Source organism: Flavobacterium sp. FlaQc-28 (assembly GCF_044007415.1).
Lineage (GTDB): Bacteria > Bacteroidota > Bacteroidia > Flavobacteriales > Flavobacteriaceae > Flavobacterium.
The window spans coordinates 115,344-173,014 of sequence record NZ_JBIPCM010000008.1 but is presented as its reverse complement, the minus strand read 5'-3'; the positions used below and the strand labels follow the sequence as shown (position 1 = coordinate 173,014).

53 protein-coding genes and 1 riboswitch (1 of these 54 only partly in view) are annotated in these 57,671 nt (G+C 33.1%); of the genes, 31 read left to right on the top strand and 22 right to left on the bottom strand.

Translation table 11 applies throughout. The features are described 5' to 3' along the window. The first annotated feature begins 27 nt into the window (after window positions 1-27). The 5 genes from cobT to ACHRVL_RS18865 all read left to right on the top strand — a co-directional run bounded on the left by cobT (window position 28) and on the right by ACHRVL_RS18865 (window position 6,246). Window positions 28-1,707, top strand: a complete 1,680-nt coding sequence (cobT, locus tag ACHRVL_RS18885; RefSeq protein WP_395414918.1) for a nicotinate-nucleotide--dimethylbenzimidazole phosphoribosyltransferase — start codon at window positions 28-30, stop codon at window positions 1,705-1,707. 24 nt (window positions 1,708-1,731) lie between these two features. Continuing rightward, window positions 1,732-2,523, top strand: a complete 792-nt coding sequence (locus tag ACHRVL_RS18880) for an adenosylcobinamide-GDP ribazoletransferase (protein ID WP_395414917.1) — start codon at window positions 1,732-1,734, stop codon at window positions 2,521-2,523. After that, window positions 2,508-3,044, top strand: a complete 537-nt coding sequence (gene cobC, locus ACHRVL_RS18875) for an alpha-ribazole phosphatase (RefSeq protein ID WP_395414916.1) — start codon at window positions 2,508-2,510, stop codon at window positions 3,042-3,044. The genes ACHRVL_RS18880 and cobC overlap by 16 nt, the downstream gene beginning before the upstream one ends. A gap of 66 nt (window positions 3,045-3,110) precedes the next feature. Beyond that, a riboswitch (cobalamin riboswitch) is annotated at window positions 3,111-3,316 on the top strand. Between the two features lie 27 nt (window positions 3,317-3,343). Further along, a complete protein-coding gene (locus tag ACHRVL_RS18870; protein WP_395414915.1) occupies window positions 3,344-5,197 on the top strand; it encodes a TonB-dependent receptor plug domain-containing protein in 1,854 nt (617 codons plus the stop codon). A gap of 5 nt (window positions 5,198-5,202) precedes the next feature. After that, window positions 5,203-6,246 (top strand): YncE family protein, encoded by a 1,044-nt coding sequence (locus tag ACHRVL_RS18865; RefSeq protein WP_395414914.1) that lies wholly within the window; start codon window positions 5,203-5,205, stop codon window positions 6,244-6,246. Between the two features lie 73 nt (window positions 6,247-6,319). On the opposite strand, the gene ACHRVL_RS18860 is transcribed toward ACHRVL_RS18865, so the two are convergent. Then, a complete protein-coding gene (locus ACHRVL_RS18860; protein ID WP_395414913.1) occupies window positions 6,320-7,792 on the bottom strand; it encodes a S41 family peptidase in 1,473 nt (490 codons plus the stop codon). Between the two features lie 158 nt (window positions 7,793-7,950). Here ACHRVL_RS18860 and ACHRVL_RS18855 point away from each other — a divergent pair, with 158 nt between their 5' ends. From ACHRVL_RS18855 to yiaA, 5 genes are all read left to right on the top strand, one after another. Beyond that, the gene (locus ACHRVL_RS18855) at window positions 7,951-8,460 is read left to right on the top strand and encodes an RNA polymerase sigma factor (RefSeq protein ID WP_129023548.1); all 510 of its coding nucleotides are present in this window, start codon (window positions 7,951-7,953) and stop codon (window positions 8,458-8,460) included. Next, entirely contained in the window at window positions 8,447-8,908 is a 462-nt protein-coding gene (locus ACHRVL_RS18850) for a hypothetical protein (protein ID WP_395414912.1), read from the top strand. Before ACHRVL_RS18855 ends, ACHRVL_RS18850 begins: the two co-directional genes overlap by 14 nt. A 16-nt stretch (window positions 8,909-8,924) precedes the next feature. Beyond that, a complete protein-coding gene (locus tag ACHRVL_RS18845) occupies window positions 8,925-9,452 on the top strand; it encodes a DUF4252 domain-containing protein (RefSeq protein ID WP_089054171.1) in 528 nt (175 codons plus the stop codon). Window positions 9,453-9,454: 2 nt separating this feature from the next. Then, a complete protein-coding gene (locus ACHRVL_RS18840) occupies window positions 9,455-9,991 on the top strand; it encodes a DUF4252 domain-containing protein (RefSeq protein WP_395414911.1) in 537 nt (178 codons plus the stop codon). Window positions 9,992-10,153: 162 nt separating this feature from the next. Further along, window positions 10,154-10,552: an inner membrane protein YiaA gene (gene yiaA / locus ACHRVL_RS18835; protein WP_089054169.1), complete on the top strand. Its 399-nt coding sequence runs from the start codon at window positions 10,154-10,156 to the stop codon at window positions 10,550-10,552. 70 nt (window positions 10,553-10,622) lie between these two features. On the opposite strand, the gene carB is transcribed toward yiaA, so the two are convergent. Both carB and rpmH read right to left on the bottom strand, forming a co-directional pair. Continuing rightward, a complete protein-coding gene (gene carB / locus ACHRVL_RS18830) occupies window positions 10,623-13,478 on the bottom strand; it encodes a carbamoyl-phosphate synthase large subunit (protein WP_129023552.1) in 2,856 nt (951 codons plus the stop codon). Window positions 13,479-13,624: 146 nt separating this feature from the next. Next, window positions 13,625-13,786: a 50S ribosomal protein L34 gene (gene rpmH, locus ACHRVL_RS18825; RefSeq protein ID WP_008464848.1), complete on the bottom strand. Its 162-nt coding sequence runs from the start codon at window positions 13,784-13,786 to the stop codon at window positions 13,625-13,627. 165 nt (window positions 13,787-13,951) lie between these two features. On the opposite strand from rpmH, the gene ACHRVL_RS18820 reads away from it, so the two are divergent. Next, window positions 13,952-14,467, top strand: a complete 516-nt coding sequence (locus ACHRVL_RS18820; RefSeq protein ID WP_089054166.1) for a hypothetical protein — start codon at window positions 13,952-13,954, stop codon at window positions 14,465-14,467. 158 nt (window positions 14,468-14,625) lie between these two features. Here the strand turns inward: ACHRVL_RS18820 and ACHRVL_RS18815 are convergent, their stop codons facing one another. Beyond that, window positions 14,626-15,285, bottom strand: a complete 660-nt coding sequence (locus tag ACHRVL_RS18815; RefSeq protein ID WP_395414910.1) for an alpha/beta hydrolase — start codon at window positions 15,283-15,285, stop codon at window positions 14,626-14,628. A 311-nt stretch (window positions 15,286-15,596) separates the two neighbouring features. Between ACHRVL_RS18815 and ACHRVL_RS18810 the strand changes: the two genes are divergently transcribed. After that, complete coding sequence (locus ACHRVL_RS18810; RefSeq protein WP_395414982.1) at window positions 15,597-15,881, top strand: GNAT family N-acetyltransferase; 285 nt, start codon at window positions 15,597-15,599, stop codon at window positions 15,879-15,881. On the opposite strand, the gene ACHRVL_RS18805 is transcribed toward ACHRVL_RS18810, so the two are convergent. From ACHRVL_RS18805 to ACHRVL_RS18795, 3 genes are read right to left on the bottom strand one after another with little or no spacing between them, the layout of a single operon-like run. Next, complete coding sequence (locus tag ACHRVL_RS18805) at window positions 15,878-17,308, bottom strand: anion permease (protein WP_089054164.1); 1,431 nt, start codon at window positions 17,306-17,308, stop codon at window positions 15,878-15,880. The two genes, ACHRVL_RS18810 and ACHRVL_RS18805, sit on opposite strands and share 4 nt — an antisense overlap. A gap of 20 nt (window positions 17,309-17,328) precedes the next feature. Then, a complete protein-coding gene (locus ACHRVL_RS18800; RefSeq protein WP_395414909.1) occupies window positions 17,329-18,480 on the bottom strand; it encodes a porin in 1,152 nt (383 codons plus the stop codon). A 58-nt stretch (window positions 18,481-18,538) separates the two neighbouring features. Next, the gene (locus ACHRVL_RS18795; RefSeq protein ID WP_395414908.1) at window positions 18,539-19,750 is read right to left on the bottom strand and encodes a hypothetical protein; all 1,212 of its coding nucleotides are present in this window, start codon (window positions 19,748-19,750) and stop codon (window positions 18,539-18,541) included. 263 nt (window positions 19,751-20,013) lie between these two features. On the opposite strand from ACHRVL_RS18795, the gene ACHRVL_RS18790 reads away from it, so the two are divergent. From ACHRVL_RS18790 to ACHRVL_RS18780, 3 genes are read left to right on the top strand one after another with little or no spacing between them, the layout of a single operon-like run. Then, window positions 20,014-21,396, top strand: a complete 1,383-nt coding sequence (locus ACHRVL_RS18790; protein ID WP_395414907.1) for a TolC family protein — start codon at window positions 20,014-20,016, stop codon at window positions 21,394-21,396. Window positions 21,397-21,407: 11 nt separating this feature from the next. After that, complete coding sequence (locus tag ACHRVL_RS18785) at window positions 21,408-22,361, top strand: HlyD family secretion protein (RefSeq protein ID WP_089054160.1); 954 nt, start codon at window positions 21,408-21,410, stop codon at window positions 22,359-22,361. 2 nt (window positions 22,362-22,363) lie between these two features. Beyond that, window positions 22,364-23,521, top strand: coding sequence for an ABC transporter permease (locus ACHRVL_RS18780; protein ID WP_395414906.1), 1,158 nt, complete (start codon window positions 22,364-22,366; stop codon window positions 23,519-23,521). Between the two features lie 62 nt (window positions 23,522-23,583). Here the strand turns inward: ACHRVL_RS18780 and ACHRVL_RS18775 are convergent, their stop codons facing one another. Then, entirely contained in the window at window positions 23,584-25,218 is a 1,635-nt protein-coding gene (locus tag ACHRVL_RS18775) for an ABC-F family ATP-binding cassette domain-containing protein (protein WP_395414905.1), read from the bottom strand. Window positions 25,219-25,418: 200 nt separating this feature from the next. Between ACHRVL_RS18775 and ACHRVL_RS18770 the strand changes: the two genes are divergently transcribed. Beyond that, on the top strand, window positions 25,419-25,862 hold the full coding sequence (locus ACHRVL_RS18770) for a PepSY-like domain-containing protein (protein WP_089054157.1): 444 nt from the start codon (window positions 25,419-25,421) through the stop codon (window positions 25,860-25,862). Window positions 25,863-25,968: 106 nt separating this feature from the next. On the opposite strand, the gene ACHRVL_RS18765 is transcribed toward ACHRVL_RS18770, so the two are convergent. Further along, window positions 25,969-27,144 (bottom strand): GlmU family protein, encoded by a 1,176-nt coding sequence (locus ACHRVL_RS18765; RefSeq protein WP_395414904.1) that lies wholly within the window; start codon window positions 27,142-27,144, stop codon window positions 25,969-25,971. Window positions 27,145-27,325: 181 nt separating this feature from the next. Then, window positions 27,326-27,580, bottom strand: coding sequence for a type B 50S ribosomal protein L31 (locus ACHRVL_RS18760; protein WP_008464817.1), 255 nt, complete (start codon window positions 27,578-27,580; stop codon window positions 27,326-27,328). A gap of 248 nt (window positions 27,581-27,828) precedes the next feature. On the opposite strand from ACHRVL_RS18760, the gene ACHRVL_RS18755 reads away from it, so the two are divergent. The 5 genes from ACHRVL_RS18755 to ACHRVL_RS18735 all read left to right on the top strand — a co-directional run bounded on the left by ACHRVL_RS18755 (window position 27,829) and on the right by ACHRVL_RS18735 (window position 33,873). After that, the gene (locus ACHRVL_RS18755; protein WP_395414903.1) at window positions 27,829-28,359 is read left to right on the top strand and encodes a DUF4199 domain-containing protein; all 531 of its coding nucleotides are present in this window, start codon (window positions 27,829-27,831) and stop codon (window positions 28,357-28,359) included. 8 nt (window positions 28,360-28,367) lie between these two features. Next, complete coding sequence (locus tag ACHRVL_RS18750; protein ID WP_395414902.1) at window positions 28,368-29,324, top strand: glycosyltransferase family 2 protein; 957 nt, start codon at window positions 28,368-28,370, stop codon at window positions 29,322-29,324. Window positions 29,325-29,402: 78 nt separating this feature from the next. Next, entirely contained in the window at window positions 29,403-31,130 is a 1,728-nt protein-coding gene (locus ACHRVL_RS18745; RefSeq protein WP_395414901.1) for a phospho-sugar mutase, read from the top strand. 76 nt (window positions 31,131-31,206) lie between these two features. Further along, window positions 31,207-33,036 carry an ABC transporter ATP-binding protein gene (locus tag ACHRVL_RS18740; RefSeq protein WP_395414900.1) on the top strand — a complete coding sequence of 610 codons (1,830 nt, stop codon included), beginning with the start codon at window positions 31,207-31,209 and terminating at the stop codon, window positions 33,034-33,036. A gap of 135 nt (window positions 33,037-33,171) precedes the next feature. Further along, window positions 33,172-33,873 (top strand): DUF2971 domain-containing protein, encoded by a 702-nt coding sequence (locus tag ACHRVL_RS18735; protein ID WP_395414899.1) that lies wholly within the window; start codon window positions 33,172-33,174, stop codon window positions 33,871-33,873. Window positions 33,874-34,040: 167 nt separating this feature from the next. Here the strand turns inward: ACHRVL_RS18735 and ACHRVL_RS18730 are convergent, their stop codons facing one another. Genes ACHRVL_RS18730 through ACHRVL_RS18715 form a run of 4 tightly spaced genes read right to left on the bottom strand, consistent with a single transcriptional unit; the run spans window position 34,041 to window position 39,613 of the window. Further along, on the bottom strand, window positions 34,041-34,766 hold the full coding sequence (locus ACHRVL_RS18730) for a hypothetical protein (protein WP_395414898.1): 726 nt from the start codon (window positions 34,764-34,766) through the stop codon (window positions 34,041-34,043). A gap of 46 nt (window positions 34,767-34,812) precedes the next feature. Then, window positions 34,813-35,397, bottom strand: coding sequence for a hypothetical protein (locus ACHRVL_RS18725; protein WP_395414897.1), 585 nt, complete (start codon window positions 35,395-35,397; stop codon window positions 34,813-34,815). 44 nt (window positions 35,398-35,441) lie between these two features. Next, window positions 35,442-37,871 carry a TonB-dependent receptor plug domain-containing protein gene (locus ACHRVL_RS18720; RefSeq protein WP_395414896.1) on the bottom strand — a complete coding sequence of 810 codons (2,430 nt, stop codon included), beginning with the start codon at window positions 37,869-37,871 and terminating at the stop codon, window positions 35,442-35,444. Window positions 37,872-37,918: 47 nt separating this feature from the next. Beyond that, a complete protein-coding gene (locus ACHRVL_RS18715; protein WP_395414895.1) occupies window positions 37,919-39,613 on the bottom strand; it encodes a M23 family metallopeptidase in 1,695 nt (564 codons plus the stop codon). 179 nt (window positions 39,614-39,792) lie between these two features. Between ACHRVL_RS18715 and ACHRVL_RS18710 the strand changes: the two genes are divergently transcribed. From ACHRVL_RS18710 to rny, 3 genes are all read left to right on the top strand, one after another. Further along, window positions 39,793-40,083, top strand: a complete 291-nt coding sequence (locus tag ACHRVL_RS18710) for a hypothetical protein (RefSeq protein ID WP_089054145.1) — start codon at window positions 39,793-39,795, stop codon at window positions 40,081-40,083. Window positions 40,084-40,088: 5 nt separating this feature from the next. Further along, the gene (locus ACHRVL_RS18705; RefSeq protein ID WP_089058357.1) at window positions 40,089-40,382 is read left to right on the top strand and encodes a cell division protein ZapA; all 294 of its coding nucleotides are present in this window, start codon (window positions 40,089-40,091) and stop codon (window positions 40,380-40,382) included. Window positions 40,383-40,592: 210 nt separating this feature from the next. Then, window positions 40,593-42,152: a ribonuclease Y gene (gene rny, locus ACHRVL_RS18700; protein WP_089054143.1), complete on the top strand. Its 1,560-nt coding sequence runs from the start codon at window positions 40,593-40,595 to the stop codon at window positions 42,150-42,152. Window positions 42,153-42,230: 78 nt separating this feature from the next. Here rny and ACHRVL_RS18695 read toward each other — a convergent pair whose 3' ends face one another. From ACHRVL_RS18695 to ACHRVL_RS18680, 4 genes are all read right to left on the bottom strand, one after another. Continuing rightward, the gene (locus tag ACHRVL_RS18695) at window positions 42,231-43,751 is read right to left on the bottom strand and encodes a PAS domain-containing protein (protein WP_395414894.1); all 1,521 of its coding nucleotides are present in this window, start codon (window positions 43,749-43,751) and stop codon (window positions 42,231-42,233) included. A gap of 143 nt (window positions 43,752-43,894) precedes the next feature. Further along, entirely contained in the window at window positions 43,895-44,791 is an 897-nt protein-coding gene (xerD, locus tag ACHRVL_RS18690) for a site-specific tyrosine recombinase XerD (RefSeq protein ID WP_089054141.1), read from the bottom strand. An 84-nt stretch (window positions 44,792-44,875) separates the two neighbouring features. Then, window positions 44,876-45,454, bottom strand: a complete 579-nt coding sequence (locus tag ACHRVL_RS18685) for a porin family protein (protein ID WP_395414893.1) — start codon at window positions 45,452-45,454, stop codon at window positions 44,876-44,878. Window positions 45,455-45,654: 200 nt separating this feature from the next. Next, a complete protein-coding gene (locus tag ACHRVL_RS18680; RefSeq protein WP_395414892.1) occupies window positions 45,655-46,209 on the bottom strand; it encodes an outer membrane beta-barrel protein in 555 nt (184 codons plus the stop codon). 283 nt (window positions 46,210-46,492) lie between these two features. Between ACHRVL_RS18680 and ACHRVL_RS18675 the strand changes: the two genes are divergently transcribed. From ACHRVL_RS18675 to ACHRVL_RS18665, 3 genes are all read left to right on the top strand, one after another. Next, window positions 46,493-47,053 (top strand): porin family protein, encoded by a 561-nt coding sequence (locus tag ACHRVL_RS18675; RefSeq protein ID WP_395414891.1) that lies wholly within the window; start codon window positions 46,493-46,495, stop codon window positions 47,051-47,053. Window positions 47,054-47,186: 133 nt separating this feature from the next. Then, the gene (gene aroQ / locus ACHRVL_RS18670) at window positions 47,187-47,600 is read left to right on the top strand and encodes a type II 3-dehydroquinate dehydratase (protein ID WP_395414890.1); all 414 of its coding nucleotides are present in this window, start codon (window positions 47,187-47,189) and stop codon (window positions 47,598-47,600) included. 70 nt (window positions 47,601-47,670) lie between these two features. Beyond that, window positions 47,671-50,160 (top strand): DUF5686 and carboxypeptidase regulatory-like domain-containing protein, encoded by a 2,490-nt coding sequence (locus tag ACHRVL_RS18665; protein ID WP_395414889.1) that lies wholly within the window; start codon window positions 47,671-47,673, stop codon window positions 50,158-50,160. 84 nt (window positions 50,161-50,244) lie between these two features. Here the strand turns inward: ACHRVL_RS18665 and ACHRVL_RS18660 are convergent, their stop codons facing one another. The 4 genes from ACHRVL_RS18660 to ACHRVL_RS18645 form a co-directional block, all read right to left on the bottom strand. Next, on the bottom strand, window positions 50,245-51,120 hold the full coding sequence (locus ACHRVL_RS18660; RefSeq protein WP_395414888.1) for a cation diffusion facilitator family transporter: 876 nt from the start codon (window positions 51,118-51,120) through the stop codon (window positions 50,245-50,247). Window positions 51,121-51,170: 50 nt separating this feature from the next. Then, entirely contained in the window at window positions 51,171-52,481 is a 1,311-nt protein-coding gene (murA, locus tag ACHRVL_RS18655; protein ID WP_089054134.1) for a UDP-N-acetylglucosamine 1-carboxyvinyltransferase, read from the bottom strand. Window positions 52,482-52,570: 89 nt separating this feature from the next. After that, on the bottom strand, window positions 52,571-53,290 hold the full coding sequence (locus tag ACHRVL_RS18650) for a DUF4290 domain-containing protein (RefSeq protein WP_089058366.1): 720 nt from the start codon (window positions 53,288-53,290) through the stop codon (window positions 52,571-52,573). A gap of 3 nt (window positions 53,291-53,293) precedes the next feature. Beyond that, window positions 53,294-53,590 (bottom strand): DUF493 family protein, encoded by a 297-nt coding sequence (locus tag ACHRVL_RS18645; RefSeq protein WP_129023575.1) that lies wholly within the window; start codon window positions 53,588-53,590, stop codon window positions 53,294-53,296. 278 nt (window positions 53,591-53,868) lie between these two features. On the opposite strand from ACHRVL_RS18645, the gene ACHRVL_RS18640 reads away from it, so the two are divergent. The 4 genes from ACHRVL_RS18640 to fmt form a co-directional block, all read left to right on the top strand. Continuing rightward, complete coding sequence (locus ACHRVL_RS18640) at window positions 53,869-54,780, top strand: alpha/beta hydrolase family protein (protein WP_395414887.1); 912 nt, start codon at window positions 53,869-53,871, stop codon at window positions 54,778-54,780. 289 nt (window positions 54,781-55,069) lie between these two features. After that, the gene (locus tag ACHRVL_RS18635) at window positions 55,070-55,603 is read left to right on the top strand and encodes an AAA family ATPase (protein ID WP_395414886.1); all 534 of its coding nucleotides are present in this window, start codon (window positions 55,070-55,072) and stop codon (window positions 55,601-55,603) included. A 64-nt stretch (window positions 55,604-55,667) separates the two neighbouring features. Then, window positions 55,668-57,563 (top strand): ATP-dependent DNA helicase RecQ, encoded by a 1,896-nt coding sequence (locus tag ACHRVL_RS18630; protein WP_395414885.1) that lies wholly within the window; start codon window positions 55,668-55,670, stop codon window positions 57,561-57,563. Beyond that, on the top strand, window positions 57,563-57,671 hold the beginning of the coding sequence (gene fmt / locus ACHRVL_RS18625; protein WP_395414884.1) for a methionyl-tRNA formyltransferase. 839 nt of this gene lie beyond the right edge of the window; the window shows 109 of its 948 coding nt (coding positions 1-109); its start codon is at window positions 57,563-57,565; its stop codon lies beyond the right edge, outside the window. The genes ACHRVL_RS18630 and fmt overlap by 1 nt, the downstream gene beginning before the upstream one ends.

Sequence of the window (57,671 nt, the reverse complement as noted above, 5' to 3'; positions counted from 1 at the left end):
TTGGAGTTTAAAAATTGGAATAAAAAAATGAGCTATTTAGATGATATTTTAAAGTCACGTCGTGACACAAGGCATTTTACGACAGATGAAGTCCCTGATGAAGTAATTCAGAAAGCTTTGCAAGCTGGACATTGGGCGCCTTCTGTTGGGCTGACTGATGCGACAAGATATTATATCATTAAATCTAAAGAAGTTAAAACCGCAGTAAAAGAACTTTTTTTAGATTATAACAAAAAAGCCGAAGAACTAACCGATAATCCAGAGCAAAAAGAACTCTACAGATCCTTAAAACTAGAAGCAATTGAAGAAGCTCCTCTAGGACTTATTATTGCTTATGATCGTTCTGTTCTTAATCAATTTACGATTGGAACAATTGGAAGTAACGAAGCTGTAAAATTCAGCTCTGTTTGTGCAGCTCAAAACATTTGGCTATCGCTTACTGAACAAGGTTATGGAATGGGCTGGGTCTCAATTATCAATTATTATCAATTTAAAAAAATACTTGATTTACCAGAGAATATAGAACCGCTTGGGTATTTCTGTATCGGCAAACCAGCAACAAATTATAACAATCAGCCAATGTTACAGCAATTACATTGGAAACAAAAATCTGAAACTCCACTTTGTACTGAAATCGATAAAATACAGAAAACTAATTTTCTTGATTTAGATTTAAAACAACAAAATGACACTGAGATTAACACGGATTTCAGCGCACTCCTTCAAGATAAAATAGATTCAAAAACAAAACCTATTGGCGCTTTAGGAACTTTAGAAACCTTAGCTTTTCAAATGGCAACTGTTTATGAAACCTTAAATCCAAAAATAACAAATCCTGCTATAGTGGTTTTTGCAGCTGATCATGGTATTGCGAATCATGGTGTCAGCGCTTATCCGCAAGATGTTACTCGCCAAATGGTTACCAATTTTCTTGAAGGTGGAGCCGCAATCAATGTTTTCTGCAGTCAAAATAATATTGATTTGTCTATTGTAGATTCAGGTGTAAACTATGATTTTCCTACAAATGCGAAATTGATAAATGCTAAAATTGCAAAAGGAACTCAATCTTTTCTTCATGTTCCAGCGATGAGTGAAACCGAATTGGAATTGTGTTTTGAAAAAGGAAAATCGATTGTTGATACGGTTGCCAAAACAGGTTCAAATTGTATTGGTTTTGGTGAAATGGGAATTGGAAATACTTCAACAGCATCAGTATTAATGAGTCTTTTAACTAATTTACCTATTGAAGATTGCGTTGGAAAAGGAACTGGTGTCGAAAACGAAAAGCTAATTCAAAAGCAAAACTTGCTCAAAAGCGCCATTCAAAATTATTCGGGTCAAGCCGATTTAAAACAGCAATTGGCTTATTTTGGCGGTTTTGAAATTTTACAAATTGCCGGTGGAATGCTCGGAGCATACGAAAACAAAATGCTTATTCTAGTTGATGGTTTTATTTGCAGTACGGCTTTTTTGATTGCTTCAAAAATAAACCCTAACATCAAACACAATGCTGTTTTCTGCCACTGCTCTGCCGAAAAAGCACACATAAAATTACTAAATTACCTTAATGCAAAACCTATTTTAAATCTAGATTTGCGCTTGGGCGAAGGAACCGGCTGCGCAGTTGCTTTTCCGATTTTAAAATCGGCGGAAACATTTTTAAATGAAATGGCTAGTTTTGAAAGTGCTGGGGTTAGCCGCAAGTAAGCTCCAATTAAAAATTTATCTTAAATGAAAAAAGAACTGCATATTTTCTTTACCTGTTTAATGTTCTACACGAGAATTCCTTGTCCAAAAAATATCAATCATGATCCAGATTACTTAAATAAAGCAACACGATATTTTCCATTTATCGGTTGGATTGTAGGAACAATTTCATTTACTGCTTTCTATATCTTTTCTCTTTTCCTATCAACAGAAACAGCAGTTATTTTTGCCATCATAGCTTCTGTATTAACAACTGGAGCTTTTCACGAAGATGGATTTGCTGATGTCTGCGATGGATTTGGCGGAGGATGGACTAAAGAGAAAATACTCATGATTATGAAAGACAGCGCAATTGGAGCTTATGGCGCAATTGGCTTAGTTTTACTTTTTCTAGCAAAATTTAAATTACTGACAGAATCAATTTCACTTTTTACAAACAGCAATTCTTATTTATTAGTTTTTCTATTATTTATTTCCGCTCATTCTGTAAGTCGTTTGGCTGCCATCAGCATTATTTTCACGCATGAATATTCTCGAGACGATGCTTCAAGTAAAAGCAAACCTATTGCTAAGAATCATAGCTGGAAAGAAATTTTCGGGTCTTTTTTCTTCGGATTGATTCCTTTATTGATACTCTCCTATTTCAACTTTAAATTTCTGCTTGCTTTAATTCCTATTTTTATTATGCGTTATTTCCTTGCGAGATATTTCCAAAAATGGATAGACGGTTATACAGGAGACTGTCTTGGTGCAACGCAGCAAGTTTGTGAAGTTGTTTATTACTTAAGCATTCTTTTGATATGGAAATTTATTTAGTTCGTCATACTGAAACGGTCTGCGAGAAAGGAATCTGCTACGGGCAATCTGATGTAGATATTGCAGCACCTTTTGAAACAGTATTCGAAAAAATTGTTTCACAATTACCCTCAGAAGCTCTGATTTTTACAAGTCCGCTAAAACGCTGTGTTACTTTAGCAAAATACATTCAAACAAAAATAAACGCCATTTCATATCAAGAAGACGAGCGTTTAATGGAAATGAATTTTGGCGATTGGGAATTGAAAAAATGGAATGAAATTCCGCCAGAGCAACTAAATCCCTGGATGGAAGATTTTGTAAACGTTAAAGCTCAAAATGGCGAGTCATTTACAGCATTACACGAAAGAGTTGGAGATTTTATAGCCACACTTACATCGAAAAAAATAAATTCTCCAATTGTTATTACGGCACATGCTGGTATAATTAGAAGTATATTATGCCACCTGACTTCATTGCCGTTAAAGGACGCTTTTCAAAATAAAGTCGACTTTGGAGAGGTTATAAAAATCGAATTATAAAGTCCTTTTGTTTGCAGTTTATCCTGAAAACTAAAACAAATTTGAATTATCATTATTTTTAACTTTATATTTGCAGCAAATTAAGGTTGTGTTTTTATTCTAACACATTAAAAGGGAATCAAGTAAAAATTCTTGAGCTGTACCCGCAACTGTAAGCTTTGTTCTAAAAAGAATGCTTGTTGTAAACTACAAAACCACTGCTCGCCCCGGCGAATGGGAAGGTAAACAACAAGACGCAAGCCAGGAGACCTGCCTTTATAACAAAATATCGAGCTCTCGGGAAAAAGAGTGTAGAAATTATGACTTTAAAAATACGTGTTGCTTGCCTTTTCTTATTGTTGTGTCAAAGTATTTTGGCGCAAAAAGATTCTATTAATAACTTGAAAGAGGTTCTGGTTTCTGATGCCAATCTAAAAAAATACTCCAACTCCCAATCGGTTTTAAAACTTAATGATTCCATCATAAGTAAAAATGAAGCTTTACTTACTGATTTATTAAATTTTAATTCTACTCTTTATTTTAAAGAATATGGCCGAGGAATGCTTTCTACAGTTTCTTTTCGAGGAACTACTTCTTCGCAGACTGCAGTAATCTGGAACGGAATTAACATTAATTCTCAAATGAACGGAAGTACTGATTTCAACACCATTTCTGGTTCTGATTATAATTCTGTCAGCGTAAAAGCAGGCGGAGGAAGTGTTATTTATGGCAGCGGCGCAATTGGAGGAACGGTGCATTTAAACAATGACATGAGTTTTTATAAGCGTTTTGAAAATAATTTAAGACTGGATTATGGCAGCTTCAACACGATTGGAATCAATTATAAAACTAATATTTCTAACGAAAAATGGAGCGCTCAAATTGGTTTTTCTAAAAACAGCTCGACAAACGATTATAAATATTTAAATCGATATACTTGGAGAGGCGAACAGCGCTGGAATCAAAACGGACAATACGACGTTATTACAATGAATGCTAATGTGGGATATAAAATTAATGCCAAAAACAGCTTAAAATTATATACTCAAACTTCAAATACAGATAGAAATACTTCTTTAATTACTGAAACGGAAACTAAAAGCAAGTATGTAAATGGTTTCAATAGAAACTTATTAGAATACGACGGTAATTTTGGAAAACTAACTGCAAATTTCAAAACAGCGTATATTTTTGAAAACTATCAGTATTATGCTGATAATTCAAAAAATCAATATACGTACGGAAAAACGGAGAGTTTTATTTCTAAAGCTGATTTAGGTTACACTTTGTTTAAGTCGACTCAGATAAATGGAATCATAGATTATAACCGAACAAAAGGTTACGGAAGCGGTTTTGGAAATAACACTAGAGAAATTGGTTCGGCTGCTTTACTTATAAAACAAGATTTCTCGACTGACTGGAAGAATGAATTTGGGATTCGAAAAGAATTTACAGACAATTACAAATCTCCTATTTTATTCAATTTTGGTTCTACTTATCAGTTTAGCAAATTATATCAATTAAAACTAAACTTATCTCGAAACTTCAGAATCCCAACTTTCAATGATTTATATTGGGAAGAAGGCGGAAATCCCGATTTAAAACCAGAAAGCTCTTATCAGGCAGAAATTGGAAACGTTTTTACTTTTAAAAACATTTCGCTGACACAGACTTTTTATTACATCAAAATTAAAGATCTACTGCAATGGGTTCCAGGTTCAAACGGCATTTGGACACCTCAAAATAGAGACAAGGTTAATAGTTATGGTGCCGAAACTCTGCTGAGTTGGAAAAAACAGTATGGCAAAAATATTTTTGGTGCAAATGCTTCTTATGCTTACACTGCTTCTAAAGACGAAGAAACCAAAAAACAGCTTTTCTTTGTTCCATTTAATAAAGTTACAGGTTCCGTTTCTTATTCGAGAAATAAAATCTCTGCTTATTATCAATTTTTATATAATGGATTTGTTTATACCAGAGCAGATAACAATCCAGACGAAATCATAAAAGATTATACGTTATCAAATATCGGAATCGATTATGATTTTAAATTTCTTGACTCCTTCAAACTTGGCGTTCAAGTATTAAACATCTTCAACGAAAATTATGAAAGTCTTGAAGACAGACCTATGCCTGGTCGAAATTTCAACATGTATTTAACTCTAAAATTTTAATATTTATGAAACTTAGCAAATTACTTTTAATAGCACTAAGTGTTTCCTTATTTGTGTCTTGTTCTAATGACGACGACCAGCCAAAAGGAGAATACGACAATGGATTTTTCATTTTAAATGAAGGAAGTACAGGACAAGGAACTGTTTCTTTTTCTAGTGATAATTTTAGCCTTTTTACAAAAGATGCTTACACTGCAGCAAACGGATCAGATTTACTTGGAAAATATGCTCAAAACATTTTCTTTAACGGAGATAGAGCTTACATCATTGCTGGTGGTTCAAATGTTATAAATGTGGTAAACAGATATACTTTTAAATTGATCGCTAAAATCGACAGCGGACTTGCTAATCCAAGATATGGCGTTGTGAAAGACGGAAAGGCTTATGTTACTAATGCAAACACTTATTCGTACATTAACCCAGCTACTGGTGATACTGACGATTATGTTGCTGTAATTGATTTAGCAACAAATAAGGTAGAATCAAAAATTGAATTGAATGCCACTGCAAACAGACTTATTCTTGAAAATGGCAAATTGTACATTACAGAACCAGATGCAAGCGACAAACTTTTGATTGTTAATATTGCTACTAAAACTGTAGAAGCTCCAATAATAATTGGAACAAGCGCTGATTCAATTGAAGAAGAAGATGGTATTCTGTACATCTTAAGAGCTCCTTGGGGTGGAGCAAGCAGCGAAATTGTAAAAGTTAAACTAGCAGACAAATCTGTTACTAAACTTCCATTTCCTGCAAGCTTAGAAAAAGCTGGATATTTAGATATTTCTGACGACAAAATTTATTATACTGTAAAAAGCTCAGTTTATGTTATAAACACTTCTGCAACTGCAGTTTCTTCAACTCCAATTTTCAATGCTCCTTCGGTTGCTAATTTATACGGTTTTGCAGTTAAAGACGGTAAAGTTTACTTAGCAGACAGCGGTAATTATAAAGTAGACAGTAAAGCATATATCTACAACTTGACTGGAACTTTACTTAAAGAATTAACAGTTGGTATTGCACCAAATGGGTTCTATTTTAATGATTAATTCTTTTAGAATTTGTTATTAGTTTTTGGAAAAAAATAGGCTTTCATCTCTGAAAGCCTATTTTTTTTTACTTCTATTTTAAAGTCCTCATAAATTCTTTTGGAACACTCTCTAAATACATTTCATTTCGCAATCCATTTATTTTTTTAGAATTACTGATTTCAGGCAAAACTACATCTTGTTCCGTTTGAACTTTTTTGGCGGTTGCTCCCGTTATTTTAGAAATCGCCAGATTTAGTAGCGGTTCACTGCTTTCTCCCAAAACTCCATATGTTTTAAAAGACTCACGTTGTTCATATGTTGGAGGCAATCCTTGTGTATAATCGCCAAAATCAGCAGCATTTGCAATTTTAAAAACCAAAGGCTGCATCGCGTATCTATGATTTGGATTCACCTTTGACTTTGTTAAAGTTGGAGAATCATAAACCGTAAACGAACCCACATTTTTACCTGTAGTAATTTCACCAACTTGAATAACTTCAATATAGGGTTTTAGTCCGTTTATAACCAATTCACTTGCAGATGCTGTGTTTGCAGTAGTGATAATAAATACTCTCGCCAAGTTTAAACTATTTATTGCTGCACCATCGATGCTTTTAACAAATCTTTCATTCAACAGCTCTAAATCATCGGCTGTCATTCCAGCCATCAACTTAAAATTATATTGTCTTTTCGAAAATATTTTCCCTTCAAACTGTCCAGTAATCATGCTGGCTAAACGTGTAGACGATCTTACAGAACCACCTCCGTTATATCTTAAATCCAAAACTAAATCAGTAATTCCTTTTGCCTTTAAATCACCAAAAGCTTGATTTAACCTAGCATCATACCCTGCATAAAAACCATTATACATTAAATATCCAATTTTGTGTTCTCCAGATTCAATCACCTTATTAATAAGAATAGGATTTTCTTCTAAAGTAGTCTTAGATAAGGAAACCGTTTTTCCGTTCAATACAAATGCAGTTCCATTAAAATCAGCAAGATCTAAAGTATAATTATCAGTATTTAATAAAGATTGATAATTTGAAATTGTAAGTTTTGTTCCGTTTATACTCGTAAATAAATCTCCTCTTTTAATATCTTTAGTCGATGCGTTAGAATTAGGAATAACATAACGAACATAACCAACTAAATCATTCGATCCCTGAGCAATTCTAGTAAGCTTAAAATCTAAACCATTATTTTTTGAAATACCATTAAGTTCCTGTTCTAAAACAGTATAATCATCAACAATCCAGCTAAAACGATCTATTGCATTACCATTTGGGTATTTGCTAATTGGTTTATTCAGCAAATCCTGAAATAAATCTTCAGGTCTTGAATAACCTGCTAAATAATTCTCTAAGTCTGCTTTTGTGGCAAAACGGTCATCAGCTAAATTTGGCACATCAGCCTGCCATAAATAAACTTCATTCAGTCCTCTCCATACAAAATCATTAACTTGTAAATGAGATGGAGACATAACATCGTCCTGATCTTCACAAGACTGCAAAGAAAATGCTAACATACACAAGAGAAGTGCTGACCTTAGAATTGTTTTCATAAATTTTGGTTTCGGCATCATTATAGAAATACTAACGTAAAAATACTATCTTTAGTTTTAAGTAGTATTCTTTTTTTATAAAAAAAATACAAAGTCTTTGTAACAAAAATAATTGTGTCTCGTCTTGATTATATAAGCTAACGAATAACCTTTAATTTATGAACCAGAATGTGTTTATAGAATTAGTAAATCCTTTTAAAGACAAAGTTTTTCGTCTGGCAAAACGATTGCTTACCAGCACCGAAGAAGCAGAAGATGCTGCTCAGGAGGTATTGGTCAAATTATGGAATAAAAAAGACGATTTAAGTGCTTACAATAATGTTGAAGCGTTAGCAATGACAATGACTAAAAATTATTGTCTTGATCAGCTAAAATCAAAAAGAGCGGGAAATTTAAAAATTGTTCATAATAATTTTACCGATCGTGAGCCGCAATTGGATAAAAAACTGGAAGATTCAGACAGTTTAGAATGGGTTGAAAAAATAGTAAATCAACTCCCTGAACAATTGCAAATACTAATTCAATTGCGAGACGTCGAACAATATGAATTTGAAGAAATTGCAAAAATTGTCAACATGAATGAAACGGCGATTCGGGTAGCACTTTCAAGAGCAAGAAAAAAAATTAGAGAAGAAATGATTAACACACACAGTTATGGAATCAGATAAAATAGAACATATATTAGAAAAATACTTCGAGGGAGAGACAACTATTGCCGAAGAAAATCAGTTAAAAGAATACTTTTCATCATCAAATGTTGCGCAGCATTTGGAGCAATACAAACCACTTTTTGGTTATTTCTCTCAGGTAAAACAACAAAAATCGACACAAGAGATTCCACTACAAACTAAGAAACGAAATGTAGCGTGGTTATCAATTGCTGCTTCGGCTGTTGTTTTATTCGGAATTGGAACTTATTTTTTTGTAAGTGAAAACAATGCAGCTCCAGTAGTTGCAGCACAGTCAGAATTAGGAACCTATGATAATCCGGAAGAAGCGCTAAAAGCGACTCAAAAAGCTTTGGCACTATTATCAAACAATGTTAATGTAGGTATCGAAAGCGTACAATACATTAACGAATACGAACAATCAAAAAACAAAATTTTTAAACAGTAATTAAATTCAATCAAAAATGAAAAATCTTATCATAACACTAGTATTCGCCTTTGTAACAAATGTATTTTATGCTCAAGGCGCCTTTGACAAATTTGATGGTCAAGACGATGTGACTTCAGTAATTGTAAACAAAAAAATGTTCGATTTAATGAGCAAAGTAAAAGTTGACGCTACTGACAAAGAAACACAGCAATACATTAATCTGATTAAAAAATTAGATTATTTGAAAGTGTTTACAACAAAAAATCCTAAAATCGAGGCCGACATGAAAGCTTCTGCTGATAAATACATTAAAACAGCAGGTCTTGAAGAACTTATGAGAGTAAACGACAGCGGAAAAAATGTACGCATAATGGTAAAATCAGGTGCCAGCGATACGCAAATTAGAGAATTACTTATGTTTGTTGACGGCGCAAAAAATGATGAAACCGTTTTACTTTCTTTAACTGGAAATTTTGATTTAAACGAAATTTCAGTACTTACAGACAAAATGCAGCTTCCAGGCGGTTCAGACTTAAAAAAAGCCTCTAAAGGCAAAAAATAATCATGAAAACAAACGTTTTTACCTCAGCCCTTTTAGTATTATTAACTTTAGTAAGTTGTAATTCTGAACCTTCATTGCAAAAGTATTTTGTACAAAATACAGACAATAAAGATTTTATTGCTCTTGATGTTTCTCCTACTATTTTAAATTTAGAAAAAACGAAATTATCTGCCGAGCAAAATGAAGCTTTAAAGTCATTTGACAAGATGAACATTCTAGCTTTTAAAGCAAATGACAAAAATCAAGCTCAATTTGAAACAGAAAGAGCAAAAGTCAAAGCTATTTTAAAGGATCCAAAATATCAGCAGTTAATGACATTTGGCTCAGGTAAAGACGGCGCTTCTATAAGCTATGTTGGCACAGATGAAAACATCGAAGAATTTGTTGTTTTTGCTAACCGAAAAGAAAATGGTTTTGCTGTAGTTCGTGTTTTAGGAAAAAACATGAATCCAAATAACATCATGACTTTAATGACTGTTTTAAAACAATCAAATATAGACATGGAACAGTTAAAGCCTTTACAGCAGCTGGTTAAATAATAAATACATCTTACTTAAATTGAAAAAGCTCCATTAGGAGCTTTTTTATTTTTAACAATTAAGAAGATAAAACTGAATAATCTTTATAAGTGTTTTCACATATATTATACGAATTTGATTACATTTGCTACTAACCAATACATTTAATAAATTAAAACAAACATGGTACAAAAAACATCGAATGCCTTTATTGCGGCATCTTGGGTAGCTCTTGGAGCTGGAATGATTGGATATATTGTTGGACTAGCAAGAGCTGAAATGCTGCTAAACGAAAAAGGTTATTATTTTACAGTTCTAATGTTTGGACTTTTTGCTGTTGTTTCACTACAAAAAAGTGTTAGAGACAGACTTGAAAAACTCCCTGTAACAGATATCTATTATGGAATCTGCTGGTTCGGAACTCTTTTATCAATTGTTCTTTTAGCTGTTGGTTTATGGAATGCAACAATTTTACCAAGCGAAAAAGGTTTCTATGCATTTGCCTTCTTATTAGCATTGTTTGGAGCAATCTCTGTTCAGAAAAACACTCGTGACAATATGAGTTTTAGCGAAAATGAATAAACCTAGACTTAACTAAAATCAAAAAGCTCCAATGAAAATTGGAGCTTTTTGTTATATTAAATTTGAGCGATTATTTACTCAAATACATTTTTCTTCTAGAGTACAATTCGTAGAATTGATCGTCTTTTAAGTCATCAATAAACAAGATGCTTTCTCCTGTTGATTTCATTTCTGGTCCTAATGCTTTGTTTACATTATGGAATTTACTGAAAGAGAAAACCGGCTGTTTGATTGCAAACCCGTTTAATTGTGGGTTAAAATCAAAATCTGTTACTTTACTATGCCCTAACATTACTTTTGTAGCATAGTTTACATAAGGCTCGCCGTATGCTTTTGCAATAAATGGCACTGTTCTAGAAGCTCTTGGATTTGCTTCGATAATGTAAACCGTATCGTCTTTTATAGCAAACTGAATATTGATTAAACCAACAGTTTTCAATGCTCTTGCAATTTTTTCTGTATGATCTTTTATTTGCTGCATTACAAATTCTCCTAAGTTAAAAGGAGGCAAAGTAGCATTACTATCTCCAGAGTGAACTCCGCAAGGTTCGATATGCTCCATAATTCCTATGATGTAAACATTTCCGTCAGCATCACAAATTGCATCAGCTTCAGCTTCGATTGCTCCGGCTAAATAGTGATCTAAAAGCAATTTATTTCCTGGAATCGTTTTCAATAAATTGATTACGTGCTCTTCTAATTCTTTTTTGTTGATTACAATTTTCATTCCCTGACCTCCTAATACATAAGAAGGACGAATTAATAATGGGAAATCTAAAGTATCTGCAAGGGCAGAAGCCTCATCAGCTGTTTCAGCGATTCCGAATTGTGGGAAAGGAATATGTAATTCTCTCAATAAATCTGAGAAACGTCCTCTATCTTCTGCTAAGTCAAGCGCATCAAAACTAGTTCCGATGATTTTTACCCCGTATTTAGATAATTTTTCAGCTAATTTCAAAGCTGTTTGTCCGCCTAACTGAACAATTACACCTTCTGGTTTTTCATGCTGAATGATGTCATAAATATGCTCCCAGAAAACTGGCTCAAAGTATAATTTGTCTGCTGTATCAAAATCAGTAGAAACCGTTTCAGGATTACAGTTGATCATAATTGTTTCGTATCCACATTCTTTTGCTGCCAAAACTCCGTGTACACAAGAGTAATCAAACTCGATTCCTTGTCCAATTCTGTTTGGTCCAGAACCTAAAACGATTATTTTCTTTCTATCCGTTACAATGCTTTCGTTATCTACGTAGCGCTCGCCGTTTGCTTTTTCGATTTCAGCCTCAAAAGTAGAATAATAATAAGGTGTTTTTGCTTTAAACTCAGCCGCACAAGTATCTACTAATTTAAACACACGGTTGATGTTTTGATCCATACGTAAAGTATGAATTTCACTTTCTAAGCAATTTACCATGTGAGCAATTTGTCTGTCGGCAAAACCTTTTTGTTTTGCTTCAAGCAAAAGTTCTTTTGGAAGATTTGATACTTTATAGTTTGAAATTTCTTTCTCTAAAGTATAAAGTTCTTCGTATTGTTTTAAGAACCACATATCAATTTTTGTGATTTCATGAATACGGCTCAACGGAATTCCCATTGCGATTGCATCATAAATTACAAAAACACGATCCCAACTTGCAAAAGTTAATTTCTCGATAATTTGTTCGTAGTTTTTATATCCTTTTCCGTCAGCACCTAACCCATTTCTTTTAATTTCTAAAGATTGAGTTGCTTTGTGTAATGCTTCTTGGAAAGAACGTCCAATTCCCATTACTTCACCAACAGATTTCATTTGAAGTCCTAAAGTTCTATCAGCGCCTTCAAATTTATCAAAGTTCCAACGAGGTATTTTTACGATTACATAATCAAGAGTTGGTTCAAAAAGAGCCGAAGTTGATTTTGTAATTTGATTTTGCAATTCATCAAGATTGTATCCTAGTGCTAATTTAGAAGCAATTTTAGCAATTGGGTAACCTGTTGCTTTTGATGCTAAAGCAGAAGAACGAGATACACGAGGATTAATTTCAATCGCAACGATATCTTCTTTTTCGTCTGGTGAAACTGCAAATTGTACGTTACAACCTCCGGCAAAATTTCCGATACTTCTCATCATTAAGATGGCGTAGTCACGTAATTTTTGGAAAGTTGTATCTGATAATGTCATTGCTGGTGCAACCGTAATCGAATCTCCAGTATGAATTCCCATTGGATCCATATTTTCGATCGAACAGATAATTACAACGTTATCATTTTTATCTCTCAAAAGTTCTAACTCATATTCTTTCCATCCCATTAAAGCTTTGTCAATTAAAACTTCATGAATTGGAGAAGCTTCAAGCCCTCTTGTTAAAAGCTCATCAAAATCTTCTTTTTTGTAAACAACTGCTGCTCCAGTTCCTCCAAGCGTAAACGAAGGACGAATTACAAGCGGAAAACCAAACTCTTGAGCAATTTCTTTTCCTTCTAAGTATGAAGTAGCTGTTTTTGCAGGTGCAGTTGGCACATTAATTCTTTCTAAAAGCTGCTTAAACTGCTCTCTATCTTCTGTAATATTAATGGCATTTACATCAACCCCGATTAATTTCACTCCGAAATCCTGCCAAATTCCTTTTTCTTCAGCTTCCAAACACAAGTTCAAAGCCGTTTGTCCTCCCATTGTAGGCAAAACAGCATCGATTTGTGGATGTTCCTTTAGAATTTCAATAATCGATTTTGTAGTTAGTGGTTTCAAATAAACATGATCGGCCATGGTTGGGTCGGTCATAATCGTCGCTGGATTTGAGTTTATCAAGATAACTTCAATTCCTTCTTCACGAATCGAGCGTGCAGATTGAGATCCTGCATAATCGAATTCGCAAGCTTGACCAATAACAATAGGTCCTGAACCTATTATTAAAACTGATTTTATTGATGTGTCTTTAGGCATTTTGTATGTATTGTGTAGTTATTATAATGTATTCAAAAAACATTCACAGTGCTTTAGAAACTAGAATGTTACAAATTTATTACCGACAAGGTATAAAAAAAGGCGATACTAAAAAAGTAATCGCCTTATGTATGTTTATACAAACATTATTTTTTGTGTCTAGGCTCGCTAGAAACAGTTAATTTATGTCTTCCTTTTGCTCTTCTACGCGCTAGAACTTTTCTTCCATTCGCAGAAGCCATTCTGTCCATAAATCCGTGCTTATTTCTTCTTTTTCTTTTCGATGGTTGAAATGTTCTTTTGCTCATTGCTTTGTATCTTTAAATGGTATCTAATATCTCTTTTTCTGTTTTGGAGATCCTTATTCCAAAACCGAGTGCAAATATACAAAGACTTTTTTTTCTGGCAAGTACTTTAATAAAAATATTTTTAATTCATTTTACTATATTTGCAATCACAAATATACATCAATTATGTTTAATAAAATTATCAAACTTATTTTAGCTGGATTACTTGTAGTAGCTGGCATCTGGCAATTTACAGAAAGTAATATAGGTAACGGAATATTCCTTTTATTACTAACTGCAATTCCAATTTTTCTTTACTTTAAAAATGAATTTATCCTTTTAGCCTTCCTTAAATTAAGAAAACAAGACTTTGAAGGAGCAAAAAAATGGCTATCTTATATTAAAAACCCTGAAACTGCATTAGTAAGAAAGCAACAAGGTTATTTTAATTATCTTCACGGAATTATGTTATCTCAAACAAATCTTATTCAAGCTGAGAAACATTTCAAAAAAGCGATTGAACTTGGACTATCTATGGATATGGATCTAGCCGTAGCAAAATTAAACCTTGCAGGAGTTGCAATGTCACGCAGAAGAAAACTTGAAGCGACAAATTTATTGGCTGAAGCTAAAAAATTAGACAAACAAGGAATGCTAAAAGAGCAAATCTCAATGATGAAAGAACAAATGAAGAAAATCTAATTTTCTAAATTACATCCCGATAGCTATCGGGATTGAAATCCCAAATTCTAAAAAGAGTTTGGGATTTTTTTTATTTAATAGAATTACCAGCAAGTATGTCATTTCGACCGAAGGGAGAAATTTCAAAGAATTGGAATTTGGATTTTTAAAATTGGAATTTAATTCTCCAATATAATAGAAGGCAGATTCTCATTCAACCATTTGTATTTATTAAGAATCATAATATGAGTTCCGCCTTTTACAACAATACAGCTGTTAATATACTTTATAGGAAAAACATCATCTTGATCTCCGTGAATATGAATCACTTTTTCATCGATTTGATTTCTATCCCATAAAATAACCGATTCTACTGCCCATTGTAAATAATGAAGATCGCGAACCGCTAAAAACTTCTCATATAACTTAATGCGCTTATTGACTTTTTCTCCAAAAGAGTATTTTGCAAGATTCTCAATGTTTAAGATTAATTTCATTGGAATCAGTTTATAGGCTTTTGTTGTTTTTCCAATTTTCATTCTTCTAGGAAACTCAACATTACTCCTAACACTTGAAATAATAATTACTTTTCTGGCTTGAATATGTTTTGCTATCTCCTGAACCAAAATCCCTCCAAAAGAAACTCCTATTAAAACTGGATTTTCATGTTTTATATTTTTGCTGATTCGCAAGGCATAATCAGACAATGACTCTTTTAGTTTTGGAATTTCCCATTCCAATAAACACATTTCAAAAATAGTTTCATCTAGTTTGATTCTTTCAAAAATGGCAGGACTTGCTGCTAAACCAGGCATAAAATATACAGGAATTTTGCTCATTTGTTTGAAAATAGATTATAATTACAGCTATAATTTCAAGTTAAAAGTACTTTTTTTAGTTATACACACAGCAAATCTTACACCATAATTAAACTCTAAAAAAATAAAACAGAAAAAAGAACTGATTCCAGACCGAAACAGAGATTTTAAAAAATAATCTAATATTGAAAATCAAATGATTACCTTTGTAGTCCGACATTTTTTAAAACTTTCAAAAAGAATTTTACACGAGATTGTTCCACCCCCATTCTCTATTACATATTAACGACTAATAAAAAACATGACAAATTATGGAATCTATTGAAATTACTATGGAAATCAAAGACAATACTTTTGCAAGACAATTTGAAACCACAGTTCCAGAAGGATTATTAAGTATCGAATATTCATTTCAGGAAAAGAAAATTTTCCTAACAAAAATCAACACTCCAGAGAACTACGAAAATCAACCTGTAATCGACACATTACTTAAAAACATAATGGAGCTGAGCACAGAAAAAAAATTGAAAGTAGTTCCAATCCATCCAAGAATTGTTTCTTTTTTCAAGAAAAACCCAAAATACAAAGAATTACTTCCTCCGGGAATTAGAATCTAAAAATCGCCTATCAGCTTAAGCCACATACCGCCGATTACCATATAAATAAAGAGCATCACAAGTCCAGTTATTAAACCTTTGACCCACCAGCTTTTTAAATCCACATAGCCGCTCCCGAAAAAAACAGGTGCCGGCCCGTGACCATAATGCGTTAAAGTTCCATAAATTGATCCCACAAAACCAAGCATAAAAGCTAAAAGCAATCCTGGAACTCCTAACGAAACTCCTACTCCTAAAAGTGCCGCATACATAGCTGCCACGTGAGCTGTTGCGCTGGCAAAAAGATAATGACTAAAAAAGTATACCAACACAATAATAGGAAACGCCATCTGCCAGCTTAAACCTCCTATTTCTGCTTTTATTACATTACTAAACCAGTTTATAAAACCAAGTTCATTTAAGGAACTGGCCATCATAACTAAAACTGAGAACCAAACGATTGTATCCCAAGCTCCTTTTTCTGCTTTTACATCATCCCAAGTCAGCACCGAAGTTAAAAGCAAGATCACCAAACCAATAAAAGCTGTTGTTGTAGCATCAATAGAAAACAAATCACCCGTCATCCAAAGAAACAACAAAATAAAAAACGTTAGGAGCATCATCCACTCGTTGCGGGTAATCGGCCCCATATCTTTCAATTTCTGAGCAGCAATTTGCGGAGCATCTCCAGTTTTTTTAAGCTCAGGCGGATAAATTTTATACAACACAAAAGGAATTACAAAAAAGGCGCACAAACCTGGAACTATAGCAGCTGCAGCCCACGACATCCAAGAAATTTTTATTCCTAAATTAAGCGCAAATTTTTGACACATTGGGTTACTGGCTGTTCCTGTCAAAAACATAGACGATGCAATTAAATTAGCATTGTAACTGCTCAAGGTAAGATAAGAACCTAATTTTCGATGTGTTTCGGGTTGATCCGGCATAGAACCAAAACTCATTGACATCGATTTCATAATAGGATAAATAATTCCTCCGCCTCGAGCCGTATTACTAGGCACCGCTGGAGCTAAAACCAAATCAGCCAAGCCTAAACCATACGCCAACCCTAATGAACTTTTTCCAAATATCCTAATAAACAAAAAAGCAATTCTGTTTCCTAAACCTGTTTTTATAAATCCTCGCGCTATAAAAAACGATATTCCGATTAACCAAATCACTTTATCTCCAAAACCTTTTAAGGCCAAAGTAATTGATTTGCCAGCATCACCTGGTGCCAAAACTTGAGAAAAAGCGGTTAAAGCAATGGCAATCATACACATTGTACCCATTGGTGCAGCTTTTAGAATAATTCCTAAAATTGTGGCTACAAAAATGGCAAACAAATGCCAAGCTTCGATTACTACACCATCTGGCGCAGGAATTAACCAAATTGCAATTCCAACTGCCAGCGTAATTAAGGTTTGTGGTATTTTTACTTCTTTCATAAAATTAGGATTAAATTAGACTATAGTCTACATTGAAACTGAATTAGAAACAAATTATCATTATAAGAAGAGGTGTCTGGGATATTACGGGCATACTTGTCAATTTCAAATCCCATTTCTATACGACCTGTATACGCTTTTCCAAATTCAAAACTAATCATTGGTGTATAAGTCTGCCTAACATTTGAATTAATCTTATAGCTAGGATCAAAACTTTCAAAGCGACAAGACAACTCTAACGAGGTTAATTTTTTGTAATTAACAGAGTATCTTAAATTAGGCAGAAAATAAATCCCGCGCATTTGATAATCAGAAACATCTGGAGTTCTCGTATCAACAGGCAAAGAAAAATACAAATTATGATTTGTTCCTTGCTTGTACTCTATTTGCAAATCAAAAGTAAATTTATCTGTCAGCTTAAAATCGCTGGTAATATCAGCTCCAAAAGCAAAAACTTTTTCTTTAAAAACTTTACCTGTACCAGCATTTAACCCTAGATTTATTTTATGCTCTTTTGATAATCCAAATACCCAGCGTGTAGAATACTGCTTACCATTATCTTTATCCATTTCCTGATTTTTTCCGTTTCCGTTTAAAACTGAAACAGCATAATTTACAGGAATTTTACCAATGTCAAAGTTTCCACTTGCCGAAGCTCCAATTTGAAAACTTGTCCATCCGTTTTTACCAAACTCATAATATTGATTAGAGAAATCGAAAGATTTAATGATATCAACAGGAACTAATTCTTCAATACCAAAAGCTGGACGAAACTGACCACCTGTTACGGCTATATATTTATTAAAAGTATATTTTGCATAAGCATTCTCCAGCACCTTGCCTTTTGTATCTGATTTAAAATCAGCTAAATTCACTAAGATTACAACTTCTGTTGCCTCACTTAATTTTGTATTAAGACCAACACGCATCCTTTTAATATCGAATGAACTCTGAGTAACATCTCCTGTCGAATGATGAACTCCCAAAACATCAACATTTTTACCAAAACTTTCTAAATATCGAGCTTGAAAAAGTCCTTTAAATTGAAACTGCGGATACTTAACACCATCATCTGAATCTGCCGCAGTTTGAGTTGCAGCGGTTTGGGCGTTCAAAAAATGTGGTATTATCAAAAGGATAAAAATAATTTTTACTAGTAAAGGTTTACTCATAAAGACTTTAAATAAAAAATTAGTATAATATTATCTCTGCTTACTTTTTATTCCCCTCTCATCTTCTATCCGAACTTCGATTTGCCGGCCTTGGAGCTGCGGTATTTCTATTTGGTGCTGGACTAGGCGCCGGACGAGTTGCAGGTCGTGTTACTGGTGCTGCGGGACGAGTTACAGGCTGCGTTGGTCGTACCGCAGGTCTTGTTGACGGGTTTGCAGGACGAGTTACTGGTCTAGTTGTACCAGGATTTGTCACACCAGGTCTAGTCGTTGGGTTTGTTGGTCGTGTTACCGGCCTTGTTGTACCAGGATTTGTTGGACGTGTTACTGGTCTAGTTGTTCCTCCAGGTCTGGTCGACGGATTTGTTGGTCGAGTTACCGGTCTTGTGCTATTTCCCGGCCTTGAAGGTTTTGAAGGCGTTACCGGTGCAGGTCTTTTATAATCCCTGCCATTATAAGTACCCTTATAACGTCCATTAACTCGGTTATCCCTAACTACTACAGATGTATTTCTTCTGGTGGCATAATTATTATAATATCTAGGATTTCTTATAACAGTAGTTCTTCGATAATAACGATTGCTGTAATAATGTCCGTGATACCCCCAATAATCATGATAATAAACTGGACGCCACGGACGCCAGTATGGAGGATAATACCCCCAATACCAAGGCGATCTGTAAGCAACATATATAGGAGAGAACAAAAACAACACCACCGGCCACGCACTCACACTTGTATTTACATAACTTGGACTGGTTGTTGTATTGTAATTGTTTGTGGTATTATTATTAACAATTACTGTTTGATCTCCTTTATAACCGGGATTTGGCGTTCCTGAAGCAGTATCTGAAGGTTCAACTATATAGTTTTTTCCGTATAGATCTTTATCTCCAATTGCTTGAACGTGAACATTATTTTTTTTGTCTTTATCGACTTCAATAACAGCAACATCTTGAGTTTCCTTACTATTTACAGCTACCTGAAGCACAATTACATGTGTATTTCCTTCTTTATGACTTTCGATTTCAATATAATCGATTTCTCCATCGTTATTTAAATCTAAATTATTAACCTTAGTATCTGGATCATTCAATGCTTTTTCAAAATCTTCTAAAGTTTTTGATTTTTGAAATATATCTAATACAGCATATAAATTAAGATTATCCCCAGGCAAACCTAAAGCTACAGGTTCATCATTTGTTTGAGAAAACAAGGAATTAAACAAACTACTCATTAAAATCACAAAAAATAGAATACTTTTTTTCATATTAATAGTCAGTTGATTAAGATTTGCAGTGACTAAGGTATGAAAAAACAGACAAAGTTTTAACATAACATTATAACTTTCTGTTTTATACTATAAAATTTAAACAAAACGGCTTTTTGACCTAATTTACTTCTCAAAAAGCCAATAATGTAAGACTTATATTCTTATATTTGTAAATAAGCGTTCTTTCTGAACATCTTCTCCTTTGTAATGTCTTACAAAATCTGTTTTACGATTTGTCAAATTATAGAAACTAAATTGCGATGAAAAAACATATACTTATTCTTTTCTTTTTCCTTTCAATTACCTGTGGATATGGCCAAATAGAGGTCTCATCGACTTTGGATGATGCGATCCAGAAGGCTATTGAAAAAAGTGCTTCTTTAAAAAACAAAGATTTAGACATTGAAAAATTGAATCTTCAAGAAAAAAGTGTCTGGAATAAATACATACCAACAGTTGAGGCGAGTGCTCTTTATACCTATTTTGACAACAAACTTACTGTAGATCTTCCAACGGCAAATATTCCTATTGTAAACTATCCTTTATTTGACGGCAAAACTGCTTTTAAAAATTATGGAAACATCTTTAATGGAAGTGTAATGGCCAAAACAGTACTATTCAGCGGCATGCAAATTCCGAATGGCGCAAAAGCTATTGGAGAAAAAACCAAAGGAACAATGTTTCTGAAAGAATCTGAAAAGGATCAAATTACAAAAGAAGTCATCAACACTTTTGATCAACTGGAACTGTTAAAAGAAATAGACAAACTATTAAAAGAAAGCGAAAATAGATTAGAGACTGAAACAAAACGCGTTACAAAAGCTATCGAACAAGGACTTGCGATTCCGTATGATCGAGACAAAATTAAGCTGGCTTCATTAGAACTAGCTTCTAAAAAAATTGAGCTTGACGGAAAAAGAAAATTGGTTTATAAAAAAATCCAGTACTTAACAGGTTATTCGATTACTGAAATAGAAAATGTTCATTACGACTTAAACCCCTATTTAATAACGGATGAAAAATTAAGCACACAAAATAAACAAGAAATAAAAGCACTTGAATCGTTTAAATCTGCTTATGAATATTTATTAAAGAAGGAAAAAGGAACTTACCTGCCTACTTTAGGAGCATTTGGAGGAGTTTCATATTCCAGTCTTTTTGATGCAAATGCTACTACACCGATAATTACAGGAATAAATCAAGCTTTGTATTTAGGTTTAAACGAAGCTACAATAAGCAACAACTGGGTTGTAGGAGCCGCTATGAAATGGGAAGTTTTTTCTGGTTTTGAAAGAAAACACAAAGTGCATGAAGCTAAAATAAATATTGAACAGGTTCAAAATCAAATTGACGACACTAAAGAAAAACTCGAACTTCTGCTGGAAAAAAACCTTGTTGACTATAGTGTGCTGACTCAAAAAATAGACATTACACAACAGCAGGAAAAAGTGGCAAACAATAATTTAAATCTTGCCATAAAACAGTATAAAGAAGGCTTAATCAATATATCAGAACGTCTTGAAGCAGAAAACGACTCTTATAAAGCATCTGTAAACAAAACAACAACATTGATTGAACAAAGACTTGCCGCTATTGAAACTATAATTGCTACTGGCGATTTATCAAAAAAAATATCTAAATAAAAGTTCTATTTATGAAAAAAATAATAGTAACCGCTGTCGTAATTCTCCTTTTAATCAGCTGCCAAAAAGCAAAAAAAGAGGATACAATTCAAGGAAAAATAGAAAAAGAACAAATTGCAGTTGTCAGCAAAATTCCCGGCAAGATTCTAAAAATCTTTGTCAAGGAAGGAGATATTGTTCAAAAAGGAGATACATTGGCAATTTTAGATATTCCAGAAGTAGATGCTAAAAAAAGTCAAGCCGAAGGCGCAGTAATCTCGGCACAAGCACAATATAAAATGGCTGTAAAAGGAGCTACTGAAAACCAAATTAAACAGCTCGAGGCTAAAAAAATGGGATTGAAGGAACAATATGAGTTTGCTCAAAAATCGATCAAACGATTGACTAATATGCTCAAAGATTCTTTAATTTCTCAACAAACTTACGATGAAACTTTTGCCAAATATCAAGGAGCACAGGCACAATATAATGCTGTTATAGCTGAACTTGATGACGCAAAAAAAGGTGCTCGAATCGAACAGCAAACAATGGCTCTAGGACAACAAGACAGAGCGCTTGGCGCATTGCAGGAAGTTGAAACAGCAAACAAAGAGCGTTACATAATTGCACCGCAAAATATGAGTATCGAAACCATTACTTTAAATCTTGGCGAACTTGCATTGCCGGGCTACACTTTGTTTAATGGCTATATTGCAGACAGTACTTATTTTCGTTTTACTATACCTGAAAAACAATTGGATAAGTTTAAAAAAGGACAAGAAATAACAGTACAGGTTCCGTATAAAAAAGAAAATATTAAAGGAACTATTACTACTATAAAACAATTGGGGGCTTACGGAAATATTGCTACTGCTTATCCAGATTACGAAATGCAGGAAAGCTTATTTGAAATAAAAATAACACCTTCAAATACGGAACAAGCAAAAGATCTTATCACAAAAACAACCGTTACTTTATCGCTTTAACTATGCAAAACTTTTTTTCATTGCTTAAACGGGAATTCCAATTATTTTGGAAAAACAAAGTGCTCCGAATATTATTCATTGGTGCACCAATACTCTATGGTGTTTTATTAGGATATGTTTACGGCAAAGGTAAAGTAACCGATTTACCCATAATTGTGGTTGATCAGGATCGAAGCGAATTAAGCTCAAAAGCAATTCAGATGTTTGAGGATAACGAAGTTTTATCGATTGCTTCTATTTTGTACGATCAAAATAATCTTTCTAAAATTGCCATTCAAAAAGAAGCAACCTGTGTCGTTATTATTCCAAAAGATTTTGAAAAAATGACACTCACTAAAAAGTATCCTGAAATTACAACCATTGTAAATACATCTAATGTTTTAACGGCCAATTATGCTTCGACTGCTATACAAATTTGTTTAGGAACATTAAAAGCAGGCGTTCAAATTGAAACATTACGAAAACAAGGTGTTCCTGAAAATTTGCTAGCATCGCAATACGAACCTTTTAAAACTACTTTTATAAAAAAATACAATCGCAGCACCAACTATATGTATTTTCTTTGGCCGGGCGTTCTTGCAACGGTGCTGCAGCAAGTGCTTTTACTGGGATTAGCTCTTTCTTTTGCTTCTGAATTTGAAAACGGAACTTTTAAAGATTTAGTAAAAAAATGTCCGTCAATTTTCAAAATGCTTGCCGTAAAAATAATTCCATATCTCATAATGAGCTTTGGAGTCTGGCTTATTTACTGGTTTTTTACTTTATGGTTCAGACTTCCGTTTTATGAAAATTTACTACCGCTTACTTTTATTGCCGGAATATTTGTACTCTCTGTTTCTTTCATCGGAATATTGGTGAGCGTAGTGGTTCCTAACCAATTAAAAGCAACAGAAATTTTAATGGTAATTGCAACACCAAGCTTTATCTTGAGCGGTTTTACATGGCCTTTAAGTCAAATGCCTCAAGCTGTTCAAGCAATTGCAAATGTTATTCCGCTGACTCATTTCTTGAAAGCTTTTAGAATTCTTATTATTGAAGACGGCGCTTTTTCACAAACTACAAGACCAATCTGGAATATGATCATTATTGGTTTAGTCTGCTCAATTGGCGCTTATATTGCTTTGTATTTTAAAAAGAAAAGCGTTTTAAAACAAGCATAATTTTTTGACATAAAAAAAGGCATAAGAATCAACTTATGCCTTTATATTTTTTAAAGAGAGAACTACTTTTCAATCTCTCTCATAGAATCCATTTTTTTATGCGCAAGGAAACCTGCTACATCTTCAAAGTGCTCTTTCACACGTTTGTTTCCAAATTCAAAAACCTTAGTTGCTAATCCGTCAAGGAAATCGCGGTCGTGAGAAACCAAGATTAATGTTCCGTCAAAATCACGCAAAGCATCTTTGATAATATCCTTTGTCTTCATATCCAAGTGATTCGAAGGCTCATCCAGAATCAATAAATTTACTGGTTCCAACAGCAATTTAATCATTGCCAAACGCGTTTTTTCTCCACCAGAAAGCACTTTTACTTTCTTAGTAATATCATCACCTTGAAACATAAACGCCCCAAGAATATTTTTAATCTGTGTACGAATATCTCCGACTGCAATTGCATCGATAGTTTCAAAAATAGTTGCATTTTCATCTAATAATGAAGCCTGATTTTGAGCAAAGTACCCAATTTGTGCATTATGTCCAATTTCAACACTTCCTTCATCAACACCAATTTCTTTCATAATTGCTTTGATCATGGTCGATTTTCCTTCTCCATTTTTACCAACAAAAGCAACTTTTTGACCGCGTTCAATTACAACATTTGCATCTTTAAAAACGACATGATCTCCATAGGATTTAGACATTTCTTTTACCACAACAGGATATTGTCCAGAACGTGCTGCCGGTGGAAACTTCAAACGCAATGCAGAAGTATCTACTTCATCAACTTGAACAATTTCAAGTTTTTCAAGCATTTTTACACGCGATTGTACTGCATCGGTTTTTGAAAACGTTCCTTTAAAACGATCAATAAAAGCTCTATTGTCAGCAATCATTTTTTGCTGTTCATCGTAAGCTTTCTGCTGATGAATACGGCGGTCTTTTCTAAGTTCTAAGTAATGAGAATATTTAGCTTTGTAATCGTAAATTCTTCCCATTGTTACTTCGATTGTACGATTTGTAATATTATCTACAAACGCTCTATCGTGCGAAATTACCACTACCGCTTTGGCCGAAGTCAATAAAAATTCTTCCAGCCATTGAATACTTTCAATATCCATGTGATTGGTAGGCTCATCCAGTAAAATCAAATCTGGTTTTTGAAGTAAAATTTTAGCCAATTCAATACGCATTCTCCATCCTCCAGAAAATTCAGAAGTTTGACGTGTAAAATCTTCTCTTTCAAAACCTAAACCAACTAAGATTTTTTCAACTTCGGCTTCGTAATTTACCTCTTCAATTGCATAATATTTCTCACTTAAATCAGAAACTCGTTCGATCAATTTCATGTATGCATCACTTTCATAATCAGTACGAACCGTTAATTGCTCATTGATTTCGTCGATTTCAGCTTTCATTTTAAAAATCTCACCAAAAGCTTTAGAAGCTTCTTCCATTACAGTCGAACCGTCTTTAGTCAATAAATGCTGAGGCAGGTAAGCAACAACAGCATCTTTTGGCGTAGAAATACTTCCTGTAGAAGGTTTGCTTTGTCCTGAAATTATTTTTAAAAGTGTCGATTTTCCCGCACCATTTTTACCCATAAGGGCAATTTTATCATTTTCGTTTATAGCAAAAGAAACATCGCTAAATAATGTAGTTCCACCAAACTGAACCGAAATATCGTTAACTGTAATCATTACTTTCTATGAATTTGTTTAATCGGTTAATCGTTTATTTGACTACCCATTTTTTTTGTGCTGCAAAGATAGATTAATTAGAGTATTAGACAATATTATTTAGATTACAGAGCAGCAGGATTTTTTAAATTACATCAATATTCCTACATATTCACAAAATTTAATCTTATCTTGTATAAGAATTTAAAAATCAGCAAAATATGAGAACTAAATTAAACCTAACTGCCAGTCTTATAGCAGCGTTATTATTTGGACTTTCTGCACATGCGCAAAAAACGGTAATTAAAAAAGAAGCTTTGCCAGCAAATGCTCAAACTTTCTTAAAAACGCACTTTGGATCGAAAAAGCCAAGCTACATATTAGAAGACAAAGAAATTCTCTCTACAGAATACAAAGTTCAATTTGATAATAAAATTGAAATCGAATTTGATAAAAAAGGAAATTGGAAAGAAGTTGACGGTAAAGGCGCTAAACTTCCAACGTCTATCATCCCAAAAAAAATTGCCTCTTACGTAAAAGCAAATTTTCCTAAAGAAAAAGTAACCAAAATTGAACTAGGATCTTTTGGTTATGAAACAAAACTAACAAACGGTTTAGAATTAAAATTCAACACAAAGGGAGACTTCACTAAGATTGACAATTAACAAAAACCGATAAATTAGAGAATCTACTATAAAACAAAACCCGACAAATTGTAAAATCTGTCGGGTTCAAAAAATTATCTAATTTTCAAATTGACTAATTATCTAATTAATCTTTTCTCCATTTTTTAGTTTCTTCAAAAATATGCTCTAAAATTGAAGCCTCTATTTCATCAAAAGCAATATTTCGTCTTCCCATAACTAATTTGGCAGTTTCGAAAGCTTTTTTGGTTACATAAGTTGTAAAACCAGCTGCTCCGCCCCAAGAAAAACTAGGAACAAAATTTCTAGGAAATCCAGAACCAAAAATATTAGCACTTACTCCAACAACAGTTCCAGTATTAAACATAGTATTGATACCACATTTGCTGTGATCACCCATCATTAAACCACAAAACTGAAGACCTGTTTTTGCAAACCCTTCTGTTTCATAGCTCCACAATTTCACTTCTTCGTAATTATTCTTAAGATTCGAATTATTACTGTCTGCACCAATATTACACCATTCTCCCAAAACAGAATCACCAAGAAATCCGTCATGCCCTTTGTTTGAATTAGCAAAAAGAACAGAATTCTTAACCTCTCCTCCTATTCGAGACCCTGCACCAACTGTTGTTGCACCATAAACTTTAGCATTAAGCTTTACTGAAGCATTTTCACATAAAGCAAAAGGACCGCGAATTACAGTTCCTTCCATGATTTCAGTATTCTTACCTATATATATAGGCCCTGTTGATGCGTTTAAAGTTACAAACTCTAATTTTGCTCCTTCTTCGATAAAAACATTCTCAGGTGCTATAACATTTACACTCTTAGGAATTGGCTGTGATTTTCTATCTTCTGTCAAATAAGCAAAATCGGCACGAATCGCAGCATCATTTTTTGAAAAAATATCCCAAGTATGTTCAACGGTTAAACAATCTTCATTGTACTGAATAATTTCGTACGAATCAAAATCAACTTCTTCTTGATTTTCTGTTGTAAAAAAAGCAATTACATCATCACCTTTAAAGATCGCTTGATTCTCTTTTAAATCAGAAACTAATTCAGCCAGTGTATCATTTGGTAAATATGCCGCGTTGATCATTACATTTTCTTCCATTTCAACCATAGGAAATTTGGCAGATAAGTAATCCTCAGTAATTGTTGTAATAGTAGAACCTAGACGTGATTCCCATTTTTGGCGAATCGTCATAATTCCAATTAAAATATCAGCCACAGGTCTTGTAAAAGTAAAAGGCAGTAAAGCATTTCGGACCGGACCGTCAAAAAGAATATAATTCATAAATAAAATTTGTACTTGTTAAAATCTTGATTTGGTTATCAGGGTCAAAGTTACAAATATTTATTTTTTTTACTAAAATTGTTTTAGTAGTTAGCAATTAATTCATGAATTCGTGGCTAATAAATTATTGTACAAAAAAAGCCTTCCGATTGGAAGGCTTTTATATGATTGTAAACAGCTATTATTTTTTAGCGTGTTTTGCATATTTAGTTTTGAATTTATCAATACGTCCTGCTGTATCGATAAGTTTAGATTTACCAGTATAAAAAGGGTGAGATGTTCTAGAAATCTCCATTTTTACAACTGGATACTCAACTCCGTCAACTTCAATTGTTTCTTTTGTATCTGCAGTAGATTTAGTGATAAAAACTTCGTCATTTGACATGTCTTTAAATGCAACTAATCTGTAATTTTCTGGGTGAATTCCTTTTTTCATCTTTTCTTTTATTTATTGTTTTAGAGCATTTTTATTTTGAAGCTTTTCCATGGTTAGAAAAAGGTATAAACAACTCTACTCTTTTTTGTTTAAAAATTTAATTATTTTTGAGTGTGCAAATTTACAATTCTTTTTTAATAAACAAATACTTAGCCCACTTTTTTTTAGTTTATTTCGAAAAGCTTTTTTTATCTTCGATTATACTGGGAATTACTATATTTGTGGATTAATTTTAAACTTATAGAAATATGATTAATGAAGTTATTAAAAAGAATGGAGTTACTTACGGCATTACTCTAGGAATCATCCTAGCTTTGATTACTGCAGCAATGTATGCTATAGATCTAAAATTATTTGTTTCGGGCTGGATAGGCGGCCTAACATTTGTACTTTATTTAATAATTGGCATCCTGTTACTGGTTAAAACAAAAAAGGAAATTAACGGCTTTTTTTCTTTTAAAGATGCATTTACCACCTTTTTCATAACTACAATAGTAGCTCTTGCAATTTCTACCTTATTTAGTATTATATTATTTAATGTAGTCGATCCAGGTGCTAAAGACACCGTAAACGAGTTACTTATAAAATACATGGCTGAAACTTTACAAAAGTTTGGAACACCAGCTTCAGCTGTAAATGAAGCTTTGGCTAAAATGAAAGAAAACAGTCCTTTCTCAACTATAGAACAAATAAAAGCTTTAATTTTCAGTATTGTCGGCTACTCAATTTTAGGATTAATTTTAGCTGCATTTTTCAAAAGCAAATCTACACAAGAATAAAAATATAAATGAATTTATCTATACTTATACCGCTTCTAAATGAAGAGGAGTCACTTCAAGAACTCTATACATGGATTATTAAAGTGATGCAATCTAACAATTACTCTTATGAAATCATTTTTGTGGATGATGGAAGTACAGATGATTCTTGGAATATTATTGAACGTTTCTCAAACGAAAACCCAAATGTAAAAGGGATTCGTTTCATGAAAAACTTTGGAAAATCGCAGGCTTTGCATGCTGGTTTTGCAAAAGCAAAAGGCGATGTAATTATTACAATGGATGCCGATTTGCAAGATAGTCCGGATGAAATTCCTGGATTATATGAAATGATCACAACTCAGAAATACGATTTGGTTTCTGGCTGGAAAAAGAAACGTTACGATTCTGTGGTAGCAAAAAATCTGCCTTCAAAATTATTCAACTGGGCTGCCAGAAAAACTTCGGGAGTTGAATTGAATGATTTTAACTGCGGACTAAAAGCCTATAACAATACCGTTGTAAAAAACATTGAAGTGTCTGGTGAAATGCACCGCTACATTCCTGTTTTAGCAAAAAATGCTGGTTTTAATAAAATTGGCGAAAAAGTGGTTATTCATCAAGCTCGTAAGTATGGTGAAACTAAATTTGGAATGGATCGTTTCATAAACGGTTTTCTAGATTTAATTACGATTTGGTTTTTATCAAGATTCGGAAAAAGACCAATGCACTTATTTGGAGCGATAGGTTCGTTAATGTTTATTATCGGATTTTTATCCGCTGGGTATATTGGTATCTCTAAGTTGTATCATATGTACAACGGAATGAAGTACAGCCTCGTAACCAGTAATCCGTGGTTTTTTATTGCATTAACCACAATGATTCTTGGAACTCAGCTTTTTTTAGCAGGTTTTCTAGGTGAAATCATTTTGAGAACCAAAAACAACGAGGAACGTTACAAGGTTTCAAGAGAGGTTAATTTTTAACTAAAATATCATGCCTCCTCACAGGGTTGCTCCTGAAAACCTTATTTTTATTTAAAAAAATATTAAAAAGACATTTACATGAATATAGCACCTAACATATTGAATGCTGTAAACGAATGGTTGACGCCAACATTTGACAAAGAAACCCAAGCAGCTGTTAAAGAATTAATGACTACTTCGCCAAAAGAACTTGAAGAAAGTTTTTATAAAAATCTAGAATTTGGAACTGGTGGAATGCGCGGTGTTATGGGTGTTGGAAATAACAGAATCAACAAATATACACTTGGAAAAAACACTCAAGGTCTTTCTGACTATCTTCATGAAGTTTTTCCAAATCAGCCTTTAAAAGTAGTTATCGCTTACGATTGTCGTCATAACAGTAACACTTTAGCAAAAGTGGTTGCCGATGTTTTCTCTGCAAACGGAATTCAGGTTTATTTGTTTTCTGATATGCGTCCAACTCCTGAATTGTCTTTTGCTCTTAAATATTTAGGCTGTCAATGCGGAATCGTTCTTACTGCTTCACACAATCCTCCAGAATATAACGGATATAAAGTGTATTGGGAAGATGGCGGACAAATTGTTCCTCCGCAAGATGCTGCTATTATTAATGTGATCGAAAATTTAAGTTACGATAAAATTAAGTTCAATGCAAATGAGAGCTTAATTCAATATATCGATACTGAAATTGACAAAGCATTTGTAAAATCTTCAATTGAAAACGCAAGTTTTAATACTCCGGCTGAAGCCAAAGACAATTTACATATTGTATTTACTTCATTGCACGGAACTTCTATAAAATCTGTTCCAGATACTTTATCACAAGCTGGATACACAAACGTACACATTGTTCCAGAACAAGCTGAACCAAATGGTGATTTCCCAACAGTAAAATCTCCAAATCCAGAAGAACCAGAAGCTTTAACAATGGCTTTGGCTTTAGCAGATAAAACCAATTCAGATATTGTAATAGGAACAGATCCTGATTGTGATCGTCTAGGAGTAGCTGTAAGAAACAATGATGGTAAAATGATTTTACTTAACGGAAATCAAACCATGATTTTAATGACTTCTTTCTTATTGAAACAATGGAAAAAAGCAGGTAAAATTAACGGAAAACAATTCGTAGGTTCAACAATTGTTTCAACTCCAATGATGATGGAGCTGGCTACAAGTTACGGCGTAGAATGCAAAGTTGGCTTAACAGGATTTAAATGGATCGCTAAAATGATCAAAGATTTTCCTGAACTTCAGTTTATTGGCGGCGGTGAAGAAAGCTTTGGCTTTATGGTTGGCGATGCTGTTAGAGATAAAGATGCGGTTGCCGCTACCTTATTAATATGCGAAGTTGCTGCTCAAGCAAAAGCAGCTGGAAGCTCTGTTTACAAAGAACTTTTACAACTTTATGTTGAAAATGGTTTTTATAAAGAATATTTAGTTTCATTAACTAAAAAAGGCATAGAAGGTCTAGAAGAAATTAATCAAATGATGATTAATCTACGCCAGAATCCATTAAAAGAAGTAAATGGTCAACGTGTAATTATGGTTGAAGACTATCAATCATCGACTGCATTGAACTTATTGACAAATGAAGAATCTTCAATGGATATTCCGAAATCAAATGTATTGATTTATTATACTGAAGACGGCTCTAAAATTTGCGCAAGACCAAGTGGAACTGAACCAAAAATTAAGTTTTACATCAGTGTAAATGCCGAATTAGAATCCGTTCAAGATTTTGACGCTGCCGAAAGTTTCTTAGACGGAAAAATTCAGAATATCATTGCAGATATGCAATTGAAATAATAAAAAACAAATACAATATTCGAAAACCCGATATGTTTCTTTAAACTATCGGGTTTTAATGGTAAAAAACACCTAAATGAGTAATTTCAAAAAAATAGTTCCTTTTATATACCCATATAAAAAATATGCATTCTTAAACATTTTTTTTAATGTTCTGTATGCGCTTTTCAGCACGCTTTCATTTGTTGCTTTAATACCGATGCTTCAAGTGTTATTTGACAAAACAAAAGCAAACAATGTAAAACCCGTATTTAAAGGGATTTTACAGCTTAAGGAATATGGAGAAGACTATTTAAGCTATTATATTACTACAACAAAAGGAACTCACGAATCTGGCTACGTTCTTTCCATTATGGTTGCTATAATCATCTCAATCTTTTTGTTAAAAAATTTAGCCGATTATTTGGCGATGTTTTTTATCAATTTTTTGAGAAATGGTGTTTTAAAAGACATGAGAAATGCTTTGTACAAAAAAACACTAGAACTTCCTTTGGCTTTTTATTCTGAAAAAAGAAAAGGAGATGTAATTTCTAGAATTTCAGCCGATGTAAACGAAGTTCAAAATTCATTTTTGGCAATCTTAGAACTCATCGTAAAAGAGCCTTTAACCATTATTTTTACAATAGCTACCATGCTTATCATCAGTGCCAAACTGACTTTGTTTGTTTTTATTTTTATTCCAGTTTCAGGATATATTATTTCATTAATTGGAAAACAACTTAAAAAACAATCTACAAAAGCTCAAGAAGAACAAGGAAGATTTCTATCTACTATCGAAGAAACAATTGGCGGATTAAAAGTAGTAAAGGGATATAATTCTGAAAATTACTTTAATACTGTTTTTCAAAATTCGACAGAACGTTTTTTCAATTTATCAAACAGTATTGGAAACCGTCAAAACTTGGCTTCTCCTGCGAGTGAGTTTATGGGAATTACCGTTATTGCCATTTTACTTTGGTACGGCGGACAGATGGTTTTAATTGACAAAACTTTAGAAGGCGCCGCTTTTATCGCTTACATGGGATTGGCTTATAACATTCTAACTCCCGCAAAAGCCATTTCTAAAGCTTCTTATGGCGTAAAAAGAGGAAACGCCGCAGCAGAACGTGTTCTTGAAATTTTGGAACAAGAAAACACTATTGTTTCTAAAGAAAATGCGATTGAAAAATCGACTTTTGACGACAATATCGACATTCAAAATATCAACTTTAAGTACGAAGAAGAAACTGTTTTAAAAGACTTTTCTCTTCAAATTAAAAAAGGGCAAACTGTCGCGCTTGTAGGTCAATCTGGAAGCGGAAAAAGTACTATCGCAAACCTACTGACTCGTTTTTATGATGTAAACGACGGAACAATTTCTATTGACGGTATCAACATTAAAGATATGAATCTGCAATCGCTTCGTAGTTTAATGGGACTAGTTACACAAGACAGTATTTTATTTAATGATACTATTAAAGCCAATATTTCATTAGGAAAGCTAGATGCCAGTGATGATGAAATAATCGAAGCTTTGAAAATCGCTAATGCCTATGAGTTTGTAAAAGATCTTCCGCAGGGAATTTATACCAACATCGGAGATAGCGGAAACAAGCTTTCTGGAGGACAAAAACAACGCTTATCGATTGCAAGAGCGGTATTAAAAAATCCACCGATTATGATTTTAGACGAAGCAACTTCTGCATTAGATACTGAAAGCGAAAAATTTGTTCAGATCGCTTTAGAAAACATGATGCAAAACAGAACTTCTATTGTAATTGCCCACCGTCTTTCGACAATTCAAAAAGCAGACATAATCGTGGTAATGCAAAAAGGAAAAATTGTTGAGCAAGGAACACATGATGAACTAATTGCTCACAACGGAACCTACAATAAACTGGTAACTATGCAGTCTTTCGAGTCTTAAGCACAAAACAAAGACTTAACAAATAAACGAACACAGATTAAAGAATTATTAAACCTGATTTTAATTTCTTTAATCTGTGTTTATTTTTATAACTTTAGGTTAGTTAAAGAATAAACTTTTTAACGCTCCCTAAAAATGTATATTAACAACCCTAATATCAAACTGCCAGACGATCCTAATACGATTGTTTGGAAATATCTTGATTTATCTAAATTTCTAGACTTATTACTTTCGAAGAAGTTATTTATGTCTCGTTCTGACAAATTTGAAGATCAATACGAAGGTACTTTTAGCGAACCTACTTACGAAGAAATAAAAAAACTTGCGGTTGACAATCCTGATTTCCTAAGTTACTACAAAACACATCGAGAAAAAGTTGCGATCAGCAGCTGGCACATCAATGAATACGAATCGTTTGCAATGTGGCAGATTTTTACTCAAAACAGCGAAGGATTAGCCATTCAATCTACGATTGGAAGATTACAAAAAGCTTTAAAACCAGAAAACAATTTCGACCAATATATAGGCGAAGTAAACTACATTGATTACAAAAGAGAATACATTCCGTTTGACGATTTATTCTTTCCATTTTTATTCAAAAGAAAAAGCTTTCAATATGAACGCGAAGTCCGAATTATTACTGATACTTCAAAAAGCAATATCAAAATAAACGATGGCTTAAGAATCAATGTTGACCTTAAATACCTTATCGAAAAAATATACATCCATCCTAAATCAGAGAACTGGTATAAAAAACTTGTAATTGATTTAGTTCACAAACTAGATCATGATTTTGACATCGAAAAATCAGATCTGGAAAGTGATATATTGATATAAAGATTCTGAGGCACTAAGTTTTTTTATTGCCACATATTAAGAAGATTTCTTGATTCATTTTGAATCAAACAAAAAAAACTTCAAAAATTAGCCGGCTAATTTTTGAAGTTTTTTTTGTTACTTGGAAAGAACCTTAGACTCTTAGCGCCTCAGAACCTTAGTCCCTTTTAAATAGGCTTATAATTTTTCACTTCCCATTTTTTCGAAGTCAAATCGATATAATTGTAATGCAGAACATCGTTTTTATCAAACTGTCCATTTTGGTTGGTATCTTCAATGGTTCTAAAGTATAAACGGCTTTTAGATTCAATCAAATTCCAATCTACCAACTCTTGCAAATCAGCAGAAACTTTTGTGAAGTTTTCTCCACTGATGTCACTTAAATACAAGGTTTTAATATCGCTTGTATCAATTTTACCATCTTTGTTAGTATCTGAATCTGTTAAAGTATAAACCATAACTTTATTCTGCGTTTTGTCTGCAACCGTTTTCAAATAAGTGGCAGTTAAAATTAAAACAGGTTTATCTGAAAGCGGACGAATTGAATCTGAATCTGCTTTTTGAAATTTTAAATTCTGAAGATATCCCGTAATTTCATATTCTCCCAAATTAGAGATTGTAAAACTTATATCATTCACGCTCGAAGAACCGTAACGTGCTTTTGAACCCTTTTCAAAAACCCTTAAATCACCAACAGGATGAATTAAATAATTCGTTCCTTCCATCTGAATAGGCAAATCTGCAATTTCAATTTGTGTCGAATCACTCTTTGTGACAGCTCCAACTTTATTTGAACCATCATAAATCACTTTTGGCTTTTGCTGCACTTCATCTTTACAACTCATTAATGTACCGATGATTATTAAGGCTATATATTTTAAGGAATTTTTCATGCTTGCAAATTATATTAGAATATCAAATATAGTATTTTTGATCGTATTATCTGTTTTTATTGAATTTTACTAAAGTAAAGATATTAAGAAACACAATTCCAAGATAACCTAAAAATACAATCCAATTTTGTTTATACAAAGATAAGTAATACTCGTACTTTCTCTTTCTCTCCTGTTCCAAGATATAATCTTTATTAGCTTCGTAATAACCACATGTAATTGGGACAATTTTTACACTTATTTGATTCTTAGGCTTTGGTATTTTCAAAACAAAAAAGTTGTTTTTATATTGCATAAACAATGTTTCTTTTTCAGCAAAGAAGATATCCAAAATTTCAATATAAACTTCATATCTCATCTTAGTACCAAAACAAACTTGAATTCCATTTATTGTATCATTTGTACGATTTAATTCTTTTAAATCTAATCGAAGTTCATTTAACTTTTTTCTTTCTAAATCCAAGGAATTATTAAAATTAAAAACTTTATAATTCCTTTTATAAGCCATAACCTTTTCTATCTCAGCAGAGTCGCTAGGGATATAAATATCGATACACCCCTCTTCTTTAAAAGCATCAACTTTATAAAAATGATAAAAGCACAGTAAAGGAATAACAATTAAAGAAATCATTCCGGGAACATAATAAATCCTTCTTCTATTTTCCCGTTTCCTTATCATAACCGTGCATTCAGCTTTATATTAAAAACTCTTGAAGTCATAAAATTTGGAATCGCGTATTGATTTTTAGAATAAACATCGCGAACCCAAGTATTTGTAATCGCATTTTGATTGTTGAAAATATTAAAAATCTCTAATCCAACAGATAACTCTTTAAAATTTTTAAGCCAGCCTGTTTTGGCATTCTGAGTACTGCTGTCAACAAAAACTTTAGCAAAACCAATATCAGCTCTTCTATAATCATTTAATCTGTTTTGATACAAATAAGGATCAGAATACGCTGGCGCGCCTCCAGGTAAACCAGTATTATACACTAAATTAAGATACACTTTTACACTTGGAATATTTGGCATATAATCCTGAAACATCATTGCAAATTTCAAACGCTGATCTGTCGGACGTGCGATATAACCTTTGTTCTCGTAATTCTCTTCGGTTTTCAAATATCCAAAACTAACCCAAGATTCAGTTCCAGGCACAAATTCTCCATTCAATCTAAAATCCAAACCTTGCGCATATGCTTTAGCATTATTATTGGCAACATATCGAATTCGAACATTGTCTATAGAATACACATTTACATCTGAAAGTGACTTATAATAAACTTCTGTAACCCATTTAAAAGGGCGATTCCACATTTTAAAATTGTAATCATTACTCAAAACAACATGAACTGCTTCCTGTGCTTTTACATTCGGATTTACTACTCCATTCAAATCACGGAGTTCTCGATAGAAAGGCGGCTGATGATACAATCCTCCAGAAATTCTAAAAACCATGTCCATATCCCAATCTGGTTTTATTGCAAATTGCGCTCGCGGACTCAGTACAAACTGATTTTTTCCCTCAACTGCTGCGCCCGAAACATTCCAACCTTGAAAACGAGCACCTATATGAAACCAAATCTGATTGAAACCAATTTCAGATTGTTTATTCCATTGTGTATAACCTGAAAATCTATTTATAGTATTAAAATTTGTCGCTCGAACGTTCTGATAAGGCAAAAGCGGACCTTCATAAGGTGTGTAAGGCTGATTATTTTTAGGCAGAAGAACTAAAGGCGGATTTACAGAAAATCCAGCCGAATCAATCACTTCCCACTCGACTACTCTATCACGAATTGATTCTCTTGTATATTTTAATCCAAATTCAAGCTGACTTTCTTTCCAGTCTTTAGAACCTTTAATTTCAACATTTGCGATTAAAGCATCCAAATCATTTCTGGCGTGATTTAGTTGCGAACCAATTCCACGAGTAAAATCGACCGCTGTCTCGTTAGTTCCATCCTCTGCTGCTGCATTTCCTAAACGATATTGCGCCAAAATATCAAAATGTTCTTTTTCTGTAGTATGAAATAATGAACCAATCAATTTTAAAGTAAGCGATGGCGAAACTTTATAAGTTGTCTTTAAAGCTCCAAAGTAAGTATCGTATTGATCTTTTTCCTGACCTTCATAATATACTGCAAGCGCCATTGGCTGATCGATAGTTCCAAATTTTGTTTCTCTGGTTAATGGCTGATATAAGTATTTATTCTGCGAAATATTTCCCAAAAAGCTCATTTGCCATTTTTCAGAAATATCGTAATTTATGTTAGTTTGAAAATCTGCAAAAGTCGGCGTATAATTTGTCTTTGTATCTTGACTATTTACTAATAAACTATTATTTCTGTAGCGAACTCCAGTTACTGCAGACCATTTTTTGTTTTTTGAAACGGCATCGACAGAAGCGCTTCCTCCTAAAAAACTGGCTTCTAAGGAAGCTCCAAACCGAGTTGGTTTTCTATAAGTAATATCTAAAACAGATGATAATTTATCTCCAAACTTAGCCTGAAATCCACCTGCCGAAAAATCAACATTCTGAACCAAATCTGTATTAGTAAAACTCAAACCTTCCTGTTGTCCTGACCGAATTAAAAACGGACGATAAACTTCGACTTCATTAACGTAAACTAAATTCTCATCATAATTACCACCTCGAACTGCATATTGTGTACTAAGTTCATTATTTGAATTTACGCCCGGAAGTGTTTTTAAGATATTTTCTACACCTGCATTTGCACCGGGAACTTTTTTTATTGCTGTTACATCGATTGTTGCAATTCCTTGAACACGTTTTCTGTTTTTTGATGACACAAAAACTTCTCCCATCTGCTCTTCGGAATTACTCATTACAGGATTAAAAACAAAAAACTCATTTGGCTTTAAATTAACCGTTAAGCTTATCATTTTTAAAGAAATATGGGTAAAAATTATGGAGACTTTCTTGTTTGAAATCACATCAATTTCAAAGAAACCATTGGCATCAGACTGTGTACTGCTTTTACCAGATGTGATATTTACATTAGAAACAATATTATTTTCATCGTCGACAATAATGCCCTTAACATGACCGTTTTGAGCAAACAAAACACATGTAAAAAACACAAAAAACAAGGCAGATATGAACCTATTATTATACAACTATTTGGGTTTTATTTTTGTTGACTTCTAAGAAAACGCGTTTCAAAGATAGAAGAATTACCAACATTATCAATTACTTCAATTTTTAAATCATTTGCTCCTTCAAGCAGCAATTGAGGATCAAAAGTGTGTGTAATCTTTTTGTTTTTATTTTCATATTCAAACAAAACCCATTTTCCGTTCAAATACCCATTATAGGATTTAATTCCTGACGAAGAATCACTGATAATAAATTCAATTTTTTTCTGATCGCTGATCCATTTATCCTGAACCAGCTTTGTAATTTTAATAACAGGCTTTATAGTATCTAATACTAAACCATATTGTCCTAATACTTTTGATTTTGCCGTATAAACATCTCCTTTTCTAATCGTTCCATTGTAACTGCTGCTTGCTCCGCTTATTCTTCCAATAAAAACTTTGTCGCGCAAGGCTTCAGAATAAGTATTATCCTTGATGGTTATAGTAAAATTAGAATGCACAGGAACTGTGTCATCATGTACATAAATTCGATTGTTTTTAACATCAAAGTTTAAATTAAAATCATCGTAAAATGTTCCTGCAGGAAAGAAAACAGACATATTGTCTTTTTCGAAATTAGAATCTTTATTGTATTTAACAAAATACTTAGATGTACTCGCTTCTGCCGGCACCAAAGGAACAGCTGAATCATATTCGATTGGAACAGTGATCGAATTTAAATTCCCGTAATAATCTGAAACTTCAATTCTATAAGTTGACGCCAAATTAGGTTCTGCCGTAATTATCCCTCTAGACGCATCCGTTTTTATAATGCTTAACGCAAAAGGTGTTTTCATGAAAAGCTTCTGAATACGCTGACTTGTTTTTTTGTATCGAGAATAATCAATAAATGCATTGATGTAACGCATTTCATCAAATGAATAGGTATTAAATTGATAGTTGTAATTTTGATTTCCATTCAAAAATGTCGAAACATTAAAAACGCCATTTTTATTAAAAGAAACATCATCAGTATCAACAGCATTAATTCCAAAACCGATTTTTCCATTCGTTTTTACTTTTCCAGCAAGATAGGTCCCGTCTTTTTGAAGTGTCATATTAAGCAGCAAAGGCTGTTTAGATTGATTAACTGAGGCATTATCTAATGGGTAAACATACAAGCTCGACAAAGTTGGTTTCTTTGTATCTTTAATATTTTTATCAAACCCAAAGAACATTGGATTAATAACAAACTCTGTTTTTGAATCTCTAATTTCAAAATGCAAATGCGGCCCTTCAGATGAACCTGTATTTCCAGAAAGTGCAATTAACTGTCCTTTTGTAACTGGAAGATCGCCTGGTTTCGGAAATAATTCAATTTCATAAGCTTTTTCAGCATAATGCGCTTTGGTTACATAATCTTGAATCGCTCCTTTAGTGGTTTGCAAATGCCCATAAACAGAAGTATACCCATTTGGATGCGTAATGTAAATACATTTTCCGTTTCCAAACGTCGAAATCTTAATTCTCGACACATAACCATCGGCAATTGCATAAACGTTCAGTCCTTCTCTCTGATTGGTTTTCAAATCAAAACCTGCATGAAAATGATTCGGCCTTAATTCCCCAAAATTACCCGAAAGCTGCATCGGAATATCTAATGGCGGTCGAAAATAATCTTTAGGATATTGTGTTTGGGCAAAAATAAAGTGGCCGCACAAAAGGGCAAATACAGAAAATCTCATAAATAACATTTTTGCTAAGATAAAAAATTAACAGGTAAAAACCGAAGATATAGCCACAAAAACACAATTGATTGAAATTCATTTATTTGTCTATTTTTAATGCAAAAAAATCGATAAAAAATTGCATTAATAAAAAGGAATATTAACTTTGTATGATTAAGTAATGAATAGGATGTATAATGAGTGTAATTGCCGAAATAATTGATACTCTTGAATATAAAATTGAAAAGCTGTTTGAGAAATCAAAAAGCTTGGAAAAGAATAATCAGGTATTACAATTAGAATTAGCCAAAGCTGCGCAAATTATTCGAAAACAATCTGAGGAGATTGAAGCTTTGAAGAAGCAGTATGACACACTTAAGATAGCCAATTCGTTGCTTGGCAGCGACGACAACAAGAGAGAGACAAAGCTTAAAATAAATTCATTAATTCGCGAAATTGATTACTGTATAGCACAACTATCAGATTAGATAACATGGACGGAAAGCTTAAAATCAAAATATCAATTGCAGACCGAGTTTACCCATTAACGGTAGATCCAGCTCAAGAAGAAGGACTTAGAAGTGCTTCAAAAAAAATTGATGCCATGATTAAGCAGTTCGAAGAAAGTTACGCAGTTCGCGACAAACAAGATGTATTAGCCATGTGCGCACTGCAATTTGCATCGCAGGTGGAACAAAAACAAATTGATAACGCAATCGATGGCGAGCAAACTATCGAAAGAATTAAAAAATTAAATTTGCTTTTAGATCAATATCTCGAAAACTAAACGTTCTTTACAGAAACTAAGATACTGCCTACATTAGTTCACAATTGGTAAACTCAACACTAACAATTTAGAATGAGCAAATCATCACTACTATAGCATGCCACGCTTTATTGCGAGGAAACTTGAACAGTGAGTTAGCTCAAAACTTGTCTTTACGAGTTTATTCAAGCAATTAATGTAGGCTTTTTTTATATATAAACCTTAACAAACATGGACATCATAACGATCATTATTGGTATAGTAGGTATTGCAGCAGGTTTTGCAATAGCTAAATTTATCGAGAAAAGTAATATTTCAAACCTAATAAAAAACGCAAAAAAAGAAGCAGCTTCTATTTTAAAAGACGCTAATTTAGAAGCCGAAAATATTAAAAAAGATAAAATTCTTCAAGCAAAAGAACGCTTTATCGAATTAAAATCAGAACACGAACAAGTTATTTTAGCACGAGATAAAAAAGTTGCTGAAGTAGAAAAAAGAGTACGTGATAAAGAATCTCAAGTTTCTAATGAGCTTTCAAAAGCTAAAAAAGTAAACGACGATTTTGAATCTAAAACAGCTGAATACAACAATAAAATTGAGGTTTTAGACAAAAAACAAGCTGAAGTTGACAAGTTACACAAAAGTCAATTACAGCAGCTTGAAGTTATCTCTGGACTTTCTGCAGAAGAAGCAAAAGAACAATTAGTTGAAGGCTTAAAAGCAGAAGCTAAAAGCAAAGCTATGTCTCATATTCAAGACACAATTGAAGAGGCAAAACTTACTGCACAGCAAGAAGCTAAAAAAATCATCATCAACACCATTCAAAGAGTTGGAACGGAAGAAGCAGTTGAAAATTGCGTTTCTGTATTCAACATCGAATCTGACGATGTAAAAGGTAGAATCATTGGTCGTGAAGGCCGTAACATTAGAGCTCTTGAAGCTGCAACTGGAGTTGAAATTATAGTTGATGATACGCCAGAAGCAATCATTCTTTCTTGTTTTGATCCAGTTCGTAGAGAAATTGCTCGTTTGTCATTACACAAATTAGTAACTGACGGACGTATTCACCCAGCTAGAATTGAAGAAGTTGTTGCAAAAACAGCTAAACAAATTGATGACGAAATAATTGAAGTTGGTAAACGTACTGTTATCGACTTAGGAATTCACGGCTTACATCCAGAACTGATTAAAGTTGTTGGTAGAATGAAATACCGTTCATCTTACGGTCAAAACTTATTACAACACTCAAGAGAAGTTTCGAAACTTTGCGGTATCATGGCAGCTGAATTAGGCTTGAATGTAAAATTGGCAAAAAGAGCTGGGTTACTGCACGATATTGGTAAAGTTCCAGATACAGAAAGCGATTTACCTCACGCGTTGTTAGGTATGCAATGGGCTGAGAAATACGGAGAAAAAGAGGAAGTATGCAACGCTATTGGTGCTCACCACGACGAGATCGAAATGAAATCATTATTATCTCCAATTGTTCAAGTTTGTGATGCTATATCAGGGGCAAGACCGGGAGCGAGACGCCAGGTTCTAGATTCATACATTCAACGTTTGAAAGATCTTGAAGAAGTAGCTTACGGGTTCAGCGGTGTAAAAAATGCTTACGCAATTCAAGCTGGTAGAGAACTTCGTGTTATTGTTGAAAGTGAAAAAGTTTCTGATGACAATGCAGCAAACTTATCATTTGAAATCTCACAAAAAATTCAAACTGAAATGACTTACCCTGGTCAAGTTAAAGTAACTGTAATTAGAGAAACTAGAGCTGTAAATATTGCAAAATAACAGCTAATCTATACATAAAAAACAAAAAGGCAGCTCTCTACGAGCTGCCTTTTTTAATTCTATCTAATTAAGAAGCGTTTAAAGATCATTAAACGTGATTTTAAAACTCGTTCCTACTCCTACCTCACTTTCTACAGAAACTGTTCCTTTCATAGCTTCTATTTGATTTCTGGTTATGTACAAACCTATTCCTCTTGCCTCTTCATGTTTATGAAATGTTTTATACATCCCAAATAATAAATCACCATATACCTTCAAATCAATTCCTAAACCATTATCCGTAATCTTTAATGATTTATGTCCATCTGTTTCCAAACCATAATCAAAAACAATAACTGGATCTCGATCAGGATGCGCATACTTTATTGCATTAGTTGTAAAATTCAACAAAACACTCTCTAAATAAGCGGGATTAAAATTTATTATCAAGTACTCAGGCACATTATTTATAATTGTGACCTTTTTCTGTTTACTGTGCCCTTTTATTGTCGAAATAGTTTTCTCTATATACTCAAAAAGCTTTAACGGCCCAACTGTTATATTAATATTGCTTTGCGTTTTTACGATCTGACTGAGATTTGAAATCGTTTCATTTAAATCATTAGAAACCGTACGCAAATGCTCCAGCATTTCGGTAACCGTTTCTTTATCGCCATCAGCATCAATAAAATCTAAAATTGATTTTATATTCCCTGCCTGAGTATTTAAATTATGCGAAACAATATGCGAAAAATTGAGCAGTCGGCTATTTTGATCGCTGTACAACTTCATTGTTTTCAAAAGCTCAAGCTCCTTTTCTTTCTGTAACGATATATCAGTATGCGTTCCTATAACACGCAATGGCTTTCCATTTTCATCACGTTTGATAACCTTACCGCGATCTAAAATCCATTTATAATTACCGCTGGAAGTCATTACACGATGGTAATTTTCATAATAGGGGATCTTATTTTCAAAATGCTCCTTGATATCCGAATAATATTTTGGAAGATCATCAGGATGTACAATTTTATCCCAACGCTCCGGATCGTCAAAAATATCAGTTGACTCTAATTCTAAGATTTTTAATGATAATGACGAATAAAAAACATTATTAGTCACCATATCCCAATCCCAAATTCCAACTGTAGAAGCATCTAGAGCAAACTGAAAACGTTCTTCAGAAATACGAAGTTTCTCTTCTTTATCTTTAAGTTCAGTTATATCTGAAACATGTCCAAAAAAACTCACTTTATCACCGTCAGATAATTCAGTTTTAGCCGAAATCCTAAACCAGCGAAGTCCTTTTTTTGGTAAAACTGCTCTAAACTCAATCTCCCAAGGTTTAATTTCTTTTCGCGCCTTCACCAAACTCTGAAAAAACATATCTCGGTCTTGCGGCAAGATTCTTTCGTAGATAATCAGTTTTATATCATCTGTAAATTTATCTATCGCAAGTTCAAAAATTTCATCAACAGATCTGCTTACAAGAGGAAATGAATACTGATTATCTGCATCTATCACAAACTGAAAAATCAAGTCTGGCACTTCTGCAAGCAGCTTTTTGTAAAAATTATTAACTTCTAAGCAATCTTCACTATTAAAAAAATCAAAAACCATACGCCGTCATTTAAGTAAATAATTACTTTATCAAAATCAAATTCAAAAGTCTTCTTATCGCTTTTTATACTTTCTTTTTAACATTAAATCAAACACAATATATTAATTTTTGCTTAAAAACACAGGTTAAGCATAAAAAAAAATTATTTTCTTGGATGGAATGAATGCATCACTTCTTTCAAGAAACTTCGATCAAGATGTACGTAAATTTCTGTTGTGGTAATAGATTCATGTCCGAGCATTAATTGAATTGACCTCAAATCGGCGCCGTTTTCTAATAAATGTGTCGCAAAAGAATGACGTAATGTATGCGGACTAATTGTTTTACTTAATTTAATTTTTACTGCCAGATCTTTTATTATCGTAAAAATCATAGCACGAGTAAGCTGATTACCTCGGCGATTTAAAAACAAAGTATCTTCAAAACCTTTTTTAATATTTAGATGCACCCGAATTTCATTTTGATAAATCTCTATGTATTTTCGAGTTACCTTTCCTATGGGAACAAAACGTTCTTTATTTCCTTTCCCAGTAATCTTCACAAAACCTTCATCAAAAAACAAATCAGAAATTTTGAGCGAAACCAACTCCGAAACCCGAAGTCCGCAGCCGTACAAAGTTTCCAGCATAGCTCGGTTTCGTTCCCCTTCGTTACTGCTCAAATCTATTGCAGCAATTAAAGCATCAATTTCTTCCACAGACAATGTATCTGGTAATTTCCTGCCGGTTTTAGGACTCTCAATTAACTCTAAAGGACTATCGTTTCTATAATCTTCAAAAACCAAATAATTAAAAAAGCTTTTCAAACCAGAAATAATTCTAGATTGAGATCTTGGGTTTACTTCCTTAGATACTGAATAAATAAACTGCTGAATTGTTTCATCAGTAATTTTTAAAGGCGAAACATCAATTTGATTGGTTTCTAAAAAAAGACACAAACGTTCTATATCAAAGCTATAATTCTCAATTGTATTTTTAGACAATCCTCTTTCTATACGCAAATACGATTGGTAGTCTTTTATGTAATTATTCCATTTCATACTTTACAAAGTAAAACATTTTTAACCATAAAAAAACCTTCCTAAAATCTAGGAAGGTTTTATACAAAATATCGTTTTAAGATATTAGAATTTATAAGCTAAAGTCAATGCCAAAACACTATTTTTTGGGCTATCATAAGCTTCCTCCCAAGTATCAGCATCATAATCTGCAATATTTGACAAACCTACAGTATAACGAAGTCCAACAGAAACATTTTCTGTAAAATTATATCCAGCTCCAAAATTAAATCCAGTATCTACAGATTTAAAACCATCTTTAGCATCACGACCATCATTTTTAGCCGAAACTAAAAAACCTAATTGCGGACCTGCTTCTACGGTAAACTGTTTGGTAACATAAAATTTAGCCAAAACAGGAATATTGATATAATTTAATTTAGAATCAAAATCACCAAAAGACCCGCCATCAAATTTAGCACCTTGAGTCGAAAACAAAACCTCAGGTTGAATTGCTAATCTCTCGATAATTTTAATTTCAGCAAAAGCACCTACTTGAAAACCAACTAAGGACTTAGTGTCATAATAATCTCCACCTGCAAAACTTGTAAGATTAAGACCTCCTTTAACTCCGAATCTTGTTTGTTGTGCATTAGCAAATCCAAATACCATTACTGCTATAGCAGCTAAAATAATTCTTTTCATTACAATTTGTTTTTACGTTATATAGTTCAAATATAAAAATATTCTTCATAATTCTATATTAGGAATTTAACAAATAAAATAGTAACAAGACATTAAACCGCTAATTTAAAAGCATTTGATTCTACAACAAGACTATTATATCTACAAAAAAAGCCCTCCTCAAAAGAGGAAGGCCACTTAAAACCAACTAAATATTTTATTTAGAATTTATAGATCACTCCAAATCTAACATCTCTTAAGTCTGTACCAAAACCAAAATTATTGCTTTTGTCAGCACCATGACCACCATTGTTGTTTACGCTATATTCTAAACCTGCCCAACTTGCTTCAATAGCAAAATGATTAGACAAGAAATAACTTAAACCTAAACCTACATTTGCACCAACTTGATTTGTTTTGAAATCTCCAGCTTTACTGTTCGTAAAATCAAGACCTGCTTGACCAAAAACTGAGAACTGAGAAGCAGGAGTAAAATAGTATCTACCAAAAGCTCCAGCTGTAAATGAATTCGTTTTGTCATCACCAACCTTATCAGAACCAAAACCTAATTTTGCCCCAATAGCAATGTTTTCAGACACAAAGTAACCTACTTTTGGCTCAATCTCAAAACCGCTGGTTTTTACATCACCTGTTTTTGTAGAACCTACAGTTAAAGCTCCAGAAATAAAAGCATCTCCTTTAGCAAATCCACCAGTTTGTGCATTAGCAAATGCAAAACCTAATACTGCAATAGCAGTTAAAATAACCTTTTTCATAATTTATTTTTTTTAATTACAGAGCACAAAAATAAGATTGCGCTTGTTAAAAAAAGACCATAATAAGTCATTTTAATAGCAAAATAAGACAGAATTAGACTACAAATAAACAGCTGATTTCCAAACAATTAGAAGAAAACACTAATACAAAAGCACTTAAAACTTAAAAAAAAGTGTGAATTTTAATAATTTTATAAAGCTTGATATAAAGCAATAAATTGAAAATAATGTAGTTTTGACTTAATAAATAACATATAAACACGAAACCCCTAAAAACATTTTTATGAAAAAAATACTTTTAGCCGCTGTATTGTTCTTAGCAACATCAGCAACCATTCAAGCACAATTATTACAAATTGGAGTAAAAGCCGGAGTTAACTTTGCAAGCCAAACTGGTGATGCAGGTCTTAATGGAGTAGCGTTTGACAAAGACGGAATTACAAGCTATCATGCTGGTCTTGTTGCCGAACTTAAATTATTAGATAAATTTGCAATCCAACCAGAACTTTTATATTCAACTCAAGGTGCAACATACAAAAATGCAGTAAGTGAGTTTAAAAATGAATTAGGTTACCTATCTATACCAGTAATGGCGAAATTTTATTTAACAGATTCTTTCAGTTTAGAAGTTGGTCCACAAGCCTCATTTTTATTAAGTGAAAAAAATGATTTTGACGTTAAAGATGCTGAAACTTTTGAATTTGGTCTTAATGCTGGTTTAGGAGTAAAATTGACTAAAAATATCTTCCTTCAAGGTCGCTATGGCTTAGGACTTACTGAAGCTTCAAAAAATGCTGACGTTAAAAATTCAACATTTCAAATCTCTGCTGGATTTATGTTCTAAAAAGAATATCACATAGTTTTACAAAAACCGTTCAATTAATTAGAACGGTTTTTTTATTTTTACACTTTGGTGAAATGTTTCCGTTAAAACGTAAAGTAAACTCATATCACTTATAATTAAAATCAAATTCTTTATGAAAATCTGCATTATCAACGGACCAAATTTAAATCTTTTAGGAAAAAGAGAACCTGAAGTTTACGGAAGTCAAACTTTTGAAGATTATTTTGAAACGCTGATACAGAAATATCCAAACGTTGAACTTTCGTATTATCAAAGCAATATCGAAGGCGAATTGATTGGAAAAATTCAGGAAGTTGGTTTTACTTTTGATGGAATTATTTTAAATGCAGGAGCATACACTCACACCTCTATAGGTTTAGGTGATGCTATGAAAGCGGTTACAACACCGGTAATCGAAGTACATATTTCAAACACTTATGCCCGCGAAAGCTTCAGACATCAGTCTTATTTGTCTGGAAACGCAAAAGGTGTCATTTTAGGTTTTGGTTTAAAAAGCTACGATCTGGCGATTCAATCTTTCTTGTAAGTCTTTTTTTAACAATTTTTTAATAAGCTCGTTTTTAACTTATTCTATTTTTGTGAGAGAAACCACTCTCATGAAAAACTTTACTGTACTCGCCTTTTTAATTTTTTCAATTTCCAATTTTGCCCAAATCAAAGGGACAATAACTGATCTAAAAGGAAATCCACTGCCTTTTGTTTCAGTTTTTGAAGAGAATACTTATACCAGCACCACTTCAAATGAGCAGGGAAAATACCAGCTTAATGTAAAAGAAATTGGTAAAAATAAAATCACCTTTCAATATTTAGGTTTTAAAACTCAAAAACAAACCGTTGCTTCTGATTCTAAAATACTGATTTTAGATGTAAAAATGGAAGAAGAAAATTTTGAACTTAATGAAGTTGTAATTAATTCAAAAGACAACCCCGCAAATGCCATTATAAAAAGTGCTATTGCAAACAAAAAAAGTAATTCTGAAAAAACGGCTCGTTATACCGCCGATTTTTATTCGAAAGGAATGTTTAAAATAAAAGATCTTCCTAAGAAAATAATGGGGATGAAAGTCGATATCGGCGACGAAATGGCTTCAAATTTAGACTCGACCGGAACAGGTATTTTATATTTATCAGAAACTATTTCTAAGATTTCTTTTGAGAAACCTGAAAAACTAAAAGAGAAAATCATTGCTTCTAAAATTTCTGGAAATAATAAAGGATTTAGTTATAATACAGCAACTTTATCTACTTATGATTTCTATGATAACACATTAGAATTCAACATTAATCTTATTTCTCCTATCGCTGATAATGCTTTCAATTACTACAAATACAAACTTGAAGGAACATTTTTTGACGATAACAATCAACAAATTAATAAAATAAAGGTAACACCTAAACGTGATAAAGAACCTGTTTTTGAAGGCTACATCTATATAGTTGATGACAGTTTTGCGATTTATGCTGTAGACTTAGACATAAAAGGCTACAGAATGAAAAACGAATTTACTGAAGTAATGAATCTAAAACAGAGTTTCAGTTATAATGTAAAAAATAAAATCTGGTCAAAAAACGCTCAAACGCTTTCTTTCAATGCCGGTGCTTTTGGCGTGAAGTTCTCTGGAAAATTCAATTACGTGTATTCGAATTATGAATTTCCTGCTTCTTTTCAAAAGAAAACTTTTGGCAATGAAATTGTAGCTTTTGAAGCTGATGCAAATAAAAAAGATAATGCTTTTTGGAATCAAATACGTCCAATTCCTTTGACGATTGAAGAAAGTAATGATTACATTAAAAAAGACAGTTTACAAACTATAAGAAAGTCTCAAAAATACACTGATTCAGTCGACGCTAAAAACAATAAGTTTAAAATCTTTGATGTTTTAATGGGCTATGATTATAAAAATACTTTCAAGAAATATTCTTTTGAATATAAAGGTTTATTGAATTTAAGTTCTTTAAGTTTTAATACCGTTCAAGGTTTTAATCTCGATTCGGGATTTTCAATTAAAAAATGGAATGAAGAAAAAGGAACGAGTACTTCTATAAGTACAACCTTTAATTATGGCTTTTCTGATGAACGTTTTCGTGTTACGGGTCAATTCAGCCATCGTTTTAACAACATAAACCATGCATCAATCTGGGCTTCTGGAGGAACAAAAACTGCGCAATTTAACAGCGGTGAACCTATTAGCAATATTGTCAATTCAATAAGTTCCTTGTTTTTCAAAGACAATTACATGAAATTGTACAACTTAGAGTTTGCTCAAATTAATTACGGACAGGATGTTGCTAATGGAATAAACTTAAATGCAAAAATTGGCTACGAACAACGAAAACCACTTTTTAATACTACTGATTATTCTTTCTTTAAAAGAGATGATATTTACACGTCAAATAATCCGCTGGCACCAAACGATTTTATAACTCCTGCATTTGATCAGCATCATTTGTTTAAAACGGCTTTGACTGCACGTATTAATTTTGGAAACAAATACATTTCGAGACCTGATGGACGATATAACATTAAAAACGAAAAATATCCAACTGTATTTTTAGCTTTTGAAAAAGCATTTGCAGCAAGCGAGAAAAAATATGAATTTGAAAGCGTAGGCGCCTCTGTTCAATATGATCTTTCTTTAAACAATAAAGGGGTTTTAGGAATGAACTTTAGAGCAGGCAAATTTTTCAATGCCGAAAATATCTCTTTTATAGATTACAGACATTTTAACGGAAATCAAACACATATCGGAACCAGTGACCGCTATTTGAATGTTTTTAATTTAATGCCATATTACACTAACAGCACAAATGACAGTTATTTTGAGATGCACTTAGAGCACAATGATATGGGCTTTGTAACCAATAAAATTCCGTTGATTAATTTATTAAAATCAACTATGAATCTAGGATTTCATACCCTGGCAATTCCCGACAGAAAACCTTACACCGAGTTTACCGTTGGATTAGACAATTTAGGTTTCGGAAAATTTAAGTTGTTTAGAGTCGATTATGTACATTCTTATCAGGGAGGAATTCAGCAAAACGGCATTGTTTTTGGGCTGAAGATTTTGAATGTATTAGATTAAAAAAGGTTCTAAGATACTAAGGTTCTAAGATGCTAAGTTTTTTTTCTCAGCACCTTAGAACCTTAGTCCCTTTCAATCTCAAAATCAATGATAATCATCTGGTTCGATGTGAATCAAAACATTTCCTAATTGAGGGATTTTTTCTTTTAAGGTATCTTGTAATTTATGTGATAAATCGTGACCTTCTTTAACAGAGATTTTTGCTGATACTATAGCATGAAGATCAACATGATATTTCATTCCTGCTTTACGAATAAAACATTTTTCGGTTCCTAAAATTCCAACAACGGTTAATGATTTTATTCTAATTTCTTCTACCAAATCATCATTTAGATTCTCATCCATGATTTCACCTAATGCTGGTCTAAAAATTTTATAACTGTTGTAAAGTATAAAAAATGCAGCAAAAAGTGCCGCCCAATCATCTGCAGATTCGTAACCTTTTCCCATAAACAGCGCAATCGAAATCCCAATAAAAGCTGCTACAGAAGTAATGGCGTCACTGCGATGATGCCAAGCATCTGCCGCCAAAGATGAACTATTTGTTTGTTTACTGCGTTTCATTACTAATCGAAACGAATATTCTTTCCAAATAATAATGGCTCCCAAAACATATAAAGTCCATGATTTAGGCAAGGCATGCGGCGTTTGAATATTAGCAATACTTTCGTAACCAATAACAGTTGCTGATGTAATTAAAAATCCGACAACCAAAAATGTAATTAAAGGTTCGGCACGACCATGACCGTATGGATGATTTTCATCTGCAGGTTTATTAGAATACTTAATTCCGAATAAAACCAGACAAGACGAAAATATATCCGTTGTCGATTCGATCGCATCTGCAATCAAGGCATATGAATTGCCAAAAAAACCTGCGAGACCTTTTATAAGGGCCAGGCAGGTATTTCCAACTATACTAAAGATAGTAGCTTTTACAGCTTTTTGTTCGTTTGTCATTTAGACTATTTTTTTTGTCGCGAATTATACAAATTTGCGACAAATATTTTTTACGCTCTCACGATTTTTGCTCCAATTGCTCTCAAACGCTCGTCGATACGCTCATATCCACGATCAATTTGTTCGATATTTTGAATTGTACTTGTTCCTTTTGCAGAAAGAGCTGCTATCAATAATGAAATTCCTGCACGAATATCAGGAGACGACATTGTTGTTGCTTTTAATTGAGATTCGAAATTATGCCCCATAACCACAGCTCTGTGCGGATCACATAACATAATTTTTGCTCCCATATCGATTAATTTATCAACGAAAAACAAACGGCTTTCGAACATTTTTTGATGAATTAAAACATCTCCTTTTGCTTGTGTTGCCACTACTAAAACGATACTTAACAAATCAGGTGTAAATCCTGGCCAAGGTGCATCGGCAATTGTTAAGATTGAACCATCGATATCCGTTTTTACTTCATATCCATCTTTGTGAGCTGGAATATAAATATCATCATTACGTTTTTCAATTGTAATTCCAAGTTTTCTGAATGTATTTGGAATCAAACCTAAATTTTCCCAGCTTACATTTTTAATCGTAATTTCGCTTTTTGTCATAGCCGCAAGACCAATCCAAGAACCAATTTCAATCATATCTGGTAAAATTCTATGCTCGCATCCGCCAAGGCTTTCAACACCTTCGATAGTCAATAAATTAGAACCAACACCAGTAATTTTAGCTCCCATCGAGTTCAACATTTTACACAATTGCTGTAAATATGGTTCGCATGCTGCGTTGTAAACTGTAGTTGTTCCTTTTGCTAAAACTGCAGCCATTACAATATTTGCAGTTCCTGTCACAGACGCTTCGTCTAATAACATATCTGTTCCAGTAAGACCTTCTGGAGCTTCTACTCCGTAAAAATGATCTTCTCTGTTATATCTAAATTTTGCTCCAAGATTGATAAACCCTTCAAAGTGTGTATCTAATCTACGACGACCAATTTTATCTCCTCCTGGTTTAGGAATATATCCTTTTCCAAAACGAGCTAAAAGTGGACCAACAATCATAATAGAACCACGTAAAGCTCCACCTTCTTTTTTGAAAGCTTCAGTTTCTAAATATCCAACATTAACCTCATCAGCTTGAAAAGTGATTGATCCCGGTTCGTTACGTTGAATTTTTACCCCTAAATTACCCAATAATGTGATTAATTTATTGATGTCTATAATATCAGGAATGTTATTAATTTTTACTTTCTCTCCTGTTAGAAGCACGGCACATAAAATTTGTAACGCCTCATTCTTTGCTCCTTGTGGAGTGATTTCTCCTTTTAAAGGAGTTCCTCCTTCGATTTTAAAAATTCCCATAGATTTCTTTTAGGTTCTCAGGTTCTGAGATTCTGAGGTTCTAAGCTAAAAATCTTAGCATCTTAGTACCTTAGCATCTTAACCCTTTTTTATTTCTGATTATTATTTTTTTGAAAGGTCTTTTGTTTACCTCCTTTATTGTTTTTGTTGTTTTGAATTTTTGGCTGTCCAGCTGGCGTTATCTTATTTGAAACACGCTTATTTGTACGCATTAAATCTGTTGTGTTCAACAATTCTTCTGTACTGTGAAGCAGGTTTATTTTTCCTCCCGACAATTCATACAAATGCTCAAAAATTACATCATCTTTTACGGTGTCTTTGTTCCAGCTCAAAAATGATTTTTTCATGTGGTTGGCAATTACCATGACCAATGCATTTTTCATTTCGCCTTCCTCCCATTTATTGGCCACATCGATCATGTATTTGATGTTGTTTCCATAAAATCTGTATTTCGGGAAATTTTGAGGATATTGTAAAACATCTGGTTTTAACTGCAATACATCTCTTGATGGAATTGGATACGGAGATTCTACATTCAATTTAAAATCAGACATAATAAAAAGCTGATCCCATAATTTATGCTGAAAATCCGGCACATCACGCAAATGAGGGTTTAAGCTTCCCATAACCTGAATGATATATTTCGCTGCTTTGTTGCGCGTTTCATCATCTTCAATTGCAGTAGCCTGATCAATCAATTTTTGTAAATGACGACCATATTCTGGAATAATTAATCGTTGTCTTTCAGAATTGTATTCTAAATTAAAAACAACATCATTCGCGACTTCTTTTTTATATTTTTCGTTCATAAGTTATAATGAAACTATACCTTCTATTGTAGAAACTTCTTTGTATTTAACAATTACAGCATCAGAACTGTGCATCGTAACATCTACAGAAACACTGGTAAACTTACCTGTTTTAGATTTTGTTGTTTTAATAACAGCGCCCATATCATCAAAAGCTTTTTCAACACGCTCAACATTGTCTGCTACAGTTGGCACAATAAATTTATACAAATATTCTGCCGGCCAAGTATTTGCGTTATCAAGTTCTACTTTTAATCTTTCGTAAAATTCGGCTGTTTTTTTTTCTTTATCGTTCTCCATTTGTAATTAAAAATAAAGGCAAATATACGATTTTTGAATTTAGAATTTTGAGTTTAGATTTTAGATTTTTTCTATTGAAAAGATAACTGCTTTTTTTCCACAAATTTCGCGAATTTACACTAATCACACTGCTGTAAATTTCTTTAATAAATTTTATTAAAATTTTGATTTCTTTTAAGATTTAACTTGGCAAAATTCGTAACAAACCTTTATATTTGGAGTACTTTGCAACTCTGCTCCCGATAACTATCGGGATTGCGAAATTAAAACAAATTACAATGAAAAAACTCTTTTTACTCTTTATCGCTTTTACAATAAACTCGATTCAAGCACAAGAAGTCAAAACTCTGACTTATTTTCAAAATGACACGCTTAAATTGGACTTAGATTTGTATCTGCCAAAGAAAAAAGCAAATGAAAAAACTCCTGTAATTCTGTTTGCATTTGGCGGCGGATTTTCTGGCGGCGAACGCACAAGTGAAAAAGACTTTGGAATGTTTATGGCTAAAAACGGCTACGCAGTTGCGAGCATTTCATACAGTTTATATATGAAAGGAAAAGATTTTGGATGTAAAGGTGTTTTAACCGAAAAAATAAAAGCAATTCAAATTGGCGTAAGCGATATGTGGCAGGCAACTTCTTATTTAATTGAAAATGCCGATAAATACAATCTCGATACTTCAAAAATCTTTATTTCTGGAATTAGTGCCGGTGCCGAAATTGGTTTTCATGCGTCGTTTTGGGATTATAAACTTATGAATTTATACAAACGTAATTTGCCCGAAAACTTTAAATATGCAGGTTTCATTGGTGGTTCAGGTGCAATTCAGGATATTAATTTGATTACCAAAGAAAAAGCAATTCCGATGTTATTAGCTCACGGAAGCAATGACGACACGGTTCCTTACAACGCAGGTTCGCATCGCTCTTGCCCTACAAATGCTTCGGGCTGGCTGATTTTGTTTGGATCTTACGCAGTTTACAATCATATGCAGGATTTACATAAAGATATTGAGCTGATTACTTTTTGCGGCGGCGGACATGAATTCTCGGGTTATCTTTTTCATGAAGGACAACAATATGTTCTGGATTTTGTAAATGATGTTTTGAAAGGAAAGAAATTTCAATCACATTTGATTGTTCCTTCTAAAAAAAACGTGAATACTGGAAAATATTTATTCTGCGAATAAATACTTTGACCAAACCAAAATATTAAAAATATTACACACCTTTAAACTGGACTGAAGTCCAGCCCTACAATATTTGTTGAGCCTTTGGCTCTTTCTCTAATTCAGTTCCGCAGGAACAAACTATATTGTAGAGCTGGACTTCAGTCCAGTTTACCGTAATATTTCGCGAATCAACAAATACGCGAACAACCAACCATTTCCGTCAAAAACACCAAATCTTTAGCTTCGCGTAAATATTCTTTTTAATTACGAATAAGTTTAGGTAAATTTGCGCTTTATTTTTAGAATAGTGCAAAAACAAATTATAGTCCTTATTGGAGGTCCTGGTACAGGAAAATCTACACTTATAAACGAATTAGTCGCTCGCGGCTATTGCTGTTACCCCGAAATTTCTAGAGAAGTTACACTCGAAGCTCAAAAAAGAGGTATCGAACAATTGTTCTTAGAACAACCTTTATTATTTAGCGAAATGCTTTTAGATGGGCGTGTTAAACAATATGAAAATGCAAAAAAAGAGCCTGATACGGTAGTTTTTATTGATCGCGGAATTCCTGACGTTACAGCCTACATGGATTATATTGGCGATGAATATCCTGAGCATTTTGCAAAAGCTTGCGAAGATTATAAATATTCTAAAACTTTTATTTTACCGCCTTGGGAAGAAATTTATCAGAGCGACACTGAGCGTTATGAGAATTTTGAACAGGCACTAACAATTCAGAACCACTTAATCGAAACGTATAAAAAATACGGATATGATTTAATTGAAGTTCCTAAAGATACGGTTGAAAACAGAATTCTTTATATATTAGATAAAATTTAGCGGCGGGTTTAAAGTTGCAAAACTAGAAACTGATTTCTAAATTTTTAACTTTAACACTTTGGCCATGCAGGAAGCACAAGATATTCTTTTAAAATACTGGAAACACGAAAGTTTCAGACCGCTACAAAAAGAAATTATTGATTCGGTTTTAGAAGGTCATGATACTTTTGCACTGCTGCCAACTGGAGGCGGAAAATCAATTTGTTTTCAGGTTCCAACTATGATGCGCGAAGGAATCTGCTTGGTTATTTCACCATTGATTGCTTTGATGAAAGACCAAGTAGCGAATCTTCAAAAAAGAGAAATCAAAGCAATCGCTCTTACGGGCGGAATTCATACAGAAGAAATTATTGATCTTCTAGACAACTGCCAGTTCGGGAATTACAAATTTCTTTATCTTTCGCCGGAGCGTTTACAATCAGACTGGATATTAGAACGCATCAAAAATCTTCCTATAAGTTTTATTGCCATTGATGAAGCACATTGTGTTTCGCAATGGGGACATGACTTCAGACCAGCTTATTTAAAAATTTCAGAACTTAAAAAACACTTCCCTAAGATTCCTTTTTTGGCTTTGACTGCAACTGCTACACCAAGAGTTGTTGAAGATATTAAAACTGAATTAGGTTTAAAAGACACTAAACTATTTCAACAGTCTTTTGAAAGAAAGAATATCGCATACATGATTTTTGAAGTTGAAGACAAACTGTATCGTGTTGAACAAATTTTAAAGAAAAACCCGCAGCCTTCTATTATATATGTACGAAATAGAAAATCGTGTTTAAACATCTCAACACAACTACAGTCGCTGGGCTTTAGAGCCACTTATTATCACGGAGGACTTTCGACAAAAGAAAAAGATAAAAATATGCAATTGTGGATGTCAGAACAAGCACAGGTTATTGTTGCCACAAATGCGTTTGGAATGGGAATTGACAAAGACAATGTAAAAACGGTCATTCATACGCAATTGCCAGAAAATCTAGAAAATTATTATCAGGAATCTGGAAGAGCAGGACGAAATGGCGAAAAAGCCTTTTCGGTTTTATTATACAATAATTCAGATGCGAACCAAACTGAACAACAGTTTTTAAGTATTCTGCCTGACAAAAAATTCCTAAAAACGATGTATGTCAAACTGTGCAACTATTTTCAAATAGCTTACGGCGAAGGCTTAGACGATACTTTCTCTTTTAAACTGAATCACTTTTGCAACAAATACGACTTCCCTACTTTAAAAACATATAATGCTTTACAGTTTTTGAATCAACAGGGAATTATCACTATGTCTCAAGAATTTTCAGAAAAGGTTACAATGCAGTTTTTAATTGAATCAAAAGAAGTTATTCGATACACAAGTTTAAATCAGAAAGACGAAGAAATTATTTTGGCAATTTTAAGAACTTATCCAGGAGTTCATGAAATGAAAACACCGATTAATCTTTCGCTGATTGCAAAAAAATCAAATCATACCGAAGAACAGGTTACTTCTCTTTTAGAAAAATTGAGAGAAAAAGAAATTATAGAATACAAATCCAAAAACAATGATGCAACTATATTATTCAATGAAGTTCGCGAAGATGATTTGACTATAAATAGAGTTTCTAAGTATCTGGAAAAACAAAATCAGCTTAAACAAGAACAGTTATCATCTGTTCTATATTATATTAAGGAAAACAAAACCTGCAAAAACAGATTGGTTTTGGATTATTTTGGAGAAGAAACTAATTCTAATTGCGGAGTTTGCTCGTATTGCATTACGCAAAAAGGAAAAATCACAGAGGCCGATTCTATTGCTGACAAAATCTTATCTTTATTAAAAACGGCATCTTTGACTTCGCGAGAAATTCAAAATCAGATAAAACTAGATGCATCAGACATAATACTTGTTCTTCAAGAATTATTAGAAAACAATCATATCGTTATATTAGCGAACAATAAATACACTTTAAAATCATAATGGAAAAATTACGAATTATATTTATGGGAACGCCAGAATTTGCTGTTGGCATTCTAGATACTATTATAAAAAACAATTACGATGTTGTGGGCGTTATCACAGCTGCAG

What these genes read in the sequence shown, in the direction of transcription:
- ACHRVL_RS18665 (WP_395414889.1), top strand. Translation starts at nt 47,671, where the DNA reads ATGAAAAACTTTACTGTACTCGCCTTTTTAATTTTTTCAATTTCCAAT.
- ACHRVL_RS18695 (WP_395414894.1), bottom strand. Translation starts at nt 43,751, where the DNA reads ATGGTTTTTGATTTTTTTAATAGTGAAGATTGCTTAGAAGTTAATAAT.
- ACHRVL_RS18705 (WP_089058357.1), top strand. Translation starts at nt 40,089, where the DNA reads ATGGACGGAAAGCTTAAAATCAAAATATCAATTGCAGACCGAGTTTAC.
- ACHRVL_RS18790 (WP_395414907.1), top strand. Translation starts at nt 20,014, where the DNA reads ATGAAAAAACATATACTTATTCTTTTCTTTTTCCTTTCAATTACCTGT.
- yiaA (WP_089054169.1), top strand. Translation starts at nt 10,154, where the DNA reads ATGGTACAAAAAACATCGAATGCCTTTATTGCGGCATCTTGGGTAGCT.
- ACHRVL_RS18710 (WP_089054145.1), top strand. Translation starts at nt 39,793, where the DNA reads ATGAGTGTAATTGCCGAAATAATTGATACTCTTGAATATAAAATTGAA.
- ACHRVL_RS18650 (WP_089058366.1), bottom strand. Translation starts at nt 53,290, where the DNA reads ATGAACGAAAAATATAAAAAAGAAGTCGCGAATGATGTTGTTTTTAAT.
- ACHRVL_RS18645 (WP_129023575.1), bottom strand. Translation starts at nt 53,590, where the DNA reads ATGGAGAACGATAAAGAAAAAAAAACAGCCGAATTTTACGAAAGATTA.
- ACHRVL_RS18715 (WP_395414895.1), bottom strand. Translation starts at nt 39,613, where the DNA reads ATGAGATTTTCTGTATTTGCCCTTTTGTGCGGCCACTTTATTTTTGCC.
- ACHRVL_RS18730 (WP_395414898.1), bottom strand. Translation starts at nt 34,766, where the DNA reads ATGAAAAATTCCTTAAAATATATAGCCTTAATAATCATCGGTACATTA.
- ACHRVL_RS18770 (WP_089054157.1), top strand. Translation starts at nt 25,419, where the DNA reads ATGAGAACTAAATTAAACCTAACTGCCAGTCTTATAGCAGCGTTATTA.
- ACHRVL_RS18735 (WP_395414899.1), top strand. Translation starts at nt 33,172, where the DNA reads ATGTATATTAACAACCCTAATATCAAACTGCCAGACGATCCTAATACG.
- ACHRVL_RS18815 (WP_395414910.1), bottom strand. Translation starts at nt 15,285, where the DNA reads ATGAGCAAAATTCCTGTATATTTTATGCCTGGTTTAGCAGCAAGTCCT.
- ACHRVL_RS18865 (WP_395414914.1), top strand. Translation starts at nt 5,203, where the DNA reads ATGAAACTTAGCAAATTACTTTTAATAGCACTAAGTGTTTCCTTATTT.
- ACHRVL_RS18780 (WP_395414906.1), top strand. Translation starts at nt 22,364, where the DNA reads ATGCAAAACTTTTTTTCATTGCTTAAACGGGAATTCCAATTATTTTGG.
- xerD (WP_089054141.1), bottom strand. Translation starts at nt 44,791, where the DNA reads ATGAAATGGAATAATTACATAAAAGACTACCAATCGTATTTGCGTATA.
- ACHRVL_RS18870 (WP_395414915.1), top strand. Translation starts at nt 3,344, where the DNA reads ATGACTTTAAAAATACGTGTTGCTTGCCTTTTCTTATTGTTGTGTCAA.
- ACHRVL_RS18785 (WP_089054160.1), top strand. Translation starts at nt 21,408, where the DNA reads ATGAAAAAAATAATAGTAACCGCTGTCGTAATTCTCCTTTTAATCAGC.
- ACHRVL_RS18745 (WP_395414901.1), top strand. Translation starts at nt 29,403, where the DNA reads ATGAATATAGCACCTAACATATTGAATGCTGTAAACGAATGGTTGACG.
- murA (WP_089054134.1), bottom strand. Translation starts at nt 52,481, where the DNA reads ATGGGAATTTTTAAAATCGAAGGAGGAACTCCTTTAAAAGGAGAAATC.
- ACHRVL_RS18640 (WP_395414887.1), top strand. Translation starts at nt 53,869, where the DNA reads ATGAAAAAACTCTTTTTACTCTTTATCGCTTTTACAATAAACTCGATT.
- ACHRVL_RS18725 (WP_395414897.1), bottom strand. Translation starts at nt 35,397, where the DNA reads ATGATTTCTTTAATTGTTATTCCTTTACTGTGCTTTTATCATTTTTAT.
- ACHRVL_RS18860 (WP_395414913.1), bottom strand. Translation starts at nt 7,792, where the DNA reads ATGAAAACAATTCTAAGGTCAGCACTTCTCTTGTGTATGTTAGCATTT.
- ACHRVL_RS18795 (WP_395414908.1), bottom strand. Translation starts at nt 19,750, where the DNA reads ATGAAAAAAAGTATTCTATTTTTTGTGATTTTAATGAGTAGTTTGTTT.
- ACHRVL_RS18810 (WP_395414982.1), top strand. Translation starts at nt 15,597, where the DNA reads ATGGAAATCAAAGACAATACTTTTGCAAGACAATTTGAAACCACAGTT.
- ACHRVL_RS18845 (WP_089054171.1), top strand. Translation starts at nt 8,925, where the DNA reads ATGAAAAATCTTATCATAACACTAGTATTCGCCTTTGTAACAAATGTA.
- rny (WP_089054143.1), top strand. Translation starts at nt 40,593, where the DNA reads ATGGACATCATAACGATCATTATTGGTATAGTAGGTATTGCAGCAGGT.
- ACHRVL_RS18800 (WP_395414909.1), bottom strand. Translation starts at nt 18,480, where the DNA reads ATGAGTAAACCTTTACTAGTAAAAATTATTTTTATCCTTTTGATAATA.
- ACHRVL_RS18840 (WP_395414911.1), top strand. Translation starts at nt 9,455, where the DNA reads ATGAAAACAAACGTTTTTACCTCAGCCCTTTTAGTATTATTAACTTTA.
- cobC (WP_395414916.1), top strand. Translation starts at nt 2,508, where the DNA reads ATGGAAATTTATTTAGTTCGTCATACTGAAACGGTCTGCGAGAAAGGA.
- ACHRVL_RS18750 (WP_395414902.1), top strand. Translation starts at nt 28,368, where the DNA reads ATGAATTTATCTATACTTATACCGCTTCTAAATGAAGAGGAGTCACTT.
- ACHRVL_RS18675 (WP_395414891.1), top strand. Translation starts at nt 46,493, where the DNA reads ATGAAAAAAATACTTTTAGCCGCTGTATTGTTCTTAGCAACATCAGCA.
- ACHRVL_RS18760 (WP_008464817.1), bottom strand. Translation starts at nt 27,580, where the DNA reads ATGAAAAAAGGAATTCACCCAGAAAATTACAGATTAGTTGCATTTAAA.
- ACHRVL_RS18880 (WP_395414917.1), top strand. Translation starts at nt 1,732, where the DNA reads ATGAAAAAAGAACTGCATATTTTCTTTACCTGTTTAATGTTCTACACG.
- ACHRVL_RS18805 (WP_089054164.1), bottom strand. Translation starts at nt 17,308, where the DNA reads ATGAAAGAAGTAAAAATACCACAAACCTTAATTACGCTGGCAGTTGGA.
- ACHRVL_RS18820 (WP_089054166.1), top strand. Translation starts at nt 13,952, where the DNA reads ATGTTTAATAAAATTATCAAACTTATTTTAGCTGGATTACTTGTAGTA.
- ACHRVL_RS18850 (WP_395414912.1), top strand. Translation starts at nt 8,447, where the DNA reads ATGGAATCAGATAAAATAGAACATATATTAGAAAAATACTTCGAGGGA.
- ACHRVL_RS18775 (WP_395414905.1), bottom strand. Translation starts at nt 25,218, where the DNA reads ATGATTACAGTTAACGATATTTCGGTTCAGTTTGGTGGAACTACATTA.
- carB (WP_129023552.1), bottom strand. Translation starts at nt 13,478, where the DNA reads ATGCCTAAAGACACATCAATAAAATCAGTTTTAATAATAGGTTCAGGA.
- ACHRVL_RS18630 (WP_395414885.1), top strand. Translation starts at nt 55,668, where the DNA reads ATGCAGGAAGCACAAGATATTCTTTTAAAATACTGGAAACACGAAAGT.
- aroQ (WP_395414890.1), top strand. Translation starts at nt 47,187, where the DNA reads ATGAAAATCTGCATTATCAACGGACCAAATTTAAATCTTTTAGGAAAA.
- ACHRVL_RS18765 (WP_395414904.1), bottom strand. Translation starts at nt 27,144, where the DNA reads ATGAATTATATTCTTTTTGACGGTCCGGTCCGAAATGCTTTACTGCCT.
- ACHRVL_RS18680 (WP_395414892.1), bottom strand. Translation starts at nt 46,209, where the DNA reads ATGAAAAAGGTTATTTTAACTGCTATTGCAGTATTAGGTTTTGCATTT.
- ACHRVL_RS18740 (WP_395414900.1), top strand. Translation starts at nt 31,207, where the DNA reads ATGAGTAATTTCAAAAAAATAGTTCCTTTTATATACCCATATAAAAAA.
- ACHRVL_RS18685 (WP_395414893.1), bottom strand. Translation starts at nt 45,454, where the DNA reads ATGAAAAGAATTATTTTAGCTGCTATAGCAGTAATGGTATTTGGATTT.
- cobT (WP_395414918.1), top strand. Translation starts at nt 28, where the DNA reads ATGAGCTATTTAGATGATATTTTAAAGTCACGTCGTGACACAAGGCAT.
- ACHRVL_RS18855 (WP_129023548.1), top strand. Translation starts at nt 7,951, where the DNA reads ATGAACCAGAATGTGTTTATAGAATTAGTAAATCCTTTTAAAGACAAA.
- ACHRVL_RS18660 (WP_395414888.1), bottom strand. Translation starts at nt 51,120, where the DNA reads ATGACAAACGAACAAAAAGCTGTAAAAGCTACTATCTTTAGTATAGTT.
- rpmH (WP_008464848.1), bottom strand. Translation starts at nt 13,786, where the DNA reads ATGAGCAAAAGAACATTTCAACCATCGAAAAGAAAAAGAAGAAATAAG.
- ACHRVL_RS18755 (WP_395414903.1), top strand. Translation starts at nt 27,829, where the DNA reads ATGATTAATGAAGTTATTAAAAAGAATGGAGTTACTTACGGCATTACT.